This window comes from Inquilinus sp. CA228 (genome assembly GCF_052078665.1).
Taxonomy (GTDB): domain Bacteria; phylum Pseudomonadota; class Alphaproteobacteria; order DSM-16000; family Inquilinaceae; genus Inquilinus.
The window spans coordinates 1-57,671 of record NZ_JBQJIK010000040.1 but is presented as its reverse complement, the minus strand read 5'-3'; the positions used below and the strand labels follow the sequence as shown (position 1 = coordinate 57,671).

General features: G+C 67.8%; 42 protein-coding genes (1 of these 42 running past the window's edge). 11 read left to right on the top strand and 31 right to left on the bottom strand.

From position 1 onward, the window contains the following. The 4 genes in view from ACTOWL_RS20425 to ACTOWL_RS20410 are tightly spaced (at most 33 nt apart) and all read right to left on the bottom strand, a layout consistent with a single transcriptional unit that may run on beyond the window. A protein-coding gene (locus ACTOWL_RS20425) for an ABC transporter substrate-binding protein (protein WP_441323114.1) crosses the window boundary here: on the bottom strand, window positions 1-1,158 show its 5' portion. 549 nt of this gene lie to the left of the window's left edge; only the first 1,158 of its 1,707 coding nucleotides appear in the window; its start codon is at window positions 1,156-1,158; its stop codon lies off the left edge, out of view. 33 nt (window positions 1,159-1,191) lie between these two features. Beyond that, a complete protein-coding gene (locus ACTOWL_RS20420) occupies window positions 1,192-2,001 on the bottom strand; it encodes a sugar phosphate isomerase/epimerase family protein (RefSeq protein ID WP_441323113.1) in 810 nt (269 codons plus the stop codon). A gap of 14 nt (window positions 2,002-2,015) precedes the next feature. Then, entirely contained in the window at window positions 2,016-3,134 is a 1,119-nt protein-coding gene (locus ACTOWL_RS20415; protein WP_441323112.1) for a Gfo/Idh/MocA family protein, read from the bottom strand. A gap of 27 nt (window positions 3,135-3,161) precedes the next feature. Next, a complete protein-coding gene (locus ACTOWL_RS20410) occupies window positions 3,162-4,109 on the bottom strand; it encodes a sugar phosphate isomerase/epimerase family protein (RefSeq protein WP_441323111.1) in 948 nt (315 codons plus the stop codon). Window positions 4,110-4,334: 225 nt separating this feature from the next. Between ACTOWL_RS20410 and ACTOWL_RS20405 the strand changes: the two genes are divergently transcribed. Continuing rightward, window positions 4,335-5,369, top strand: a complete 1,035-nt coding sequence (locus tag ACTOWL_RS20405) for a LacI family DNA-binding transcriptional regulator (RefSeq protein WP_441323110.1) — start codon at window positions 4,335-4,337, stop codon at window positions 5,367-5,369. Between the two features lies 1 nt (window position 5,370). Here ACTOWL_RS20405 and ACTOWL_RS20400 read toward each other — a convergent pair whose 3' ends face one another. Genes ACTOWL_RS20400 through ACTOWL_RS20375 form a run of 6 tightly spaced genes read right to left on the bottom strand, consistent with a single transcriptional unit; the run spans window position 5,371 to window position 10,598 of the window. Further along, the gene (locus tag ACTOWL_RS20400; RefSeq protein ID WP_441323109.1) at window positions 5,371-5,751 is read right to left on the bottom strand and encodes a cupin domain-containing protein; all 381 of its coding nucleotides are present in this window, start codon (window positions 5,749-5,751) and stop codon (window positions 5,371-5,373) included. 23 nt (window positions 5,752-5,774) lie between these two features. Then, on the bottom strand, window positions 5,775-6,851 hold the full coding sequence (locus ACTOWL_RS20395; protein WP_441323108.1) for a Gfo/Idh/MocA family protein: 1,077 nt from the start codon (window positions 6,849-6,851) through the stop codon (window positions 5,775-5,777). A gap of 4 nt (window positions 6,852-6,855) precedes the next feature. Further along, window positions 6,856-7,686: a carbohydrate ABC transporter permease gene (locus ACTOWL_RS20390; protein ID WP_441323107.1), complete on the bottom strand. Its 831-nt coding sequence runs from the start codon at window positions 7,684-7,686 to the stop codon at window positions 6,856-6,858. Next, on the bottom strand, window positions 7,683-8,624 hold the full coding sequence (locus tag ACTOWL_RS20385) for a carbohydrate ABC transporter permease (RefSeq protein ID WP_441323106.1): 942 nt from the start codon (window positions 8,622-8,624) through the stop codon (window positions 7,683-7,685). Before ACTOWL_RS20385 ends, ACTOWL_RS20390 begins: the two co-directional genes overlap by 4 nt. Continuing rightward, window positions 8,621-9,883 carry an ABC transporter substrate-binding protein gene (locus ACTOWL_RS20380; RefSeq protein ID WP_441323105.1) on the bottom strand — a complete coding sequence of 421 codons (1,263 nt, stop codon included), beginning with the start codon at window positions 9,881-9,883 and terminating at the stop codon, window positions 8,621-8,623. The genes ACTOWL_RS20385 and ACTOWL_RS20380 overlap by 4 nt, the downstream gene beginning before the upstream one ends. Before the next feature lie 55 nt (window positions 9,884-9,938). Then, on the bottom strand, window positions 9,939-10,598 hold the full coding sequence (locus ACTOWL_RS20375; protein WP_441323104.1) for a GntR family transcriptional regulator: 660 nt from the start codon (window positions 10,596-10,598) through the stop codon (window positions 9,939-9,941). Between the two features lie 94 nt (window positions 10,599-10,692). On the opposite strand from ACTOWL_RS20375, the gene ACTOWL_RS20370 reads away from it, so the two are divergent. Beyond that, window positions 10,693-11,889, top strand: a complete 1,197-nt coding sequence (locus ACTOWL_RS20370; protein ID WP_441323103.1) for a Tm-1-like ATP-binding domain-containing protein — start codon at window positions 10,693-10,695, stop codon at window positions 11,887-11,889. Between the two features lie 17 nt (window positions 11,890-11,906). Further along, window positions 11,907-12,737, top strand: coding sequence for a phosphoenolpyruvate hydrolase family protein (locus tag ACTOWL_RS20365; protein ID WP_441323102.1), 831 nt, complete (start codon window positions 11,907-11,909; stop codon window positions 12,735-12,737). 430 nt (window positions 12,738-13,167) lie between these two features. Here ACTOWL_RS20365 and ACTOWL_RS20360 read toward each other — a convergent pair whose 3' ends face one another. The 4 genes from ACTOWL_RS20360 to ACTOWL_RS20345 all read right to left on the bottom strand — a co-directional run bounded on the left by ACTOWL_RS20360 (window position 13,168) and on the right by ACTOWL_RS20345 (window position 18,309). Continuing rightward, window positions 13,168-14,361 carry a mandelate racemase/muconate lactonizing enzyme family protein gene (locus tag ACTOWL_RS20360; protein WP_441323101.1) on the bottom strand — a complete coding sequence of 398 codons (1,194 nt, stop codon included), beginning with the start codon at window positions 14,359-14,361 and terminating at the stop codon, window positions 13,168-13,170. Between the two features lie 135 nt (window positions 14,362-14,496). Continuing rightward, the gene (locus ACTOWL_RS20355) at window positions 14,497-16,767 is read right to left on the bottom strand and encodes a xanthine dehydrogenase family protein molybdopterin-binding subunit (RefSeq protein ID WP_441323100.1); all 2,271 of its coding nucleotides are present in this window, start codon (window positions 16,765-16,767) and stop codon (window positions 14,497-14,499) included. Then, window positions 16,757-17,815: an FAD binding domain-containing protein gene (locus tag ACTOWL_RS20350; RefSeq protein WP_441323099.1), complete on the bottom strand. Its 1,059-nt coding sequence runs from the start codon at window positions 17,813-17,815 to the stop codon at window positions 16,757-16,759. The genes ACTOWL_RS20355 and ACTOWL_RS20350 overlap by 11 nt, the downstream gene beginning before the upstream one ends. Then, window positions 17,812-18,309, bottom strand: a complete 498-nt coding sequence (locus ACTOWL_RS20345) for a (2Fe-2S)-binding protein (RefSeq protein WP_441323098.1) — start codon at window positions 18,307-18,309, stop codon at window positions 17,812-17,814. The genes ACTOWL_RS20350 and ACTOWL_RS20345 overlap by 4 nt, the downstream gene beginning before the upstream one ends. 202 nt (window positions 18,310-18,511) lie before the next feature. Between ACTOWL_RS20345 and ACTOWL_RS20340 the strand changes: the two genes are divergently transcribed. After that, entirely contained in the window at window positions 18,512-19,120 is a 609-nt protein-coding gene (locus ACTOWL_RS20340) for a TetR/AcrR family transcriptional regulator (protein WP_441323097.1), read from the top strand. Here the strand turns inward: ACTOWL_RS20340 and ACTOWL_RS20335 are convergent. The 8 genes from ACTOWL_RS20335 to ACTOWL_RS20300 all read right to left on the bottom strand — a co-directional run bounded on the left by ACTOWL_RS20335 (window position 19,110) and on the right by ACTOWL_RS20300 (window position 29,067). Then, window positions 19,110-20,600 (bottom strand): aldehyde dehydrogenase family protein, encoded by a 1,491-nt coding sequence (locus ACTOWL_RS20335; protein ID WP_441323096.1) that lies wholly within the window; start codon window positions 20,598-20,600, stop codon window positions 19,110-19,112. The genes ACTOWL_RS20340 and ACTOWL_RS20335 overlap by 11 nt on opposite strands. Window positions 20,601-20,609: 9 nt before the next feature. Beyond that, window positions 20,610-21,389 (bottom strand): creatininase family protein, encoded by a 780-nt coding sequence (locus ACTOWL_RS20330; protein ID WP_441323095.1) that lies wholly within the window; start codon window positions 21,387-21,389, stop codon window positions 20,610-20,612. Then, window positions 21,386-22,354, bottom strand: coding sequence for an ABC transporter permease (locus tag ACTOWL_RS20325; protein WP_441323094.1), 969 nt, complete (start codon window positions 22,352-22,354; stop codon window positions 21,386-21,388). The genes ACTOWL_RS20330 and ACTOWL_RS20325 overlap by 4 nt, the downstream gene beginning before the upstream one ends. Then, entirely contained in the window at window positions 22,354-23,364 is a 1,011-nt protein-coding gene (locus ACTOWL_RS20320) for a Gfo/Idh/MocA family protein (protein ID WP_441323093.1), read from the bottom strand. Before ACTOWL_RS20320 ends, ACTOWL_RS20325 begins: the two co-directional genes overlap by 1 nt. A 5-nt stretch (window positions 23,365-23,369) precedes the next feature. After that, window positions 23,370-25,943, bottom strand: a complete 2,574-nt coding sequence (locus ACTOWL_RS20315) for an ATP-binding cassette domain-containing protein (RefSeq protein WP_441323092.1) — start codon at window positions 25,941-25,943, stop codon at window positions 23,370-23,372. 23 nt (window positions 25,944-25,966) lie between these two features. After that, the gene (locus ACTOWL_RS20310; protein ID WP_441323091.1) at window positions 25,967-26,989 is read right to left on the bottom strand and encodes a sugar ABC transporter substrate-binding protein; all 1,023 of its coding nucleotides are present in this window, start codon (window positions 26,987-26,989) and stop codon (window positions 25,967-25,969) included. Window positions 26,990-27,064: 75 nt separating this feature from the next. Further along, on the bottom strand, window positions 27,065-28,006 hold the full coding sequence (locus ACTOWL_RS20305) for a threonine ammonia-lyase (RefSeq protein ID WP_441323090.1): 942 nt from the start codon (window positions 28,004-28,006) through the stop codon (window positions 27,065-27,067). Then, complete coding sequence (locus ACTOWL_RS20300; protein ID WP_441323089.1) at window positions 28,003-29,067, bottom strand: succinylglutamate desuccinylase/aspartoacylase family protein; 1,065 nt, start codon at window positions 29,065-29,067, stop codon at window positions 28,003-28,005. Before ACTOWL_RS20300 ends, ACTOWL_RS20305 begins: the two co-directional genes overlap by 4 nt. A 156-nt stretch (window positions 29,068-29,223) precedes the next feature. Between ACTOWL_RS20300 and ACTOWL_RS20295 the strand changes: the two genes are divergently transcribed. After that, window positions 29,224-29,982 carry an IclR family transcriptional regulator gene (locus tag ACTOWL_RS20295; RefSeq protein WP_441323088.1) on the top strand — a complete coding sequence of 253 codons (759 nt, stop codon included), beginning with the start codon at window positions 29,224-29,226 and terminating at the stop codon, window positions 29,980-29,982. Window positions 29,983-29,988: 6 nt separating this feature from the next. Here ACTOWL_RS20295 and ACTOWL_RS20290 read toward each other — a convergent pair whose 3' ends face one another. From ACTOWL_RS20290 to ACTOWL_RS20270, 5 genes are all read right to left on the bottom strand, one after another. Further along, window positions 29,989-31,731, bottom strand: a complete 1,743-nt coding sequence (locus ACTOWL_RS20290; RefSeq protein ID WP_441323087.1) for an ABC transporter ATP-binding protein — start codon at window positions 31,729-31,731, stop codon at window positions 29,989-29,991. 4 nt (window positions 31,732-31,735) lie between these two features. Further along, the gene (locus tag ACTOWL_RS20285) at window positions 31,736-32,908 is read right to left on the bottom strand and encodes an ABC transporter permease (protein WP_441323086.1); all 1,173 of its coding nucleotides are present in this window, start codon (window positions 32,906-32,908) and stop codon (window positions 31,736-31,738) included. Between the two features lie 10 nt (window positions 32,909-32,918). Next, the gene (locus ACTOWL_RS20280) at window positions 32,919-33,905 is read right to left on the bottom strand and encodes an ABC transporter permease (RefSeq protein WP_441323085.1); all 987 of its coding nucleotides are present in this window, start codon (window positions 33,903-33,905) and stop codon (window positions 32,919-32,921) included. Window positions 33,906-34,041: 136 nt separating this feature from the next. Beyond that, window positions 34,042-36,162, bottom strand: coding sequence for a family 10 glycosylhydrolase (locus tag ACTOWL_RS20275; protein WP_441323084.1), 2,121 nt, complete (start codon window positions 36,160-36,162; stop codon window positions 34,042-34,044). A gap of 31 nt (window positions 36,163-36,193) precedes the next feature. Beyond that, complete coding sequence (locus ACTOWL_RS20270; RefSeq protein ID WP_441323083.1) at window positions 36,194-38,137, bottom strand: ABC transporter substrate-binding protein; 1,944 nt, start codon at window positions 38,135-38,137, stop codon at window positions 36,194-36,196. Between the two features lie 119 nt (window positions 38,138-38,256). On the opposite strand from ACTOWL_RS20270, the gene ACTOWL_RS20265 reads away from it, so the two are divergent. Continuing rightward, window positions 38,257-39,273 (top strand): LacI family DNA-binding transcriptional regulator, encoded by a 1,017-nt coding sequence (locus tag ACTOWL_RS20265; protein WP_441323082.1) that lies wholly within the window; start codon window positions 38,257-38,259, stop codon window positions 39,271-39,273. 356 nt (window positions 39,274-39,629) lie between these two features. Here ACTOWL_RS20265 and ACTOWL_RS20260 read toward each other — a convergent pair whose 3' ends face one another. Together ACTOWL_RS20260 and ACTOWL_RS20255 are read right to left on the bottom strand one after the other, a co-directional pair. After that, window positions 39,630-40,361, bottom strand: a complete 732-nt coding sequence (locus tag ACTOWL_RS20260) for a hypothetical protein (protein ID WP_441323081.1) — start codon at window positions 40,359-40,361, stop codon at window positions 39,630-39,632. Window positions 40,362-40,396: 35 nt separating this feature from the next. After that, window positions 40,397-40,687, bottom strand: a complete 291-nt coding sequence (locus ACTOWL_RS20255) for a TIR domain-containing protein (protein ID WP_441323080.1) — start codon at window positions 40,685-40,687, stop codon at window positions 40,397-40,399. A 226-nt stretch (window positions 40,688-40,913) separates the two neighbouring features. Between ACTOWL_RS20255 and ACTOWL_RS20250 the strand changes: the two genes are divergently transcribed. Beyond that, window positions 40,914-46,307, top strand: coding sequence for an MG2 domain-containing protein (locus ACTOWL_RS20250; protein ID WP_441323079.1), 5,394 nt, complete (start codon window positions 40,914-40,916; stop codon window positions 46,305-46,307). After that, window positions 46,282-48,357, top strand: coding sequence for a penicillin-binding protein 1C (gene pbpC, locus ACTOWL_RS20245; RefSeq protein ID WP_441323078.1), 2,076 nt, complete (start codon window positions 46,282-46,284; stop codon window positions 48,355-48,357). The genes ACTOWL_RS20250 and pbpC overlap by 26 nt, the downstream gene beginning before the upstream one ends. On the opposite strand, the gene ACTOWL_RS20240 is transcribed toward pbpC, so the two are convergent. Both ACTOWL_RS20240 and ACTOWL_RS20235 read right to left on the bottom strand, forming a co-directional pair. Continuing rightward, a complete protein-coding gene (locus ACTOWL_RS20240) occupies window positions 48,351-50,591 on the bottom strand; it encodes a peptidoglycan-binding protein (protein WP_441323077.1) in 2,241 nt (746 codons plus the stop codon). The two genes, pbpC and ACTOWL_RS20240, sit on opposite strands and share 7 nt — an antisense overlap. A 682-nt stretch (window positions 50,592-51,273) precedes the next feature. Continuing rightward, a complete protein-coding gene (locus tag ACTOWL_RS20235; RefSeq protein WP_441323076.1) occupies window positions 51,274-53,901 on the bottom strand; it encodes a PAS-domain containing protein in 2,628 nt (875 codons plus the stop codon). Between the two features lie 174 nt (window positions 53,902-54,075). On the opposite strand from ACTOWL_RS20235, the gene ACTOWL_RS20230 reads away from it, so the two are divergent. From ACTOWL_RS20230 to ACTOWL_RS20220, 3 genes are all read left to right on the top strand, one after another. After that, complete coding sequence (locus ACTOWL_RS20230; protein WP_441323075.1) at window positions 54,076-54,447, top strand: hypothetical protein; 372 nt, start codon at window positions 54,076-54,078, stop codon at window positions 54,445-54,447. Window positions 54,448-54,573: 126 nt separating this feature from the next. Beyond that, the gene (locus ACTOWL_RS20225; RefSeq protein ID WP_441323074.1) at window positions 54,574-55,278 is read left to right on the top strand and encodes a response regulator; all 705 of its coding nucleotides are present in this window, start codon (window positions 54,574-54,576) and stop codon (window positions 55,276-55,278) included. A 43-nt stretch (window positions 55,279-55,321) separates the two neighbouring features. Further along, window positions 55,322-57,671 (top strand): response regulator (locus ACTOWL_RS20220; RefSeq protein WP_441323073.1); only part of this gene is annotated, 2,350 nt, incomplete at its 3' end.

Genomic DNA, 57,671 nt, shown 5'->3' with positions numbered 1-57,671 from the left:
CGCCTTGCGGACGTCGCCGTCGCGGGCGTAGCCGGCGGCGTCGAGCATCTCATTCGCCTTGGCCGGATCGTGCGAGACCAGGCCCTTGCCGGCCTCGACCACCGCCGGGTCCTTCCACTGGGCGTAGAGGTCGCTCATGCCCGTCGCATCGGCCGGCCTGGTGTAGTCGTAGACCGCGATGCTGCAGATCTGCTGCCGGTTCACGCCCATGCCGATCGCCTTGCGCAGCACGATGTCGTCGAGCGGCTTGGTCGCGGTGTTGGCGTACAGCATCACCATCTCGCCGATCAGCGGGTACCAGTAGCGGAAATGCTCCGGGTTGCGGGCGACGAAGGTGTTCTCGACGTCCGGGATGAACAGCTGCATCCACTCGAAATCGCCGTTGATCAGCCCGAGCGTGCCGGCGTCGTTCGAGGCGTAGGACGGGAAGGCCAGCCCCTCGATCCCCGGCTTGCCTGGCTGCCAGTAGTTCGGGTTGCGGTGCAGCTCCCAGTATTGCGGCTTGAACACCGTCACCTGGGTGAAGGGGCCGGTGGCGACCGGGGTCTCGTTGGCGAAGGTCACCGGGTCGGCGACGTCCTTCCAGACATGCTCCGGCACGATCGACTGCTGGCCGATGGCATAGAGCGCCGGGGTGAAGGCGCGGCTGAAATCGACGGTGCAGGTGCGATCGTCGGTAGCCGCGGCGCCGGTCATGGTGTCCATCACGCCGCGGATGCCGCCGGAGCCGGACAGGCCAGGAGTCTTCTTCAGCAGGTTCAGCGTGAAGGCGACGTCGCGGGCGGTGAAGGGCTGGCCGTCGGACCATTTCACCCCGTCGCGCAGGGTGAAGCTCAGCCGCTTGCCGTCGTCGCTGAAGCCCCAGCCGGTCGCCAGCCAGGGCGTGGTCTTGCCGGTGGCAGTGCTGAACACCAGCAGCGGCTCATGGATCGCGTACTGGGTCGGGAACAGCGAATCCGGCACCAGCGGGTTGAAGTTGCGCACCCAGGAGGCGGCCTGGCCGGCGCCGATCCGCAGCAGCGGCGCGCCGGAGCCGTCCTGCGCCCGGACGAAGCGGGCGGTGCCGGCCATGGCGCCGGCGATCCCGGTGGCGGTCGCCGCCTGCAGCAGGCCGCGCCGGGTCAGTCCCTGTTTGTGATGGCGAGAGATCGTCTTCATCGCGGTCCCTTTCGCTCGTGTTGAAACGTGGGGTCAGATCGCCTCCAGCAGCTCCCGCACATAGCGGATGGCGCCGCGGGCGCTGTCGGCTTCGTCGGCGCCGATGCCGGCCTCGATGCACAGCGGGCCGCGATAGTCGGCGGCCTTCAGCGTGCGCAGGATCTCCTTCAGGTCGGCGCTGCGGTCGCGGCCGTCATGGCCGGTGCGCGGCTGCTGGCCGGCGCCGTCATAGGCGGTGACCTTGACGTGGCAGGTGAAGGCGGCGGGCGCCATCACCCGGATGCCGTCGCGCCAGGTGCCGCCGACGAAATTGCCGGTGTCCGGGCAGGTGCGGAACCAGGACGACCCGATCTTGTCCAGCAGCCCCTGGACATGGCCGGGGTCGAAGGAGGCGCCGCCATGGTTCTCGATCAGCAGATGCACGCCGGTGTGCTCGGCCTCGGCCGCCAGCTCCTGGTAGCTCTCGACGATGCGGCCCAGCTCCTCCGCCGTGGTCGGCTCGCTGCCGCCGCTGTTGACGCGGATCGCCTCCGACCCCACCGCCCGGGCGACGTGGAACCACTGCTTCAGCGCCTCCAGGTCGGTGCGCCGGCGGTCCGGGTCGGCCGCGGAGATGTCGCCCATGTCGACGGCGATGTTGCGGACGCTGACGCCGGCCGCCTTGATCGCCTGCCGCAGCTCGTTGAGATAGGCGGCGCTTTGGCTCGGGAAGAAGGCGGAGCAGAGCTCGATCACCCCGACGCCCAACGCCTTGCCGGCGGCCGGCAGCTCGAGCTGGGTCATCGTCTTCTGGTGCAGGATCGGCTGGTGGTAGAGCCAGCCGGCGATGCCGAAGGTGTCCATCGGTGTCCTCTTCCTCAGAAGGTCGTGCGCAGTTCCACCGCCGCGCCGGTGCGGGCGGAGTCGATGCAGCGGACCATGATTTCCAGGGCGTGACGGGCGTGCTCGGCGCTGAGCACCGGCTGCGTACCGTCGCGCACGCATTCGGCCAGGTGCTTGACCAGGATGGCGCGCTTCAGCCGCTGCCACTGGTCGTCCAGGTCGCCCGCCACCGGGTCGGGCCGGGGCATGGCCCAGCCGTCCTCCGCCGGGGTGGCGCCGAGCCGGTACAGCTCCAGCGGCGGCAGCGCCGGGTTGGTGTGATAGTTGTAGAGGTTCAGCGTCCCGGCCCGGCCGAAGATCTCGACCTGCGGGCTGCGGGCGGCGTTGACGTTGTAGCTGCCGTCGACCACGGCGAAGGTCGATCCGCCGAAATCGAGCATCATCAGCGTGTTGTCGTCGGCCGTGACCTCGATCTCCAGCCCGGCGAAGGGGCCGGCGCGGACCTTGCGCACCGGTTCGGTGATGCCGGAGAAGGCGACGACGCGCTTGGCCGGCCCAAGCAGGCCGGTGATGTCGTGGATGCCGTAGACGCCCATGTCGAGCAGCGGGCCGGAGCCCTGCTGGTAGAACCAGGTCGGGTCCAGCGGCCAGGCCCCGACCGCCGGCCCGCCATGCGAGCCGCGGACCCGGGCGAAGCAGGGCTTGCCGATCGCGCCCTCGGCGATCAGGCGCCTGGCCTCGACCCGGTTCTGGTACAGCAGGTTGGGCGGGGCGACGACGCATTTCAGGTTTTTCGCGGCCGCGATCTCGACCAGCTCGTCCGCCTCCTCCAGCGTGCTCGCCAGCGGCTTCTCCAGCACCAGGTGCTTGCCGGCCTCGAGGATCCGCTTGGACGTCGCGTAGTGCAGCGGGATCGGCGTCAGGTTGACCACCAGGTCGAGATCCGTCCGCTCCAGCATCTCGTCCAGCGATGTGAAGGCGTGCGGGATGGCGTGGTCGCGCGCCACCTGGGCCGCCCGGTCGGCCACCGGGTCGGCGATCGCGACCGTGGCGACCAGCTCGGGGATCAAGGTCATCCCGGGCAGGAAGCCGCCCGACGCGGTGGCGATGGTCCCCGCCCCCAGAATCCCGGCACGCAGTACGCGATCGGTCACTTCACCCCTCCGTTCGACAGCACAGGATCAGGCGGCGGCGCGCTCGGCCTGGCGCAGCAGCTCGCCGAAATATTCCAGGAACAGGGCGGCCTGGGAGTCGACGAAGTCGCGGCCCTGGATCTCGTTCCGCTCGTTCAGCGCCAGGTGGCAGTATTCGAAGCAGACATAGCCGTCATAGCCGATCTCTTTCATCGCCCGGACGAAGGCCGGATAGTTCGGCACGTCCTCGCCGAAGCGGTACGGGACCTGCACCACCCGGCCCTTGGCGTCGCGCTTGAACTCGCCCGAGGCGTGCGAATGCACCTGCAGGCCGCGGCCGGCCAGGCAGGCCTGGCGCATGTAGTCGTCGTCCTGCCGGGTCATCAGCGGCGCGTCGAGGCAGGCGCGGAAGGCCGGCGAGCCGACCTCGCGCACCATGTCGATCACGTCCTGGTGGTGGCGGATCACCGGCCCGTGATTCTGCAGCGCCAGCACCACGCCCTCGGTCTCGGCGAAGCGGGCGAGTTCGCGGAAGGCGGCACGGGCGCTTTCCCAGATCTCCAGCCGCGTGGTGTCGCGCCAGATCTCCTCCCAGCGCCGCCGCGCCACGTCGTAATGGGCCAGCCCGTCGGCGCGATAGGTGACGCCGGGCCAGGCCAGGAACACGCGCAGCAGCTTCGAGCCGAGATCGGCGGTCAGGCGGATCTGCTCGCGCACCATCAGGATCTGCGGCTCGAGATGGTCCGGCACCGGGGTGGTGAAGTCGTTGTTGGACGCGACGGCGGCGATCTCGATCCCCTCGCCCGCCGCGACCCGCCGGATCTCCTGCCGCGCCGCGGCGTCGAGGTCCATCGGGTTGCCGTGCGGCCGCTTGCCGTCGAGCTCGATGCCGGCGAAGCCGAGCTGCCGTGCCTTGCGGATCAGATCGGGCAGCGACAGCGCCTCGCCGCGGTACCAGATGCCGGCATAGGACACGCTGTACAGGCCGAGCTTCATCATGCCCTCCCCTTCCGACGCCCGCTGTGGCCGGCGCTGCAATTTCATGAAACGAACTGCAAGATTTTCACAACGCTGCCGCGACTCCGACCGGCCGTCAACCGGATTCTCGTGTGGCTGCGGCTTTCTGTGAAACGTGACGCTGCAATCGTTGCAGAGATCTTGCAGGAACAGGGGCTTCCGTGATCTGGTGCGGCAGGCTCCCGCCCGAGCCGGGGATCAGGAATGACCGACCGCGTCACGCTTTTCGACATCGCCCAGGCCGCCGGCGTCTCCACCGCGACCGTGTCGCGGGTGATCACCGGCCGCGGCCCGGTGAGCGAGGAGATGCGCCGGCGGGTCGAGGCGGCGGCCGAGGCGCTGCAGGTCAATGTCGCCGATCGCGGCCGCGCGGGGGGGCGCCAGACCGGCACCATCGCGCTGGTGCTGAACCATCTCGACTGGCCGATCATCCCGGAATGGCTGTCGGCGGCGCATCGCGCCCTGGCCGGCTTCGGCTACAACGCCATCGTCACCGCCTCGGAGGGCGGATCGGCGGTGCGGCAGCACTGCACCCGGCTGATCGTCGAGGGCCAGGTCGACGGCGTGATCTTCTACAGCCCGCATGGCGAGACCTACACCGCGATCCTGGAGCAGCTGGGCATCCCCGACCCTCAGCATCACGGCCGCGGGTCGTTCTGCATCGACCTGCGGCGCCGGCGCGGCTTCTACGTGCTGGTCGACGAGGGCCAGGTCGGCCGGCTGGCCGCGACCCACCTGGTCAGCGCCGGCGCCCGCAGCATCGCCATGATCGCCGGGCCCCAGGACGCCACCGTCAGCACCGCGCGGCAGAAGGCGTTCCTGGATGCCATCGCCGCACTGGGCCCGCCGCGTGACGGCATCCTGACCGAGGCGGCGAACAGCTGGACCTTCGACGGCGGCTACGCCGCGATGGGCGCCGTGCTGGCCCGCAACGACGGCATCGACGGCCTGTTCGTGGCCAGCGACAACGCCGCCATCGGGGCGCTGCGCCTGCTGCACGAACGCGGCGTGAAGGTGCCGGGCGACATGATCCTGGTCAGCGTCGACAACATGCTGGACGGCGCCTACAGCATCCCGTCGCTGACCACGATCGACATCCGCGTGCGCGACCGCGCCGAGATCGCGGTGTCCGAGCTGGTCCACCTGATGGAGGAGGACCGGGCCGAGCCGAAGGACGTCGCCGTCCCGGTCAACATCGTGGTCCGGGAATCCTCGCGCTTCCTGACCCGGCGCTCCTGATTCAGGCCACCCCCTGCTCCTCGTGCATGTCGGCCCGCCGGTCGCCGGAGGAGAAGGCGATGATCGCCTGCAGCGGCTCGTCGCCGACACAGCGCGCCCAGTGCGGCACGCCGCGTGGGATGCGGATGGCGGAGCCGGGCTCCAGCGCCAGGATCTCGTCGCCCAGCCGGTGCTCGCAGCGGCCGGAGACTACGTACAGCACCTCCTCGCAATTCGGGTGCGAGTGCAGCGGGTTGCGCTCGCCCGGCTTGATCGTCACCAGGCCGAAGGTCAGCTCGGCGCCGGGCATGGCGGCTCCGGTCACCAGCCAGTCGAGCCGGCCCCAGTCGAGGATCGCGGTCTCACGGCGGGCGGCGTCGGCCACGCAGGGATGGGTGGTCATGGGGTCGTACTCCGGGATCGGGATCAGAGGCTGACGGTCACGCCCGCCGGCGTGCGCTGGAAGGCCTCGAACAGGGCCATGATCTGGGCGGCGTCCTGCAGCGTGCCCTTGGTGGGCGGCGTGCCGGCCAGGGCGCTGTCGCAGAAATGCAGGATCTCGGGCACATAGCCGAGATAGAACAGGTTGTTGTTGTAGAGCTGGCCCAGCGAGCATTCCGGCTCCCACAGGATCGGGGCCTCGTGGTCGCCTTGGATGAAGGAGGCGGCGCGGCCGTAGGCGGGCAGCGCCGCCCGCCGGTAGTAGGTCAGCCGGACGCCGTTCTCGACCACGGCATTGGCGCGGTTGCCGATGACTTCGACCCGCTCCAGCGGGCTGGTGCCGGACTGGCCGGCGGCGAAATGCAGGCTGCCGATGGCGCCGCTCTTGAACCGCAGCGACACCACGGCGGCACCGTTCGCCGGCTCCCACTCATAGCTCATCCGGTCGACCGGCCCCATCAGGTGCAGCAGGATCGCGGCCGGGTGGTAGATGTGGTCGAGGAAGCTCTGCATCGCCACCAGGTCGCCCCGGCGCTCCGGCGGCGGCAGCGCCTGCGGGTAGCGGACGGCTATCGAGGAGACGCGGCCGAACTCCGGGCTGTCGATGATCGATTTCAGCTTCTCGATGGTCGGGAAGAAGATTTTCTTCAGCCCGGTCATGACGAAGCGGCCGTGCTGGCGGCTGGCCGCCTCCAGGTCGCGCACCTCGGCCAGGCTGGCCGCCGTCGGCTTCTCCATCCAGACATGGGCGCCGGCGGCCAGCACGTCCTGGGCCAGATCGGTCGCCTGGACCCGCCCGTCCGGGTGGTAGCCGGTGACGATGAACACCACCTCCGGCGTCTCGGCCGCCAGCATCTCGCGGTGGTCGGTGTAGCTGCGGCCGGCCCCGAACAGCTGGGCGTAATCGGCCGCTCGGCCGCCATCGACGTCGCAGACCGCCGCCAGCTCGACCGGGGCGTAGCGCAGCGATGGGTAGATGTTGCGGTAGGAATGGCCGCCGGCGCCGATGAAGCAGGCCTTGAGGCGCCGCTCATACTCGAAGTTGTAGGTGATGCTGGTCATGCGGTCATCCCTTGAGGGCACCCTGGGTCAGGCCTTCGGTGAAGCGGCGCTGGGTGGCGATGTAGAGGAGCACGATCGGCAGGAAGGAGATCACCGTGCCGGCGAAGACCAGGCGGTGATCGGTCGAATAGGTCCCGGCGAAGCGCACCAGGCCGAGCGGCAGGGTCTGCACCTCGGGCGAGATCAGCACCACCAGCGGCAGGAAGAAGTCGTTCCAGGTGCCCAGGGCGCTGATCACCACCAGGGCCAGCACCGCGGGGGCCGAGATCGGCAGGAAGATCCGCAGCAGGATGCGGCCGTGGCCGCAGCCGTCGACCCGTGCCGCCTCCAGGAGCTCATGCGGCACGTTGCGGAAGAAGTTGCGCATCAGGAAGACGCCGAAGGGGATGCCGTTGCCGACCTGGGCCAGGGTGATGCCGGTCAGGCTGTCGAGCAGCCCGAGGCCGGAGAGCAGCTGGTACAACGGGATGACGATCGCCTGGATCGGCACGGTCAGGCCGAGGATCAGCAGATAGAACAGCGCCTCGCTGCCGCGGAAGCGCATCTTGGCGAAGGCGTAGCCGGCCGGGGCGCAGACCAGGATCATCAGCACCACCACCGCCGCGACATTGGCCAGGCTGTTCAGGATCAGCTCGCCGAACGACCCGATCTGCCAGGCGTCGACATAGTTGACCCACATCAGCCGGTCCGGCGCGGCGAAGGGATCGGCGGTGGCGATCTCGGCCTCGGTCTTCAGGCTGGAGGCGAGCAGCCACAGGAACGGCCCCAGCAGGAAGGCGAGCGGCGGCAGCAGGCCGAGCGCCCGCCAGCGGTCGGAGCGGCGGCGCGCGCTCATCGCACCCGCTCCCGCCAGCGGTTGAAGCCGACGGTGATGGCGATCGCCATCAGGCTGAGCACGACGCAGAGCGCCGCGGCACGGCCGTGGTCCTGCAGCTGGAAGGCCAGCTTGTAGATGTAGGTGGTCAGGAGCTCGCTGCGGTAGAACGGCCCGCCCTGCGTCATCACCCAGATCGTGGCGAAGCCCTTCAGCCCGTTGATCAGGGCCAGCGAGGCGACGAAGGTCATGACCTCGCGCAGCCCCGGGATGGTGACGTGGCGCAGCTTCTGGAAGGCGGTGGCGCCGTCGACCTCCGCCGCGTCGTACAGGGTGCGGTCGATGCCCTGCAGCCCGGCGATGAACAGCAGCATGTACAGGCCGAAACCCTGCCAGCTGCTGGCGATGTTGATCGAGAACAGCACCAGGAACGGCTCCGACAGCCAGCCCCGGGCCAGGCTGTCGAGGCCGAGGGTGTAGAAGGCACCGTTGATCAGCCCGAAATAGGGGTCGTAGATCTTGCTCCAGATCACGCCGACCACCGCCAGCGACACCACATGCGGCAGGAAGAAGGCGCAGCGGTAGAAGATCCGCCCGACCCTGAGCCCAGAGATCGCGAGCGCCAGGGCGAAGCCGAGCCCGCCGGCGAAGACCAGGTGCAGCAGCAGCCAGACCACGGTCTGGCGCAGCGCCTGCCAGAAGATCGGGTCGCCGGCCAGCCGGGCGTAGTTCTGCAGGCCTCCGCCCGCCGCCGCGCCGGCGCCGGTGTCGGACGCGGTGACGCTGAGGCGCAGCGTCTCCGCGATCGGCAGCAGGGTGAACAGGGCGTAGAGGCCGACCGCCGGCAGCAGGAATGGGATGGCGGCCCGCAGCCCCTCCCCGCCCGGCCGGGCGGTCTTGGTCAGAAACCGCCGCCCGCCCCGCACCCGCCGCGCCGCGCTGTCCGGCAGCACCGTCACTTCGCCGCCTGCTGCATCTGGCCGTCGATCTGCGCCATGCCCGCCTCGGCCCCGATCTGGCCGCCGATCAGGCCCTGGATGACCTGCATGTAGGCCTCGAGCACGTTGCCGGGCATGTAGACGCTGGGGTTGTAGCCGACGCCCTTGTCTGCCGCGGCGAAGACGCTGGCCAGCACCGGCTGGGTCGGCGTCAGTCCGGCCAGGGCCCGCGGATAGACCATCCAGCTGCTGGCATGCGAGGCCCGCCGGGTCATCACCGCATCCGACAGGATGTAGTCGAGCCATTTCAGGGCGAGGTCGGGGTGGCGCGAGGTCTTCGGCAGCATCCAGCTCCAGCCCACGCCGCCGGTGGCGAGGGATTCGCCGGCGAGGTCGGACGGCATCGTCGCATAGCCGGCATTGGCCATGTCGAAGCCGGCCTTGCGGGCGTTGTTGGTGAACCAGGGCCCGGCCACCATCATCGCCGCGCGCTTGGTGAACCAGAGCCGGGCGGCGGCGTCGAGGTCGAGCCCGACCATCTGCGGCTGGACATAGTCGGCGGCGACCAGGTCGACCAGGCGCTGCGCGCCCTTGACCATGGCCGGGTCGGTCCAGGGCCGCTTGCCCGCCAGCACCTCGCCGACGACCTGCCGCCCGGCCGTCACCTGCAACAGGTTGCCGAACAGATGGCCGCCATTGGCGTTGTTGCGCGGGCCGACGGTCAGCGGCTGGATGCCGGCTTTCTTGATCTCTCCGAGCAGGGCCAGGAAGCCCTCGTAGCTGTCCGGTATGGTCCAGCCATGCTCGGCGAACATGTCCTTGTGGTAGAACACGCCGATGACGTCGAGCCCGTCCGGGATCTCGTAGATCTCGCCGCCGAACTGCCCCTTCAGCGTGTCGTACAGCCAGGGATACAGCTGCGCCTTCCAGCCGCGCTCGTCGTAGTAGCGGGTCAGCGGCACCACCAGCCCGGCCTTGGCGACGATGCCGACCCGGCCGACGCCGGAATTGGTCAGCACCAGGTCGGGCCCGGCATCGGACTGGATCGCCGCCTGCACGGCGCCGTTCGAGATGGTGCCGGTCGGCACCATGAACTCCACCGTCACGCCGGGATTGGCCTTCTCGAAATCGGCCTTCAAGCCGTTCCAGAGATCGCCGATCAGCGGGTCGGTGATCTGCTCCGGCCCCCAGATCTTGAGGACCTCCGCCTTGGCCGGCGCGAGGCCGGCGGCGATGGCGGTGGCGGCGACAGCCAGCCACAGGCCGAGACGTCTCAGCATTCCCAGATCCTCCCTTGTTGATCGGGCCTGGCCTCTTGGCGGGCCGGCCCGGTGATCAGCCGGCTTCGGCCATCAGCTGCGCCATCACCGACTGGCGGACATCGGCGATGTGCTCGGCCATCAGCCGGGCGGCGAGGCCGGCATCGCGCTGGCGGAAGGCGCCGAGGATGCGGTCGCGCTCGTCCGCCGCGCGCTCGGCGAAGTCCCGGCTGCGATTGGCGATCACCCGGCACATCTGGATCTGCAGCGCCAGGCGCGACAGGGTGTCGACCAAAGCGTGGTTGTCCGACAGCTCGGCGATGAACTCGTGGAAGCGCCGGTCCTCGGCGGCATAGGCGGCCATGTCGTCCGACCGCAGCGCCTGGACGGCGCGGTCGAGCATCGAGGACAGCCGGTCGATGTCGCCGTCCGAGGCGCGCTCGACCGCCCGCCGGGCGGCCATCGCCTCCAGCGTCTCGCGCAGATCGTACAGGTCCTCGACATCCTTGCGCGACAGCTGGCGCACGAAGAAGCCGCGATAGGGGCGGATCTCGATCAGCCCTTCCCGCTCCAGCGTGCCGATCGCCTCGCGGAACGGGGTGCGGCTGGTCGACAAGCGTTCGACCAGCTTCTTCTCGTCGATCGCGGCCCCGGCCGGCAGCTCGCCGCTGACGATCATGCGGACCAACTCGTGGCGGATCCGCTCGCGGAGGGTGAGGTGTTTTTCAGCGCTCATGGAGGCAACCCTATCCGGCTTGTGAATAATACACAATATGCAATATGCTTTTTGACGAAGCCGGTAGACGACCGGGATGACGGGGAGGCAAGACATGGCGGTGCTGGTGATCGGGACCTGCGACACGAAGGCGGCGGAGCTGGCCTATGCCCGCGACTGCATCCGGGCCGCCGGCGTGGCGGCGCAGCTGGTCGATGTCGGCACCCGCGGCGGCGGGGATGAGGCCGACGTGCCGGCGGCCGAGGTCGCCGGCCATCATCCGGACGGCGCCGCCGCGGTGCTGGGCGCCACCGACCGCGGCGTGGCGGTGACGGCGATGGCGGCCGCGCTGACGCGCTACCTGGCGACGCGGAACGACATCGACGCTGTGCTGGGCCTGGGCGGCACCGGCAACACCGCGCTGGTCACGGCGGCTTTGCGCGCCTTGCCGGTCGGGCTGCCGAAGCTGATGGTGTCGACCGTCGCCTCGGGCAATGTCGCGCCCTATGTCGGGGCGACGGACATCACCATGATGCATTCGGTGGTCGACATCGCCGGGCTGAACGCCATCAGCCGGCGGGTGATCGCCAACGCCGCCCATGCGGTGGCCGGCATGGCGACATGGCGGGAAGCGTCCGGCGCGGGCGACCGGCCGGCGATCGGCATGACCATGTTCGGCGTGACCACGCCCTGCGTGACCGAGATCCGGCGCCTGCTGGAGCAGGACCATGACTGCCTGGTGTTCCACGCCACCGGCACCGGCGGCCAGTCGATGGAGAAGCTGGCGGAGGGCGGCTTCCTGCGCGGCGTGATCGACGCCACCACCACCGAGGTCGCCGATTTCCTGGTCGGCGGCGTCTTCGCCTGCAGCGAGGACCGCTTCGGCGCGATCGCCCGCACCGGCCTGCCCTATGTCGGGTCGACCGGCGCCGCCGACATGGTGAATTTCGGCGCGATGGAGACGGTGCCGGAAAAATTCCGCGGCCGGCGCCTGCATGTCCACAACGCCCAGGTGACGCTGATGCGGACGACGGTTGAGGAGAATGCCGCGATCGGCGCCTGGATCGCCGCGCGGCTCAACCTCTGCCCCGGGCCGGTGCGGTTCCTGCTGCCGCTCGGCGGCGTCTCGGCCATCGACGCGCCCGGCCAGCCGTTCCATGATCCCGCCGCGGACGAGGCCCTGTTCCAGGCGCTGCGCCGCGACCTGCGGCAGACCGCCGACCGGCAGCTGATCGAGCTGCCGCTGCACATCAACGACCCGGACTTCGCCGCCGCTTTGGTGCGCGAGTTCCGGGCGATCGTCACCCCGTGATCCGAAGGACCGATAGGATGACCCGTTTCGCCCGCGCCGACCTCCTGGCCAAGTTCCGCGGCATGGTCGAGCGCCGCGAGCCGATCGTCGGCGGCGGCGCCGGCACCGGCCTCTCGGCCAAATGCGAGGAGGCCGGCGGCATCGACCTGATCGTGATCTACAACTCCGGCCGCTACCGCATGGCCGGCCGCGGCTCTCTCGCCGGCCTGCTGGCCTACGGCAACGCCAACGAGATCGTGGTCGAGATGGCGCGCGAGGTGCTGCCGATGGTGAAGAACACGCCGGTGCTGGCCGGGGTCAACGGCACCGATCCCTTCATGCTGACCGACCACTTCCTGGCCGAGCTCAAGGCCATGGGCTTCGCCGGGGTGCAGAACTTCCCGACCGTCGGGCTGATCGACGGCACCTTCCGCCAGAACCTGGAGGAGACCGGGATGGGCTATGGCCTCGAGGTCGACATGATCGCCCGTGCCCATGCCCTGGACCTGCTGACCACGCCCTATGTGTTCTCAGCGCAGGAGGCGGTGGCGATGGCGGAAGCCGGCGCCGACATCATCGTGCCGCATATGGGCCTGACCACCGGCGGCGCGATCGGCGCCGAGACGGCCAAGACCCTCGACGACTGTGTCGCCCTGGTCGACGACTGGGCCGCGGCTGCACTGGCGGTGCGGCCGGACCTCATCGTGCTGTGCCATGGCGGGCCGATCGCGATGCCGGAGGACGCGGCTTACGTCCTGCAGCGCTGCCGCCACTGCCACGGCTTCTACGGCGCCAGCTCGATGGAACGCCTGCCGACCGAACAGGCCCTCACCGCCCAGACCCGCGCCTTCAAGCGGGTCTCGTTCTGACAGGGAGGAGCTGGAGCGGGATCGCTTCAGGTCGAATCACGCCAGTGCACTCTGGCTGAAGAACGACAGGATGCGGAACGTCCTCGCGTTGCCTCTCCCGCAAGCGGGATCTTTTCAGAACACCACCGTTTGGGCCGGCCTATCCCTTCTATCCTCCCCCTCCCCTTGCGGGAGGGGGTCAGGGGGAGGGGTTTGGCGCAGCCAGAGCCGGTGATGAGTGGCTGCAGCCCTCGACTGCGGGACCAAGACTCGCCATAAGCGCGCGGACGCGCGCAGCCCCCTCCCCCTACCCCCTCCCGCAAGGGGAGGGGGAGGATAAAAACCCATGCCGGAAGGGCTGATGCCATTCTGAAAAGGTCTCGCAAGCGGGGGGGGGCAGCGCCAAGTGCGCTTCCTCCAGCGTGATCCGGCCCAAATTCGTCGGGCTCTACTACACCTCGCTGACGCGCCGGGTGACAGTGAAGCGCCGGTCGAGATCGGGGCTGAGCTCGAGGCCCAGCCCCGGCCCCGGCGGCACGGTGATCATGCCGTTTGTCACCTCCGGCACCGCGGTGACCAGGTCGCGGTACCAGGTGCGATAGAAGGCCCGGACGCTTTCCTGCACCAGCGCGTTGGTCGCGTTCAGCGACAGATGCGTCGAGGCCGCCAGCACCACCGGCCCGGTGCAGTCATGCGGCGCCACGGGCAGGCGCCAAGCCTCGGCCATGGCGGCGATCTTCCGGGCTTCGGAGAGGCCGCCGCACCAGGACAGGTCGAGCATCACGATGCCGGCCGCGTCGGTCTGCAGCAGGTCACGGAAGCGCCAGCGCGTGGCCAGCGTCTCCGAGGCGCAGACCGGCGCGATCGACGCCTCGCTGTAGCGCTTGAGGTCGGCCAGCGAGTCCATCCGGATCGGGTCTTCGTGCCAGAAGGTGCCGTAGGGCGCGAGCGCGCGGGCGATCTGCATCGCCGGCAGCAGCTGCCACATCGAGTGGAACTCGACCATGATGTCGATCTTGTCGCCGACCCGCCTGCGGATCTTCTCGAAGGGCTGCAGCGCGGCCTTCAGGTCCTCGGCGCTGATGTACTGGCCGCCGGTCTTCTCCGCCGCCATGTCGAAGGGCCAGATCTTCATCGCCGTGATGCCCTCGCCGAGCAGATCCTCGGCGAGGTCGTCGGCGCGGGTCAGGAAGGCGTCGAGATCGGCGTAGCGGGTGGGGTCCTTGTCCAGCCCGTAATTGGCGACGGTCTGGCCGCCCTCCTTCATGTAGGCGGTGCCGGCGCAGGTGTTGTAGGTCCGGATCTCGTTACGCGTGAACCCGCCGAGCAGCTGGGCGATCGGCTGGCCGGTGGCCTTGCCGAACAGGTCCCACAGGGCGATGTCGACGGCCGAGTTGCCGCGCATCTCGACGCCGGTCGAGGCGAAGCCGACATAGGGGATCAGCGCCTGCGAGATCCGGTCGATCGCCAGCGCGTCCCGGCCGAGCAGCAGCGGCGCCGCGGTCTCGTGCAGATAGGCCTCGACCGCGGCCGCGCCGAAGAAGGTCTCCCCCAGCCCGACCAGCCCGTCATCGCCATGGACTTGGACCCAGCAGAGTTGGGGGTGCTGCTTGACCCGGATGGTCTCGATCCTGCTGATCTTCATGGCCCTCGGCCCCGCCTCGTTGATGCCGCTCGCGAGCAGCACTTTGACGGTGTTGTCGGCGGACCGCAATTCGTCGGCATGGGACGCGATCTCGCCCGCGGCGGGCGTGCCGAAGGCCAGGAACCCGCCGTCTCTCTAGAGTGCGGCGGGCGCCAGGAGATCGTCGATCCTGATCGGGAAGCGGCGGACCCGCACCCCGGTCGCGTGCCAGACCGCGTTCGCCACCGCGCCGGCGGTTCCGGTGATGCCGATCTCCCCGACCCCCTTGATGCCGAGGGCGTTCACATGGGGGTCGTGCTCGTCGATCAGCAGCGCGTCGACCGACGGCACGTCGGCATTCACCGGAACATGGTACTCGGCAAGGTCGGCGTTCAGGATCCGGCCGGAGCGCCGGTCCATGACCGCATGCTCGTGCAGCGTGAAGGACGCGCCCCAGATCATGCCGCCATAGTACTGGCTGCGCACCAGCCGCGGGTTGATCACCCGACCCGCCGCGAACGCCCCCACCAGGCGGGTGACGCGGATCTGGCCGAGATCGGGATCGACCTTGACCTCGGCGAAGACCGCTCCGTGCGCATGCATGGCATAGGTCGATTGCGCCGCCGGGTCCGCGGCGCTGCGGCCGCGGCCCTCCATCTCCGCCAGGCCGGCGCGGGCGAGGATGTCGGCATAGCTCTCGCTCCGGCTCTCGTCGTCGCGACGGATCAGGCGGCCGCCCCGCGCCAGCACCCCGGCATTCCCCGCCCCGAACAGCGGCGAGCGCTCATCGCCCGTCGCCAGGTCGGCGAGCCTGGCGATGACGTCGGCGCCGGCGCAGTGGATCGCCATCCCCGCCGTGGCGGTGTGCGCCGAGCCGCCGGCGATTCCCGCATCGGGGAGATCGGATGTGCCGGCCTTGAACTCCAACTGCTCGATATCGAGCCCCAGGCCGTCGGCTGCGATCTGGGCGAAGGCGGTCCAGGCGCCCTGCCCCATGTCCTGGGCGCCGGTCTCCATCACGCCGGTCCCGTCGCGGCGCAGGACCGCCCGGGCCTCGGCCTGGAACATCAGCGCCGGGAACGTCGCGGTGCCCATGCCCCAGCCGACCAGGAAGCCCGCCTCGTCCCGCATCTGCCGCGGCGCGAGCGGACGCCCCGACCAGCCGAAGCGCCCCGCGCCCTCGGCGTAGCACTCACGCAAGGCCTTGGAGGAGAACGGCTTGCCGGAGATCGGCTCGACCTCGGCATAGTTCTTCAGCCGGAACGCCAGCGGGTCGAGCCCGCAGGCCCAGGCCGCCTCGTCGATCGCGCTCTCCAGCGCGATCGAGCCGGTGGCTTCGCCTGGCGCCCGCATGAACAGGGGCGTGCCGGTGTCGACCCGGACCGCCTCGTGCGAGGTGGCGATGGCGGGGCTCGCATACAGCGTGTGCGAGGCGTCGGCGGCCGGCTCGAAGAAATCGTCGAAGGTGCTCGATGTCGTCTTCGCATGGTGGGCGAGCGCCGTCATCCGGCCCTCGCTGTCGAGGCCGATCCGGAGTGTCTGGCGGGTGGGCGCGCGATGGCCGACCGGCCCGTACATCTGCTCGCGACGGAGCACCAGCTTGACCGGCCGGCCGACCAGCCGGGCTGCCAGGATGCCGAGCACCTGCGGTCCGGAGACCAGGCCCTTGGAGCCGAAACCGCCGCCGAGGAAGGGGCTGCGGATATGGATCTTCTCGGGCGCGATCCCGAACAGCCCCGCGATCCGCCCCTGCGCCATGGCCAGGGCCTGACTCGGCGTGTCGATCGACAGCGCATCGCCATCCCAGGCGGCGACGATGGCATGGGGCTCCATCGCGTTGTGGTACTGGCTGGGGGTTTCGTAGGTCGCCTCGACGCGGCTCGCCGATGTCGCGAGGGCGGCCTCGACGTCGCCCCGCTGCAACCGAGCCGGGTTGCCGACGCCGACGGCGGGCGGCATGAAGCTCTCGCCGGCGTCGAGCCCCACCCGAGCGGGCAGAGTTTCGTATTGCGGCGACAACAGCGCCGCTCCTTCCGTCGCCGCCTCCAGCGTCTCGGCGATCACCACCGCAATTGGCTGGTTCGCATAGCGCACCAGGTCGTTCTGCAGGACATCGAGCCGGAACATGAACGGGTTCGACTTCTCGTCCGGATCCGTCGCCAGCGGCGGCCGGTTGGCCGGGGTCATGACCTCGACCACGCCCGGATGGCCCTTGGCAGCCTCGATGTCGAGGAAGGTCACGCGGCCGCGCGCGATGCTGCTGACCGCCAGGACCGCATGCAGCATCCCGGCGGGATGGTTGTCGGCCGCATAGCGCGCTGCCCCGGTCACCTTCAGGACGCCGTCGCGGCGCGTCAGCGGCTGACCGATGCTGGAGCCGTGACGGGCATGGGCGGGCGCGTTTGCGAGGCTGATCTCACGCGTCATGGAACGCTCCGGAAGCGGATGAGAACGGGGACGCCGGCAGGGCGGCGACGCGCTCGGGCGTGCCGGCCGCGGCGAGCGTCAGGGCACGGACAAGAACCCTGCGCGCCAGCTCGATCTTGTAGGCGTTGTCGCCGGAGGGCCGCGCGTCGGCGAGCGCCGCCTCCGCCGCCCGGCGGAAGGCGGCCTCGCTCGGGCTGGCACCGGCCAGGACAGCCTCCGCCGGGCGCGCGCGCCACGGCTTGGCCGCGACCCCGCCGAGCGCGAGCCGCGCTTCCCGGATCGCACCGTCCTCGACCCGGAGCGCCGCGGCGGCCGAGACCACCGCGAAGGCATAGGAGGTGCGTTCGCGGACCTTGAGATAGCGGGCATGGGCGGAGAATGCGGCGGCCGTGGCCGGCAGACGCAGGGCGACGATCAGATCGCCCGGATCGAGCGCGCTTTCGCGCTCGGGCGTCGCGCCCGGCAGGCGGTGCAGATCCTCGACGGCCAGCACGCGCCGGCCAGCCTTGCCCTCGACCTCCACCACGGCGTCGAGCGCGACCAGCGGCACGCAGAAATCCGACGGGTGGGTGGCGATGCAGGACTCGCTCCAGCCCAGCACCGCATGCAGCCGGTTCTCGCCGTCGCGGGCGTCGCAGCCCGTGCCGGGCGCGCGCCTGTTGCAGGCGCTGGCGGCGTCGTAGAAATAGCCGCATCGCGTCCGCTGCAGCAGGTTGCCGCCGACCGTCGCGGCGTTGCGGAGCTGCGCCGAGGCGCCCGACAGCAGCGCCTCCGCCACCGCCGGATAGGCCCGGGCGAAATCCGGGTCATGAGCGAGATCGGCATTGCGGACCAGCGCGCCGATGCGGAGGCCGCCATCGGGCAGGGCTTCGACGGTGTCGAGCCCCGGCAGGCGCGTGATGTCGACGAGACGGTCCGGGCGCGCGATGCCGCCCTTCATCAGGTCGAGCAGGTTCGTGCCGGCCGCGAGATAGGCGGAGCCCGGCTCGGCCGCCGCCGCGACGGCATCGGGGATGGTGGCGGGCCTGATATAGTCGAAGGTCTTCATGCGGCATCCCTCCGATCGGCCCCGGCCAGCTTTCTCTGTGCCTCCAGCACCGCCTCCGTGATCCCGGCATAGGCCGCGCACCGGCAGAGATTGCCGCTCATGCCTTCGCGGATGCGCTCCGGATCGTCTCCGGCCTGGCCTTCCCCGATCAGGCCGATGGCGCTCATGATCTGCCCCGGCGTGCAGAACCCGCACTGGAAGCCGTCATGGGCGATGAAGGCGGCCTGGACCGGATGGAGGTCGCCGCCATGGCCGACGCCCTCGATGGTGAGGACATCGGCGCCGTCATGGCTCACGGCGAGTGCCAGGCAGGAATTGATCCGGCGGCCGTCGACGAGGACCGTGCAGGCGCCACATTGACCGCGGTCGCAGCCCTTCTTGCTGCCGGTCAAGTGCAGCCGTTCACGCAGCAGGTCGAGAAGCGTGACCCGCGGATCGTCCAAGTCGATGTCGTGCCGCACACCGTTCACGGTGAGGCTGATCGAGAAACTCATGCAGGACTCCGATCGGTGATATCGTCGAAGGCATGGCAGCCGCACAAGCGGTGCGGCGGGGCCGGACGGCCAGATATGAGTGGTATGAGGCGTTGCAGGCGCCCGGTTTGATCGGCGGGCGTATTGGGCGATGTGCCTGTTGAAGATACTATACGGAGGCAGCCTCCGTTTTTCAAGCAGGATGGCTAGACACACGAGGGATATGGGACGGAGCTCCACGAAGACCACCCGGAGGCCACGCGCCGATGCCGTCCGCAACCGCGAGCGCCTGCTAGAGGCGGCGAAGGCCGTGTTCAGCGCCGGCGGGCCGGACGCCAGCCTCGAGGCCGTGGCGAGACGGGCCGAGGTCGGCATCGGCACGCTGTACCGGCACTTCCCGACCCGGGAAGCCTTGTTCGAGGCCGTCTACCGGCGCGAGGTCGACCAGCTCGGCGAGTTGGCGGAGCAGCTGATGGGCGAGGCCGAGCCCGTCGACGCCTTGCGTCGCTGGCTCGAATCCAACGTCGAGCTGGTTGCCACGAAGAAGGGCATGCTGGCGGCGCTGGCGCTCGCCGCTCATGGCCCGTCGGACCTCTATGCCTACACCTTCGACCGCCTGACCAAGGCAGTCGGCACTCTGCTGGACCGCGCTGTCGCCGCCGGCGAGATTCGGCCCGACATCGGTGCCGAGGACCTTCTGCGTGCGCTCGTGGGCATGTGCTACATGCACGATCAGCCCGGCTGGCAGAAGACCGTGCTGCGGCTGGTGAACGTCTTCGTCGACGGTCTCCGCGTGCAAACCAAGGTGCAGCGAAAAATACCTACCGGCTGATATCGATCGTCACCGTCTTCAGGTCCGACATCTCCAGCAGCGTGTGGCGGCCGCCGGTGCGGCCGATGCCGCTGGCGGTCCCGGCGGCGCCGCCGGCCGGGATGTGCATCTCCCAATACGGGCTCATCTCGTTGACGTTGACGATGCCGACCTTCAGCGCCTCGGCCCAGCGGAAGGCGTGGCGGATGGTCTGGGTGAACACCGCGGCGGACAGGCCGAGCCGGCTCTTGGCGACGATGCCATGCGCCTCCTCCTCGTCGCGGAAGCGCAGCACCGGCACCACCGGGCCGAAGGTCTCGTCGACATTCAGCAGGCTGTCGGGCGACAGGTCGGCGATCACCGTCGGCTGGTAGTGCAGCCGGGTCGCCAGCCCCTCGGCGCGGCCGCCGCCGAACAGGATCGAGGCGCCGCGCTGCCGGGCGTCGGCCAGATGGGCGTCGACCTTCTGCGCGTTCGGCTCGTTGTTCAGCGGCCCCATGGTGGTGGCGGGATCGAACGGGTCGCCCATCCGCACCGCCCGCGCCGCCGCGACCAGCTTCTCGACGAAGGCATCATGCGCCGCGTCGGCCACCAGGATGCGCTCGGTCGAGGTGCAGATCTGGCCGGCATTGGCGAAGCAGCCCGCCGCCACCCGCGCCGCGGCGGTGTCGAGATCGGCGTCGGCCAGCACCACGCTCGGGCCGTTGCCGCCCAGCTCCATCATCAGCGGCTTGCCGGCGCCGCGGGCCGCGATGATCCGCCCGGTCTCCGAGCTGCCGGTGAAGGCGACGGCATCGGTGCCGGGGTTGGACACGACCTCGTCGCCGACCTCCGGCCCGTCGCCGATCACGAGGTTGACCACGCCGTCCGGCACGCCGGCCTCGATCAGGCACTCCATCAGCTTTTCGGCGATGATCGAGGTGGTCGGCGCCGGCACCCAGACCATGGCGTTGCCGGTGGCGAGGCCGGGGGCGAGGTAGTAGATCGACGGCAGCGCCAGCGGGAAGTTCCACGGCGTGACGATGCCGAACACGCCCTTGGGCTGCAGGAAGCTGAAGGCGCGCTTGTTGCGGTCCTCGACCGGGAAGCACGCCGTCTCCAGCCATTTGATCTGCTCGCCGGCGTTGCGGAAGGCGGCGACCGCGGCGCCGACCTCGCCCAGCGCCTCTGCGTGGTAGGGCTTGCCCTGCTCCAGGCTCAGGGTGCGGGCCAGGGCTTCCTTGCGGCCCTCGATCGCGTCGGCGACGGCGAAGCACAGCTTCGCCCGCTCCCACACCGACAAGCCGGCGATCTTCGGCTTCGCTGCTTGGGCCGCGGCGATCGCTCGCTGCGCGTCGGCGCGGGTGCCGAGCGGCACGAAGCCCACCACCGCCCCGGTGGCCGGGCTGGTGATCTCGAGGAATTCGCCGGAACCCTCCTCCCAGCGCCCGCCGATGCGCATGCGGCTGACCGGGGCGCCGGACGGCGCGGTGGTGACCTTCAGGCCCTTGATCGTCTTCATCGGATTGTCTCAGTTAGAGGGGGCGAAGCTGTCGCGGAGGCGCAGCACCGCTTCCAGCGACCGGGTGACGGCGGCGTCGTACAGCTTCGCCCCGGCCTCGGCGGTGGCGTCGGACGGGCGGCCGATCACCCCGGTCGGGTTGATCTCCTCGAAGCCGCGCCAGACCGTGATCGGGCTCGGGGAATAGAGATGCGGATCGGGCCAGCAGGACGGCGTGCCGCCCGCCGGGATCGCCTCCGCCCGCGCCGAGCCCGGGAACAGGTGCAGCATCAGCGAGGTCTCCAGCGCGCAGGCATGGCCGCAGCCCTGGTCGGCATCGGGCAGGATCGCCGCCGCGTCCTCGCGGATCAGGTCGAAATAGGAGAAGGCGGCGCTGCGCACGCCGTCGGCGCCGAGCTCCGACACCGCCACCTGCAGCGCGCCGCGGTTGCCGCCATGGCCGTTCAGGACGATCGGGAAGAAGCCGTCGCGGGCGAGCGACCGGCAGACATCGACGACGATGGCGATGAAGGTCGACGGCCGCAGGCTGATCGTGCCGGGGAAGGCCAGGTGATGCGCCGAGGAGCCGTAGGAGATCGGCTCCGCCACCCGGACCGAGGGATCGCGGCCGGCGACGCCGAGCGCCACCGCGGTGGCCAGCCAGATGTCGACGCCGGTGGCGAGGTGCGGCCCGTGTTGCTCGACCGCGCCGGTCGGCACCAGCACGGCGCCGCGGGCCTTGCCGAGTTCGCCGAGCTCCGGCGACGGGCTCCAGGCCAGGCGGCCGGGCCCGGGCGTGAACGAGATCATCCGATACGTCCTTCATCGAGGCGCAGGCGCAGCATCCGGATCCCGGCATCGGCGATCAGCGCCAGGACGATGATCGCGCCCTTGAACAGATCGATGCTGGACGGGTCCACGCCGAAGACGCGCAGGGCATTGGTCAGGAGGCTGACGATGACGGCGCCGATCACCACGCCGAACACCGTGCCGCGGCCGCCGAAGATGCTGGTGCCGCCCAGCACCGCCGCGGCGATGGCGTCGAGCAGCAGCGGCGTGCCGCCGAGATTGGGGGTGACGACCGGCACGCGGCTGATCATCAGCACCGCGGTCAGGAAGGTGAAGATGGCGGCGACGACATAGGTCAGCAGCTGCTGCCGCGGCAGCGGCACGCCGGCCAGCTGCGCCGCGGCGGGGTCGGAGCCGATGGCGTAGGTGCGCAGGCCGAAGCGGGTCCAGCGCATCAGTCCCCACGCGCCGATGGCGATCAGCCCGACCAGCAGCACCGAGTTCGGCACGCCGAGCGACTGCCCGATGCCGATGTCCTTCAGCGTCGGGCTCTTCAGGATCAGCACGCCCTTCTGCGCCGCCCACAGCGTCGCCCCCTGCACCGCCACCATGGTGGCCAGGGTGACGACGAAGGGCGGCACGCGGAGATAGCCGACCAGCAGGCCGTTCAGCAGGCCGAGCAGCGTCATGGTGGCGAGGCCGGCCAGCAGGGCCAGGACCAGCGGGTCGCCCGCATCCAGCCGCCCGGCCATCACCACGCTGCAGAAGGCGACCGCCACCCCGGCCGAGAGGTCGATGCCCCCGGTCAGCAGCACCACGAAGGCGCCGAGCCCGAGCAGCGCCACCGGCGTGGCCTGGGCCAGCACGTTGCGCAGGCTGTCGGGCGTGACCACCCGCGCATCGATCAGGCCGAACGCCGCCACCAGCAGGATCAGCAGCAGCAGCGGCGCGAGATCGAGGGCGCGGCGGAGCCAGGGGGTGTCCATCAGCCGCGCCAGTCGGCGACCGCTTCGGGCTGCCCGCTGGCGACGCTGCGCCGGATCGCGTCGTTGACCGCGACGGCGCGCAGCGCCTCGGGCAGCGAGATGACGAAGGGTTTGTCCTCGCGCACCGCCTGCACGAAGTGGCGCAGCTCCTCATACAGGTCGCCCATGATCCGGCCGTTGACGGTCGGCCAATGCAGCCCGTCCGGCAGGCTCCAGGCGCCGCTCGACAGCACCCGCAGGCCGTGGTCGCGGACGTCGAGATCGACCACGCCCTTGGTGCCGACCACCTCGGTCCGGGCCCAGATGCCGGTCGGGATGTCGCTCGGCAGCGACCAGCCGAAATAGAGCTGGCCGACCATGCCGTTCGACATGTCGCAGGTGGTGAAGATCGCGTCCTCGGACCGGACGCCCAGGCTCGGCATCAGCTTCGACACGGCGCGGGAATAGACCCGGGTGACGTCGGCGCCGCTGATCCATTGCAGCGCGTCGACATCGTGCACACCGAGATAGAAGCAGACGCTGGAGGAGCCGTTCATGCGGGTGCCGATGTCGCGCACCGTGAACCGGCCGGAGCTGGCGTGGATCGGGTCGCCGATCTTGCCGGCCCGCACCGCCTCCGCCGCCTGCACGTAGCGCGGGTCGAAGCGCAGGATATGGGCGACCAGCAGGCGGCCACCGCCCTTCTTCTCCGCCGCCGCCATGGCCTGCGCCGCCTCCAGCGTGTGCGCCATCGGCTTCTCGACCAGCACCGGCTTGCCCGCCTCCAGCAGGGCGCAGGTGACGTCCTGGTGCAGCGTGTCCGGCAGCGCCACGACATAGGCGTCGGCGGCATCGGCGGCCAGCGCCGCATCGATGTCGGGGAAGTGACGGGCGCCGTACTGGTCGGCGGTCTTGCGGCCGAGCTCCGCCGACAGGTCGACGATCGCCGACAGGGTCGCCGTCTCCAGCCCGGCGATCGCCTGGGCGTGGAACTGCCCCATGAAGCCGGCGCCGACGATGGCCAATCTCATCCTGCTCATCCCGCTACCCTCTCCTGTGTCGTCAGGCTTTGCGCCTCGGCGCTGCGGCCGAAGGCCAGCGCCATCACCTCGGTCTCGGTCGCCCCGCGCGGCAGCTCGCCGGCGGTGCGGCCCTCATGCATCACCACGATGCGGTCGGCGACGCCCAGCACCTCGGGCAGCTCGCTCGACACCATCAGGATCCCGGCGCCCTGCGCCTTCAGCTCGGCGATCAAAGCGTGCAGCTCCGATTTCGCGCCGACATCGACGCCGCGCGTCGGCTCGTCCAGCAGCAGCACCCGCGGGCGGGTGGCCAGCCATTTGCCGATCACCACCTTCTGCTGGTTGCCGCCCGACAGGTCGCCGACGCGCTTGCGCGGATCGGGCGGCCGGACGCCGAGCTGCCGGATCAGCCGCCCGGCCTCGGCCGCCAGGGCCGAGGGTCGGACGAGGCCGAGCGCGCTACGGGCGCGGATCCAGGCCAGGGTGACGTTGTCCTGGACCGACATCGGCCCGACGAAGCCTTCGAGATGCCGGTCCTCCGGCACATAGGCGACGCCGAGCGCATTGGCCCGCCGGGCGTCGCCGGCCGGCAGCGTGGCGCCGCCGATCCGGATCGTGCCGGCGCGGTGGGCCGACAGGCCGGCGATGCAGCGCATCACCTCGGACCGGCCGCTGCCCATCAACCCGGCCAGCGCCACCACCTCGCCGGCATGCACGGTCAGGCTGGCCGCGCGCAGCAGACCGCCGTCGGAAATGTCCTCGACCGCCACCAGCAGCGCGCCGCGCGGCACCGGCCGATGCGGGAAGACGTTGCCGATGTCGCGGCCGACCATCATCCCGATCAGCGCCGGCTCGTCGAGGTCGCGGATCGCGCGGTCGCCGACGAAGCGGCCGTCGCGCAGCACCACGGCGCGGTCGGCCAGGGTGAAGATCTCCTCCATCTTGTGCGAGATGTAGAGGATGGCGCAGCCGATCCCCTTCATCCGGCCGATCAGCTGGTACAGGCGGTCTCGCTCGCGGGTCGACAGGGCGCTGGTCGGCTCGTCCATGATCACCAGCCAGGCCTCGGACAGCATCGACTTGGCGATCTCCACCATCTGGCGCTGGCCGACGGTCAGGATGCCGACCCGGTCGTCGGGCCGGAGGCCGAGGCCGAACTGGTCGATCACCTCCTGCGCCTTGCGCCGCATCTCGGCCCGGCGCAGGGCGATGCCGCCGGGCTCGCGCCCCAGGAACAGGTTCTCGGCCACGGTCAGGTCGGGCACCAGGCTGAAATGCTGGTGGATCACGGCGATGCCGGCGGCCGCCGCCTCGGCCGGGGTGCGCAGCCGCACCGGGCGGCCATCCAGGATCAGCCCGCCCTCGTCCGGCTGGTGCACGCCGGACAGGCATTTCACCAGGGTCGACTTGCCGGCGCCGTTCTCGCCCGCCAGCGCCACCACCTCGCCGGCGCGGATGTCGAAGGCCACGCCCTCCAGCGCCTTGACGCCGGGGAAGAGCTTGCCGAGGCCGACGATGCGCAGCTCGTGCCGGTCCAGCCGGCGCGGGACCGCCTGGGCCGCCTCCTCCGCCGTGTGGGCGGCGCGGCTGCGGCGGCGCCACTTGGCCACGGCGGCGGCCAGCCGGTCGCGCTGGCTCAGCAGCACCGCGAACAGCACCAGCCCGCCGGTGACGATGTAGATCGCCTGCTGCGGCACCTGCAGGAAGGACAGGCCGGTGTTGATGGCGCCGAGCAGCAGCGCGCCGAGCGCCGTGCCGGTGACGCTGCCCTCGCCGCCCGACAGCTTGGTGCCGCCGACGATGGCGGCGGTGATCGCCGCGAATTCGAGGCCCATGCCGGCCAACGGCTGGGCCGAGCCGAGGCGGCCGATGATGACCACGGCGCCGAGCCCGGCCGACATGCCGGCCAGGACATAGGTCAGGGTCTGCACGGTGCGGACCGGGATCAGCGAGGCCCGGGCCGCCCCGGCATTGCCGCCGACCGCGAAGATCCAGCGGCCGAGCACGGTGCGGTGCAGCAGCCCCCACCAGCCGGCGAGCAGCAGGGCCGCCAGCAGCAGCGACGCCGGGATGCCGAGGATGTCGGCGCTGCCGGCCCAGAGCAGCATCGGGCTGTCGATCGGGATGCTGGAAGCGCCGGACAGGCTGAGCGCCGCCCCCTTCCCCGCCGCCAGCGTCGCCAGCGTGGCGATGAACGGGCTGATGCCGACGGCGCTGATCAGCAGGCCGTTGATCAGCCCCACACCACCACCCGCGGCCAGCGCCGCCACGATGCCGAGCAGCCCCGACCCGGTGGCGCCATAGGCCTGGCCAGCGACGATGCCGGCGATCGCCAGGGTGCTGCCGACCGAGATGTCGATGCCGCGGGCGATGATCACTGCGGTCATGGCGAAGCCGACGATGGCGATCACCGCCGTCTGCTGGCCGATCGAGACGAGATTGGCGAAGGACAGGAAGCCGGGCCCGGCCAGGCCGAAGCCGACCAGCACCAGCAGGATCAGCCCGGCCAGCACCAGGTCATTGCCGAAGCCCGCGCCGGCCAGCGACAGGCGCCGCGCCGCGGTGGCATCCGCCGGTTTCGGAGGCATGGCCCTGCCCTTCGCCTCTCCCCTCACTTCGCGACGGTCATGGCGGAGACCGGCTGCTTCGGCCCCAGCTGCTCGGTATAGGCCTTGGCCGCCTTGGTCGCGGCCTCGGGCGTGATGTGCTCGACCTTCAGCCCCTTGCCGGCCAGCGCCTGGGCGGTGGCGTCGGAGGTGACGAAATAGGTCGGCATGTACAGGTCCTTGGGCATGCTCTCGCCTTTGGCCAGCCGCGCCGCCACCGCGATGTTCCAGTAGCCGACGCGATAGGCGCCGGTCAGGACATCCATCACCATCGACCCGTCCTCGAGCAGCGGGTGCATCTCCTCGTCGCCGTCATAGCCGGCATAGAGCAGCTTGCGGTCCATCGCCTGGGCGACGGCGCTGGCGGCCAGGCACATGGAGTCCGAGATGCAGCCCACGGCCTTCAGCTCGGGATAGGTGGTCAGCCAGGTCTGGGCCGCGTCGGTGGCCTTGGCCGAATCCCAGCCGGTGGGCTGGATGCCGACCAGCTTGATGTTCGGGAACTCCTTGGCCAGCGTCTCGGTGAAGGCCTTCTCGCGGGTGTCGGAGACGAAGTTGCCGCGGGTGCCGACCAGGAGGCCGACCTCGCCCTCGCCGCCCAGGGTCTGGCCCAGCGCGCGGGCCACCATCGCCATGTTCTCCTGGTCCGGATACAGGGTCGAGGTGTTCCAGCCGCCCTCGACCTTGTTGCCCATGGTGATCACCGGGATCTTGGCGGCCTCGGCCTTCTTGATCACCGGCAGCAGGGCGTTCTTGTCGATCGGGTCGACCAGGATCGCGTCGACCTTCTGGTTGATGAAGTTCTCGATGATGGCGACCTGCTTCTCCAGGCTGCCCTCGGCGCTCTGCCAGGTCGTCTTGACGCCGTAATCCGTGGCCGCGGTATCGCCCGCCTCCTTCATCCGCACGAAGAAGGAGTTCTGCAGGTCGATGGCGGCGAGGCCGAGCACCGGCTCGGCGGCGGTTGCGAAGCCCGACAGGGCCAGGACCGCGGTAAGGGCCACGCCCGACAGCACATGCTTGATCATGGTCTCGTCCTCTCCTGTGAAGCCTCAGATGAATTCGTTTGTTGTTGGGAGGGTTTTGCCCTCCGGGCCCCGCATTCAGGCGGCGAGGCCGTCCGTTCCGGCGCCGCAGACCAGGCCGCAGACCACGTCGCCGTCGCGCGGCACCACCCGGCCGGATTGCAGCGCCGCGACCGAGGCGGCGCCGCTGAGATCGGCGGCGAGGCCGAGCTCGAACCACAGCCACTCCGCCGCCCGCTCCATGTCCCGGTCCTCGATCAGCACCACCTCGTCGACGGTGCGGCGGATGATGTCGAAGATGCGCGGATCGGTGCGGCCGCAGGCCATGGTCGGCACCGCCGTGGTGACGGCGTCGAGCGTCACCACCCGACCCGCGTCCAGGCTGGCGCGCAGGGTCGGGGAGCCGACCGGCTCGATGCCGACGATCCGCGCCTTCGGCTGCAGCGCGCGGATCGCCGTGGCCATGCCGGCGGCCAGGCCGCCGCCGCCGATCGCGATCAGGAACAGGCTGGCCTCCGGCAGCTCCTCGGCGATCTCCAGCGCCACCGTGCCCTGCCCCGCGACCACCTCGGGATCGGCGAAGGGGTGGAAGTAGACCGCGCCGGTCGCCTCGGCAAAGGCTCGGGCGGTGCGGTCGGACTCGTCCCAGACCGTGCCCTCGATCCGGATCTCGGCGCCCCAACTGGCCAGCTTGGCGCGCTTGGCCGGCGACGCATTGCCGGGCAGGAAGACGGTGGTCGGAACCCGCGCGAGATGGCCGGCCCGCGCCACGGCGAGGCCGTGATTGCCGCCCGACGCGGTGACGATGCCGCGGGCCAGCGTCGCCGGGTCGGCCGCCAGCAGCCGGTTGGTCGCGCCGCGCGCCTTGAACGAGCCGGTGACCTGCAGGCATTCCAGCTTGAGCCACAGCGGCGCCGGCGCCGGCGCCTGCAGCAGCTGGTCGGCCCGGATCAGCGGGGTGCGCCGGACATGGCCGCGGATCCGGTCGGCGGCAGCTTCGATGTCGTGGAAGCCGATCATCCGAGGCTCCCGCGATAGGGCGAGGCGACGACCAGGCAGCAATTGCCGGGCCGCACCCGCCCCGGCTGGCGGCGGGCATAGACGATGCCGTCGGCGCCGGTGCGCAACTCGGCCGGCGCGCGGCCGGGATCATGCAGGAAATGGATCCGCCCGGCCGGCTGCCCGGCCCGCACCTCCGCGCCGTTGCGGTGGTACGGCTCGAACACCCCGTCATCGCCGGCGAGGACGTAGGAGGATGCGCCTGCCACCTCATAGACCTTGGGGTCCGGGCGCCGCGGTGCGGCGAAGGACGGGTCGAGCACGCCGAGATGGGCCAGCACGCTGCGCACGCCGCGGCGGCAGATGTCGAGCGCGTCGAGCGACACGGTGCCTGCCCCCGCCATCTCGGTGCCGACGACGGTCAGGCCGGCGGCGACGGCGGCGGCGGTGGCGGTGCGCGGCTCGCCGAGATTGTCGACCACCACCGTGATCGGCGCGCCGAAGGCCAGCACCGCGTCGATGTTGCGCCGCTGATGCGCCGGGTCGGGCGCCGGCTCGACGATCGCGCTGGGCAGGATGTCGAGCGACGAGCCGCCGGAATGGAGGTCGAGGAAGGCGTCGCCGCGCGGCAGCAGCACATCCTGCACATAGGCCGAGATCTGCCGGGTGATGGTGCCGGCCGGGTCGCCCGGGAAGGTGCGGTTGAAGTTCAGCCCGTCGACCGGCGAGGTGCGCTTGCCGGCCACCACCGCCGGCAGGTTGATCGCCGGGATCAGGATCAGCCGGCCCTGGATCGTGCCGGGGTCGAGGTCGCGGATGATCTCGCCGAGGGTGATCGGCCCCTCGTATTCGTCGCCGTGATTACCGCCCTCGAGGATCACGGTCGGCCCGGTGCCGTTGGCGATCACCGCGAGCGGGATGCGCACGGTGCCCCAGGCGTCGTCGTCCGGCGATTGCGGGATGTGGAAGAAGCCGACCTGCCGGCCCGGCCGGTCGAAGTCGATGTCGGTGAAGGCCGTGCTGCGACGGATGGTCGGCGCACCCCGGCTCGATCCCACCGCCACGGTTTCGATGCTTTCCACGCTGCGCCTCCTGCGGGCGGTCTCGGCCGCCGTTGGAAGAACGCTAGGGTTGTTTTACTGATGGTGTCAACATCATGTATAAAACATTCCTCGGAACGCCGGCGGCGGCGATACAGTCCCGCCCCGGACTCGCGTGGGCTCGCTTGGGGGTTGGATGTGACGGAGAAGAAGGCGGCCTATTCGGCGCCGGCGCTGGAGAAGGGCCTGGACATCCTGGAGCTGCTGGCCAGCCGGGACGAGCCGCTGTCGCTGACCCGGATCGCCGACGGGCTGGGCCGGTCGAAGAGCGAGATCTTCCGCATGGTGATGGTGCTGCTGGAGCGGGACTACCTCGCCCGCGACCCGGCCAGCGACGACCTGACCTTGACCAACCGGCTGTTCTCGCTCGGGCTGCGCACGCCGCGGGTGCGCAACCTGGTGACCGAGGCGGTGCCGGTGATGAACGCGCTGGCGGCAGAGACCGGCCATTCCGCCCATCTGGTGGTGCTGTATCGCGGCCGCACCGTCGTGCTGGCCTCGGTCTCCGGCGAGCCGGACATCAGCTTCACCCTCAATCTCGGCTTCAACCGGCCGGCGGTGGACGCCACCTCCGGCCAGGTGATCGTCGCCTTCCAGCCGCCGGAGGTGCAGCAGCGCCTGATCCGCGAGAGCCTGCCCCAGGCCCGGGGCCGGGTGACCGAGGATGAGCTGCGGGCGTCGCTGGACGGCATCCGCGGCCGCGGCTTCGAGCTGCATGAGAGCCGGGATTTCGTCGGCCTGACCGACATCTGCTGCCCGATCCTCGACCGCGGCGGCCATGCCGTGGCCAGCATCATCATCACCTGCATCAAGCGGCACGGCCAGGAGGCCCGGCTGATGGACGCCCTCGACGCCCTGAAGCGCGCCTGCGCCGTGATCAGCCAGGCCGCCGCGTAATAGCGGTCAGCCACCGGCACCGCTTCTCGCGACGACGGGCGGCTCGGTCGGTCCGCCGGCGCGCAGGCGATGCAGCATGCGCTTGCGGCGGGGATCGGGGCTCGGCACGGCGGAGATCAGGCGCTGGGTGTAGGGCTCGCGCGGGCGGGTGCAGATCTGCTCGGCGTCGCCGGTCTCCACGATCCGGCCCTTGTGCATCACGATCACCCGGTCGCAGAAGTACCGGACCACCGAGATGTCGTGCGAGATGAACAGGAAGCTGAGGCCCAGCCGGGCCCGCAGCTCCAGCAGCAGGTCGAGGATCTGGCTGCGGATCGACACGTCGAGGGCCGAGGTCGCCTCGTCGGCGATGATGATGCGCGGGTCGAGCGCCAAGGCGCGGGCGATGCCGATGCGCTGGCGCTGGCCGCCGGAGAAGGCGTGCGGGTGCCGCTCCATCGCCTGCGGGTCGAGCCCGACCAGCGCCATCAGCCCGGCGACCTTCGCCTCCAGCGCCTGGCCCTGCGCCAGGCCGTTGACCTTCAGCGGGTCGCCGATGATGTCCTTCACCGTCATCCGCGGGTTGAGCGAGGAGAACGGGTCCTGGAACACCAGCCGGACCTCGCGGTGGAAGCGGCGCAGCTCGCGCTTGCCCAGGCCCGTCACCTCGACCTCCCGCCCCTCGCGGTCGCGATAGGTGACGGTGCCCGCGCTGGGCTCGACGATGCGCAGCACCAGCCGGCCGAGCGTGGTCTTGCCGGAGCCGCTTTCGCCGACGATGCCGAGGCTTTCGCCGGGATGCAGGTCGAAGCTGGCATCATCGACGGCACGCAGCGCATAGCGGCCGCTGCCGGGGAGCCAGCGGCGGGATTCACCGTAGACCTTGCCCAGGCCGCGGACGGACAGGATCGGCGCCTCCATAGCCGCGGCCCCTCCCCGCCTCGCCGCGCCGGCCTCGAGCTTCGCGGTCGAGGCCAGCAGGCGGCGGGTATAGGGGTGCTGCGGCCGGTGGAAGATGTCGTCGACCGGGCCCTGCTCGATGATCCGGCCGAAGCGCATCACTGCCACGTCGTCGGCCACCTCGGCCACCACGCCGATGTCGTGGGTGATCAGCAGCATGGCCATGCCGCGGTCGACCTGCAGCCGCTTGATCAGGTCGAGGATCTCGGCCTGGGTGGTGACGTCCAGCGCCGTGGTCGGTTCGTCGGCGATCAGGATGTCGGGGTCGCAGGCCAGCGCCATGGCGATCATCGCCCGCTGCCGCATGCCGCCGGAGAACTCGAAGGTGTAGCGGTCCGCCATCCGCTCCGGCTCCGGGATCTCGACCTGGCGCAGCAGCTCGATCGCCCGCTGCCTGGCCTGGCGCCGGTCCAGCGCCGTGTGCAGGCGGATCGCCTCGACGATCTGCGAGCCGATGGTGTGCACCGGCGACAGCGAGCTCATCGGCTCCTGGAAGATCAGGCCGATGCGGCGGCCGCGGATGGCCCGGATGTCGCGGCCGCGCGGGTCCAGCGCGGCCACGTCGATCTCGCGCCCCTCGGTCCGCAGCAGGATGCGGCCGCCGGTGATGCGGCCCACCTTGTCGACGATGCGCAGCAGGGCGCGGGCGGTGACGCTCTTGCCCGAGCCGCTTTCGCCGACCAGGCACAGCGTCCGGCCGCGGCGGAGGTCGAAGCCGACGTTGCGGACCGCGTGCAGGATGTGGGTGCGCAGATGGAAGTCGAGCGACAGGTCGCGGACCGACAACGCCACATCGTCGGGTGCGTCCATCGCCTCAGCTCTCATACGGGTCGGCGGCGTCGCGCAGCCCGTCGCCGAAGAAGTTGAAGGCGAGGACGGCGACCACCACGGCAAGGCCGGGCCAGAACAGGAGCCAGGGGGCGGTCGCGACGGTGCGGATGCTCTGCGCGTCCTGCAGCAGCACGCCCCAGCTGACCACCGGCGGCTTCAGCCCGATGCCGAGGAAGGACAGCGAGGTCTCGGCCACGATCATGGTCGGCACGGCGAGGGTGACCACGGCCAGGATGTGGCTGGTCAGCGACGGCAGGATGTGGCGGAAGATCAGCCGCCGCTCGCCCGACCCGTCGAGCCGGGCGGCGGTGACGAAATCCTCGCCGCGCAGGGCCAGGAACCGGCCCCGCACCTCGCGCGCCAGCCCGGTCCAGCCGAGCAGCGACACGATCACGGTGATGACGAAATAGACCTGCAGCGGCGACCAGCTGAGCGGGATGGCGGCGGCCAGGCCGAGCCAGAGCGGGATGGTCGGCATGGCGCTGACCACCTCGATCAGCCGCTGGATCAGCATGTCGACCCAGCCGCCATAGAAGCCGGAGACCGCCCCCAGCGTGACGCCGAGGATGAGCGAAAGCGCGACGCCGACCAGGCCGATCGACATCGAGATGCGGGTGCCATGGACCAGCCGCGAAAACAGGTCGCGGCCGAGCCGGTCGGCGCCCAGCAGGTACATCGGGTCGTTCGGGTTGACCGGCCCGATCAGGTGCCGGTCGAGCGGGATCAGCCCCCACAGCTTGTAGGGCCGGCCTTTGACGAAGAAGCCGACCGACACGACCTTGCTGTCGTCGACGACGAAGGTGCGGCGCAGCGCCTGCGGGTCGATCGCGATCCTGTAGCCCTTGACATGCAGGTTGAACGCCCAGCCGCCATCCGGCGTCTCGACGAACAGGCTGAGCTCCTGCGGCGGGGCGTAGGTGTATTGCGGCCGCGACAGGTCCGGGCTGGAGGGCGCGAGGAATTCGGCGAAGGCGCCGATGAGGTAGAGCAGCAGCACCACGACCGCCGCCGCCATGGCGACCTTCTGGCGCAGCAGCTTGCCCAGCATCAGCCGCCAGGGGCCGACCGCCGCCAGGGTCGCCGGGCCGCGGCCGGGCTCGAGCGGGCTGATCGCCGGCCCTTCGGTGTCCAGATCCGCCAGGTCCTGCATGGTCATGGCGCGGCCCTCAGCTGAACCGGATGCGGGGGTCGAGCAGCGCCAGCAGCAGGTCGGAGACCAGCATGCCGACCAAGGTCAGCGCGCTGAGCAGCAGGATGAAGCTGCCGGCCAGATACATGTCCTGCGACACCAGCGCCCGCAGCAGCAGCGGCCCGGCGGTCGGCAGGTTCAGCACGATCGCGGTGATGGTGACGCCCGAGACCAGATGCGGCAGCACCCAGCCGATCGCCGAGATGAACGGGTTCAGCGCGATCCGCAGCGGGTAGCGCAGCACCAGCCGGTGCTCCGGCAGGCCCTTGGCCCGGGCGGTGATGACATAGGGCTTGTTCAGCTCGTCGGTCAGGTTGGCGCGCAGGATGCGGATCAGCGCCGCCGTGCCGGAGGTGCCGATGACCACGACCGGGATCCAGAGATGGGCCAGCAGGTCCCAGGCCTTGCCCCAGCTCCACGGCGCATCGGTGAATTCCGGCGAGTACAGGCCGCCGACGCTCTGCCCGAGATAGCGGTAGCAGAGATACATCAGGGTCAAAGCGAAGATGAAGTTCGGGATCGCCAGGCCGAGGAAGCCGAGGAAGGTGAAGACATGGTCGCCGACCGAATGCCGGCGGACGGCGGAATAGATCCCGATCGGCAGCGACACCGCCCAGACGAAGACCAGGCTGGCCAGCGAGATCGCCAGGGTCGAGCCCATGCGGTCCCAGATCAGCCCGGCGACCGGCTGGTTCCAGTCGAAGGAATAGCCGAAATCGCCGCGGAACAGGATGCCGGACATCCATTTCCAGTACTGGACGTAGAAGGGCTGGTCGAAGCCGTATTGCGCCCGCAGCCGCTCGATCTGCGCCGGGTCGATCGGCTGGCCGTTGTCGGACCAGGAGGACAGCAGCGAGGTCAGGTAGTCGCCCGGCGGCAGCTGGATGATCAGGAACGAGATCAGCGACATGCCGAACAGCGTCGGCACCATGGCGAGAATGCGCTTGAGGATGTAGCCGAGCATCCCTCTCCTCCCTCATTCTTCTACCCGCCGACTCTTTGCTCCTCGCGGCGTAGGTTGGGTTCGCTCTCGGGCGAACCCAACATGGATCCGGCGTCTGCGATGTTGGGTTCGCGAACCGCGAACCCAACCTACGGGGTCAACTCCACGTCACGTGCACGACCTCCAGCCGGTCGATCGACGGCACCTCGATCACGACCCGGCCGTCCTGCGGCACCGCCTGCACCTGCCGGCCGGCCACCAACAGCGCCGCCTTGGCCACCGACCGGCCCGGCGGCACGGCGATCGAGACGCGCTGGGGGCCGAGCGGCAGGACCTCGCGCACCGGCCCCTTCAGCATCATCGGGTTGGTCAGGTTGACGATGGTCAAAGCGAGGCCGGAGGCGTCCTCGCGCAAAGCCAGGTCGACCACGCCGGGGCCGTCGACGGTGACCTGCGGCGCCCGGCCCAGGGCCCCCTGGGCCCAGCGCACGGCGTTGCCGATCAGGCGGGAATGGTCCGGCGCCAGCACCTCCCAGAAGATCTCGCCGATGTTCCAGGGGATGTAGACCGACCGGCCGCCCGACCCGGTCTCGCGCGCCACCACCGCGGCGCCCTGCGGCGCCTCGCGGGGATAGACCTCCTCCATCGGCAGGTCCGGGAAGTCCGGCACGTAGAGGAAGGGCTGCTCGGCACCGGCCGCCGGCGCGACATGGATCAGCCTTGTGCCGCCGATGATCCGGGCGGCGCCGTCATAGCCGGCATTGACCGGGTGCCGGCCGTTGAGGGCGACATAGCCGTTCTTGACGATGCCGCGCGGGCCGGATTGCAGCGTCACGCCCAGCACGTCGGCCAGGCCGAACTCCGGGCGCATCGCGCCGGACTCGGTCCGCAGCGAGGTCTCGTAGGCGGCGACGATGCTGCCGCCGCGCCCGACATAGCCGCGGATCGCCTCGCATTGCGCGTCGGACAGGCAGGAGACGTTGGCGAGGACCAGGAGCTTGAACCGGTCCAGCGCCTCGGCCGTCATCACCTGGTCCGACAGCAGCTCGAAGGGCAGCCGGGCCTCGACCAGCGCGTGATAGAATCCGAGGTCGTGGCGTTCGGCCTCGTGCCGCTTCTCCGGCGCCCAGTGGCGCAGCGTGGTCGACGGGTCGATCACCGCGATCTCCGCCGCCGGCCGCATCGGCGCCAGCACCGGCTCGAGCTTGGCATGCACGGCGAAGGCGTCGGCCACCGGCTCGACCCAGCGCGTGTCGGAGACGACGCCGTTGAACTTGGTGAACCAGGGATGGATGCCGTGCGCGGCGCCGTCATTGATCCACAGCACGATCTCCTCGCCCGAGGTCACGGCGTCCTTCCAGCGATACTCCTCCTCCGGCCCGATCGAGGTGATCATCTGCACCGGGCGGTCGGGGAAGGTGGCGCGGATGCGCTTGCCGTTGCGCCCGGCCGACCAGCCGACCTCGACCCCGCGCCGACCCTGGTGGTCGACCACCAGGAACGGGCAGTGCTTCTGGATCACCGACAGGTCGAACTCCATCAGCGAGGAGCCGCTCATGTTCGGGATGAAGCTGGCATGCGGGCGGATCGCCTTCACCGCGTCGTCCCACTGCGCCACCACGGCGGTCAGCACCTTGCGGCGCCAGGCCGCCCAGGCCTGCCAGACCGGGTCGTTGGCGTCCGGCTGCAGCGGCAGGTCGTGGCCCGACTCCGACTTGAACCGGGTCCGGCAGTCGGCGCAGTAGCAGACGCCATGGCCCTGCCAGCGATTGGCGAAGATCGCGTCGATGTCGTAGGTGCGGGTGATCTCCTCGACCACCTCGGGCATGAATGTGCTGTTGTAGTCGCCATAGGCGCAGGTCACCCAGACATCGGGATAGGCCCAGTGCCGGCGCGGGCGGCCCTCCTTGTCGACCGCGATCCATTCCGGATGGGCGTCGGCCGCGTCCTGGTGGATGGCGTGCGGGTCGACGCGGGCCATGACATGCATGCCGAGCGACCGGGCGCCGGCGACCAGCGTGCCGAAGGGGTCGGTCTCGCCGATGAAGCGGCTGACATAGTGCAGCGGCACCTGGCTCGGGTAATAGGCGATGTAGCCGCCGGCCGAGAGGCAGGTGGCGTTCGACCGGGTGCGGCGGAACAGGTCGATCCAGACCTCCGGGTCGAACCGGACCGGGTCGTCCTCGGCCAGGGTCAACTGGGTCCAGCGGGTGGCGGTCCGGTACCAGTCGGGCGTGCGGAGCGCGGTCGGCTGCGAGGTGTCGGGCATCGTGTCCATCGGCTCGGTCGTGGCAGGGCGGGAGTCGGGATCAGGCCTTGAAGTACTGCTCCGGCCGGGTCGGGCCGGGCGTCGGCCAGCCGAACGAGTTCGGCATGGACTTGGTGACGTTCACCATGGCGTTGCGGACGACGCCGTAGCTGTCGGCCGGCAGGGTCACGCCGAAGGTGTAGAAGGCGTCGGCGCAGAGCTCGAGGACCTGCCGCATCAGCTCGTTCTGCTTCGCGGGATCGGCGGTGGCCTTGAGCTGGTCGTAGAGCTCGAACTGCTTCTTGGTGACCTCCGGCGGCTCGATCGCATCCGGGTTGGTGCGGTCGCGGTACCAGAGCTGCCAGCCCTTGGCGTAGAAGGCTTCGGTCGTGTAGGGCAGGAAGTAGCGGGGGTCGAGCATCGCCGGGATGCCGGAATTGCCGCCGAACTTGTGCGCGGTACCGTCGAACTCCCGCCCCTGCCGCACCCGCGTCTCCCACAGCGACCGGTCCATCGGCTTCATCTGCACGTCGATGCCGACGGCCTGGAACATCGGGATGGCCAGCTGGAAGATGTCGAGGAAGGTGGTCCGCGACTGGTCGATCTCGAAGATGATCGAGACCCGCCGGCCCTGGCTGTCCAGCCGGTAGCCGTCGCCGTCCTTGTCCGGGAGGATCTTGTCCAGCGCCGCATTGGCGCCATCCGGATCATAGGCCGTGTACTGCGTCGCCAGCCGCTCGACATACAGCGGATCGCCCTTCTCGATCGAGGCCTGGGCCGGCGCGCCCTGGCCGATGAAGACGGTGTCGATCAGCGCCTGCCGGTCCAGCGCCAGCGACAGCGCCGCCCGGAAGTCCTTGTTCGTGAACAGGGCGCGCTTGACCTCGTCCGGATGGTTGAGGTTGAGCATGAAGACCATCTCGTTGGCCTCGGTCGAGGTCAGCGTGTAGAAGCCGTAGCCGCCCTTCTCCTGGCCGTCGAACAGCACCGCCTTGTTGCCCGGCGTAGCGATGTACTGGTCCATCATGTCGATCTCGCCCTGCAGCACCTTCAGCAGCAGGACCTGCGGGTCGGCGACCATCTGGTAGACGATGCGGTCGAAATAGGGCAGTTGCTGCCCGGCCGTGTCGACCTTCCAGTAATACGGGTTGCGCTCGGCGATCGCCCGCTCGGTGCTTTCCCCCGGCGCGACGGTCAGCTTCCAGGCCGCGAGGGTCGGGCGCTTCGAGTTCTGGAAGTAGTCGTTGTCGCTGGCGAAGCCGGCCTCGAACTGGAACAGCGGGATCCAGCTCTCGAAGCCGCGGGACTTCGCCAGCTCATTGGCCTGCGGATTGTGCTTGAGGTGGAACTGCTGCAGGTAGTGCTTCGGCGCCTTGCAGGTCTGGTCGGAATTGGCCCAGGCGATCTGCAGCGGGAACAGGCCGCTCGGCCGGTCGAAGATCACCTTGAAGGTCTGTTCGTCCACCACCTCCAGCCGGGCCGGCTTGCCGCCGGATTTCCAGTGGTCCTGGCCGATGAAGGCGACCTCCTTGTTGAGCAGGATGTCCTCGTACCAGAAGCGGATGTCCTCGGTGGTGAAGGGATGGCCGTCCGACCATTTCATCCCCTTCCGCAGCCGGACCGTGAACTCCTTGGCATCCGGGCTGGACTGGAAATCCTCGGCGACGTTCAGCGTCACCCCGGACCAGTCCGGCGTGTAGCGCAGCAGCGGCTCATAGCCCTGGTAGCGCACCAGCATCGACAGCGACCCGCCGCCGACCAGCGCATGGGACCAGTCGCCGCCATGCACGCCGACGCGGTCGACCGGCGTGACCACCAGCGGGTTCTCCGGCAGCCGGTCCTGCAGCGGCGGCAGCGCGCCCTTGTCGACCAGCGCCTGCAGCACCGCGGCTTCCTTGGCGTCCCCGGCGAAGGCGCGGACCGGCAGCACCGGGATGGCGATCGCGGCGGAGCCGGCCGCGAGAAAGGCACGACGGCTCAGCGCCGCCTTCAGCTCTTCCCTCATGGTGTCCTCCCAGCCAGTGAGGCTAACGTCTTAGCTCTTGCTTTGGCTAACGGTAGCGTTCCAGTATGGATTTGTTAGGTAAAGCGTTATGTTCGATATGTGTCGGGTGACGGATGCTGATGGGCGCTGAACGACGGGGCGGCCGGGTGACGCTGCAGCACATCGCCGACCGCGTCGGCGTGTCGAAATTCGCCGTGTCGCGCTCGCTCTCGGGCAAGGACGGGGTCAGCGAGGCCACCCGCCTCAGGGTCGAGGAAGCCGCCGCCGCACTCGGCTATGCCAGCGCCCAGGCCGGCCCGCGCGACATCGGCGTGGCCTGCTACGACATGGACCTGGTCAACAGCGAGCTGCGGATGATGGTCCAGAACGGCGTGCAGCGGGAGGCGCACCGGCTGGGCTATCCCCTGCGGCTGCAATGGACCCACGCCCCCGACCATGTCGCCTCGATCGCCAAGCTGAGCGCCGGGCTGCTGCTGGTCGGGCCGCATGACCGGCAGACGCTCGAGCTGGTCGACGCCATGCGCATCCCGGTCGTGCGCATGGGCTGGATCGGGCCGCTCGAACCGGTCGACCAGGTGGGGGGCACCGACCGCGAGGCGGGCCAGGCGGTCGGGCAGTACCTGCTGCAGCGCGGCCATCGCGTGATCGCCTTCGTCCACGGCACCGCCGGCTATCGCGGGCGGGCGGAGCGCTACCACGGCATCCGCGAGGTCACCGAGGTCGAGCCGGACGCGTCGCTGCACCAGATGTGGTTCGAGGAGAACAGCGGATTCGTCGACGCGCTGCGCGCGCTGCAGGCCAAGGGCGTCAATCCCACCGCCTTCTTCTGCGCCCATGACGGGCTGGCCCTGACCGTGGTGTCGGAGCTGCTGTCGCTCGGCTACCGCATCCCGGAGGAGGTCTCGGTGATCGGCTTCGGCGACTTCGCCGCGGCGACCCAGATCTCGCCGCAGCTGACCACCGTCCGGGTCTATGGCGCCGAGATGGGCGCGGCCGCCGTCCGCCTGCTGATCGAGCGGATCAAGGCCGGCCGCCCGCCCTATGAGCCGCCGCAGCGCATCCTGATCGCCTCGAAGATCGTCGAACGCCGGTCCTCGGGCCCCTGCCCGCCGGCCAAGCCGCGCCGGAGAGGCTGATCGCCGGGGCGCGGCGGCCCATTGCGGATGCGCCGGCTCGCCAGCCTGTTTATAGCCGGGCGCGCGCTTTTGGATGACGGGGCACCCGGTTTTGACACCGCCTCAACCGCCAGTGGCAGTCCGCAAAGGGTGAGGAGCGGCCGGATTCGGCCCGCTCCGCCTGACGAGGCGCGGCTGAATGGCGCCTTAACAGGCCAGCTCCGCTCTCTCTCTATCGATAACGAAAGCTGGCTGGCGAAGCTTGGTGGAGCAGGACGGCCGGAAGCCGTGAACGTCGGGATGGCAAACTACCGTCTCATCAGGAAAAATCTTAAGTAAGGAACCACATTCATCAGACAAACGGCCGCCTGCGCTGCTTAAGAGCCGCAGTCAACCGCACGGAAGTAGAAGCGCACGCCGTTCTCTTCAGCACCCACGAGCCAATCGCTGCCCGCCACGCGCCCCACCGTCCGCGCGCGCTCGCCCGGGCTCAAATGGGGTCCGAGCATCGCCTGTGTGTTAGGCTCGCGGTAGCTCTGGGTGGAGCGCTGGACGACACAATCCCTTGGCTCCGGAATTATTTCGATCGGCGGATTTTCGATCGGCGGATTTTCCCCAAAAATAGAATTCCTAGCATAGTCAAAAATAGAGTCTCTCCAATAAATGACCGATAATATAAGTGCAACAGCAATCGTCGATAAAAATAACCTGATCAATGTTTTTTTTATTGAGTGATAATGAATGCCAGATTCTATATCTTTCTTGCCTCTTACAATGATATTTTCATTTGTATCTATTGTCCGATTCGTTACTATTGGTGCAACTTCCGGCTCTCCCACGTCACCGTCTGCGCGCTTGGCGAGAGAACTGGATTTCCCACCCGATCGAATTCTGCTTACCAGCGACAGCCTTTTGACCGATCCGCCACCATCATCCGGAGACAACAGCCCCGCGACTCGTTCTGCGGCCGAGATGATTTCCTTCCGATATTCCTGATCGTCCTTATTCTTGATACGCAGGTTTCGAAAGTCGAGATACGACCGCTCGCGCAATCGCACAATTAACTCGTCGGACGAGTCAGCCTCGGGTTCGAAGGCTGGAGTTTTCACAAAATATATCGGCAATACAAATGTCTTTGAACCCTCTACTTTTGCCTCTCTTTCCAAAAAAACTCAATTTCAAAGCGACATGGCTCGCTACGGAATAATCCAGGAGAAATAATTGTTATCAGTATCTGCACTTTATCAAGAGAATTTTTAACTCTCTCGCGCCAATCATCGCCCCACTGCACATCAAGCCGATCATGAAAAATCGAAAAATCCTCCAATCCCAATTCCCGAACCGCTTGCTCAAGAGATTCCCGAAATCTAGTTACGTCCTTTACTTCATCCACTTCACGAACGTAACTCAGAAATGCAGAAGATTTTCTACTCATATTTTGCTCCCGTAATCAATCAGAGAGCCATCCTTGGCAAAACACGACAAGTAACATTTCTCATTCCCTCATCATGAGGTTCTTGGTATGATAGCCTATTAGCTGGCCGTCGGGAAACCGACGACGCTAGGCAAATTTGATTAGATGGCAAATTGATAAGATGGCAAATTTCACAAAATGCTATCGGGTAATTATATTGCGGGCAGGACGTATAGCGTCGGCCGTCATGCTGGCCCTGCTTGTTGGCGTGCTTGTTCCCGCCGCAGCGCTTGAGTTGCCCGACATCGCGGCAGATGCCGAGCGTTACCGCGAACGTTTGGCCATCGCCCCAACGTCTGCCGGCGTCAGCTTGGCCACTCGCTTGCGCGCCGCCAAGGACGCCGCTCAGACGGGCCATTGGCGTCAGGCGGTGGAAGCGCTCGAAGAGATTGTCGCAGGACGTCCAGGCGACGCTGAGACCTGGCTGCAGCTCTCCCGTGCATGGCGCAACCTCGACCCGAACGCGCCTGAAGGCGCTGCGGCGGCATATAATGCTTTTGTCACCGCAACGGTGTCAAAGACGACCGACAGCGGAGTTGCAACCGAAGCGCTTCTGCTGATTGCCCGACACCTCGAGAGCCAGGAGAGGCGTGAATTGGCAATCAGGACCTGGGCCGAGATCGGGCGGCTCATCTCGGATCCCGCGCTTGAGAAAAGACTCGCCGAATTGCGGGGGTCCGACCTGGAGTTTTTTCAAGATGGAGAAGAGACAAGCCAGGATGGAAGAACACCGAAATGGTGCGTCACTTTTAGTTCGCCGTTGGATATGGTGCGGCAAACTCAGTATCAGAATTGGGTACTGGCAAAGCGAATTTATGACTCCAAGGAGGAACCCTGGGCTGTTGAGATCGCAATAGCTGGAGAACAATTATGTGTCTATGGTTTAAGATTTGGAGAAAAATATACTGTGACGCTGAAAGCAGAACTAGCTGCTGCCGATGGTCGCTCTCTTAAATCGGATCGTAATGTTGAGATTAAGATCGGCGATCGCGCACCCGATCTTGCCTTTAAGTCAGACACCTTAATTTTGCCTAAAGACGGTCGCGGGCTGATTCCACTAAAATCCGTAAATGTAAAGAAAGTGACTTTGTTACTACTTCAAATAACGGATCGCCAGCTCATCAACGAGGTGGCACTTGGGCGTGTTGGGAAGAGTCTTGATTTTGAAGCCTTCGAGAATATCAGACTCCGATCGGGCCGAATTGTGTGGTGGGGCAGCGCCAAGATAGATGATAGCCGAAATACCGAGACCCTGACGGAGCTGCCAATCGGGGCGATTTTAGACGCGCGTGGAGCGGAACACTTCAGAGATGGGATCTTTTCAAAAGGGTTTGTTGATGATGGAGCGCCAGATGCACTTGGCAATGGAGTGTATGCCCTGGCTGCAATACCAGGAAATACCACTAAGGACCCCCTCACGGAGGATGACTGGATCGAAAGTTTCGGCTATGGCACCCTCGAATCCGAATTGATTCCGACCCAGTGGATCGTCCGTACGGACATCGGTCTCCAGTTGATGCGTGGGTCGGGCGGGCTCCATGTCGTCGCGCGTTCGATCAGCGAGGGCATGGCTTATCCTGGAATACGCGTCGACCTTGTCAGTGCTGCCAATCGCATCTTGGGTAGCTCGTCCACCGACGCGGATGGGATCGTAAGTTTCGCCCCCGGCCTCGCTCAGGGCATCCTCGGCAATCGACTGCGCGGTGTCCTTGCATTCGGGCCTGCCGGTGATTTTGCATTCCTCGATACGTCCGGCGACGCGCTTGATCTCAGCGATCGCAACATCGCCGGAAGGGCGGCGCCAGGTCCGCTGGACGCCTACGTATGGACTGACCGCGGCATATATCGCCCGGGCGAGACTGTCGAGGTGATGGTCATAGTGCGGAACGATCGAGCCATGGGGATCGAGCCGCCCCCCCTCAGGCTCCGACCGGTGGCCCCAGACCAGTCCGTCATCCCCGAACTGGATATCCGGGAATTCAAGGCTGGAGTTGCTCATGTGTCCTTGAAGCTGCCACACGCTGCAGCGTCCGGCGCGTGGCGGACGGAGATATATGCGGGCAATTCCCTGGTGGGTTCAGCCGATCTCCAGGTCAAGAACTTCGTTCCGAACCGCATTGAACTGCAGGTGGACAATCCCGATAAGGAACCGATCACGCTGGATGCGCCCAAGAACGTCAAACTCCACGCGAAGTATCTCTACGGCGCGCCTGCTGCAGGCCTCTCCGGTCGCTACCGCATGGTCCTCCGGCGGGCAGGCGCCCCCTTCAAGGGATTCGAGAGCTTCCACTTTGGAGGCGAAGAGCCTCAGGAAGGTGCTGTCGTCGCTTCCGGGCCACCCAGGGAATTGCCACGCACATCGGAAGACGGCTCGACGGAAATCGATGTCGTGCTGGATGTGCTTCCCAAAGCCGCGGTGCCGCTCGAGGCAAATGTGCGCGTGCAGATTGATGACACGGATGGGCGTCCAGTCGGCAGCGATTTCAACTGGAGAGTCGGGCGCCCAGGCCACCACTGGCTCGGGGCGCGTGTTTCCCCTCCTGCCGGCGCCGGCAAACCCGCGGAGATCGAAATTGTCGCCGTTGACGACGACGGCCGTCAGATCCCGGTTCCGAGTTTGAAATGGCAGCTCTTCGCCGAGGAGGAGGCGTTCCAGTGGCAGCGTCAACGCGACGATGACAGCGAGTTTGACTACGAAGGACAGATCTATCGCCATCTTCTGCGAAGCGGAACGCTGGCCGATGGAACGGAGAGATCCGCGCGACTGCCGATAGACGAACCGCTTGGCCGCTATCACCTCAAATTGACCCGTGAAGCGGGGCAGTTGTTGACAGAGATCTCATTTACGCTGGGCTTTGAGAGCACAATCCGCAGCGCCGGCCGCCCCGATCTCGTCAAGGTCATACTCGATAACCAAGCCTATCGACCGGGGGACACTTTGACGGCACGAATCGAGTCTGCCTTCCCGGGCGAATTGATTCTCGCGGTCGCGAGCGATCGAGTGCACGAGATCGTCAGCCGGGATGTCGACGACGAACCCGTCGATATCTCGCTGACAGTTGACGAGCGCTGGGGTCCCCATCCCTATCTGCTGGCCACCGTCTTCCGGCCGATCGACCGTGCCACGGATGGGATGGACCCACCGCGCGCCATTGGAGTAGCGAGCTTCGCTGTTCACGATCCACGTTCGCAGCTCGAAGCCAGTATCCACGTTCCGAGGACTGCGACCCCTCGTAGAGACCAGCGCGTAGTCGTCGAGATCAAGGGCTTGCGCCCGGGTTCTTCCGGCTACGTGGCGCTGGCCGCAGTCGACGCCGGAATCCTGAGCCTGACAAACTATGCGCCACCAGATCCCTTTGTTCATTTCCACGGGCCGCGCCGCCTCGGAGTCGAGATTCTCGACAGCTATGGCCGAGTCATCACTGATCAGGGAAATGCTGCGCCGCTCCACTCGGGTGGTGATGTCGACCTCGGTTCTCTTCGGATAGGCGACTACACATGGCCTCGCACAGTCGTCTGGTTCTCCGGCATCACAGCCCTCGACGAACAGGGCCGAGCCAGCTTCGAAGTGCCTGTGCCGGACTTCCTGGGACGCCTTCAGTTGATGGCTGTCGCCTGGACCCCCGCTCAATCCGGAGCGGCGCAGGCGAAAGTGGAGGTCAGTGATATCGTCGCGGCCCAGGAGGATCTGCCGCTCTTCATGGCACCAGGTGACATGGCAACGGCCGGCGTCGATCTGCGCAATCTCCATTCAGCGGCCAGCGAGTACGAGATCTCTCTAAGTTCGAGCGGTCCAATTTCCATCAAAGGGGATACGGTCTGGCGCACCCATTTGGCTGAAGGTGAACGAACCCGCATTCAGTTCGATCTTGTCGCAAGCCCCCTGGACGCGGTACGCGACTTGGCACTCTCTCACCTCACCCTGCGCATCCGGTCCATCGACACAAGTCTGGTTGATATTGAGAGGCGGTGGACGCTGCCGGTTCGCCCTGCGACTCGTCCGACGACACATCTCGTTCGAATGCAGCTTGCTCCAAACCAGTCTCTGGAACTGACGCGCGATGCCGTCTTGGCCTCGGTCGAGGCACTGGCACCGGCAACCATCAGACTTCGGCAGAGAATATCGATAGCGCCAACGCTTGACCTTCATCTTTTCAAGGATGAATCAGAACGTCCGGTTATGACAACCTATGAACTTGCCGCGCGATTGACACTCCTTCTCTCTGCCATTGTGGAATCTGGCACTGGGGTCACCAATGCGTCGGCTCTTGCAGACGAATTCAACACAGCTCTCTTGGAATTGCTCGCGACACAGCGCCCCGAAGGGGACTTTCCGCTTTACCCCGGAGAGCGGGATACTGCTGGCATGCCGGAGCTGACGGCGTTCATTTTGGACACATTGCTTACAGGCCAGGAGCATGGTCTTGACATTCCGCGCGATGCAATCAAGTCTGCGGGCGGCTATCTTAGGATTTCTCTGTCCGATTCCGACTACGCGTGCAGGATCGACTATGCGTATCCATTATATGTATTGGTCAGACTCAATCTCGCGACATTTTCTGATCTGGACCGCATGAAGCAATCCTGTGAGGACAGCGAAGATCCCCCGAGTTCCGACTTGGCATCCCGTGCATTCACTGCTGCAGCGTTGCATACTTTTGGTTTTTCTGAGGAAGATGAGCTAAGCGGCGTCATCTTGCCGATTTCCATGGAACAGACCGGAACTTTACCGATCGAGAACCTCGCCGATCTCGTCTATGGCCTTTCTGGAACGGGAGCTTCCGGATCGGGGTTTGATGAGTTCCTCAAGGCCACTCAAGCAGTTGTCGATCGCGACCCCGAGCTGGGCTTGGTAGCCCGTGGGAAGCTGGCTCTTGCAGAACTCCGAAGAGCTCGATCGACCGTCCCGAAAACGATATTCAAGGTCGACTCTGGAGTACACACTATCGACAGCAACGCATGGAACTCACCGGAAATCGGAATCGAAGTTCTTAACAAATCAATTCGTATTGAGAATCTTGGTCCGCAGGAAATTGTATCTGATCTTTTGATACGCGGCGTGCCGGCCCTGCCGGCTCTGGCGATAAATCCCGATCCGAATGCCGCCATCATGATACGGCGCAACGTCTACAGGCTAGACGGTGGTGGCGATCCCGACCTTCCCGTGGACCTGCAATCCACCTCCATTCCCAGAAGCGAGCTCCTCGCTGTCGTCATTGAAGGCAAGGCATCAGAAGATGCTACCGGCTCAGCGGTTCTCGTCGATCTATTGCCTGGTGGCTGGAGAATTGAAGACGTTGATCTCCGGGAAGGACTGGCATTGGCGCCGCAAGCTCGGAAGCAGCTGCGGCTTGATCTAGTCGATCAAACAGCGGTCCGACGTCGCGATTTTGCTGACGATCGCTTCTTGGCCCTCATTGATCTGGATCAGGCTCAGCGCGGCTTCCGGTTCGGCTATCTTGTTCGAGCCGCCAGTGTCGGAAGATACATCTGGCCTGCCACGACTGTCGAGGGCGTCAATATCCCCTCGGTCCAGGGGCGCACGACTGCTGGCTATGTTAATGTTGTTCCGAAGGACTAGCCCGGGCAGGCTCGCCCTGATTGCCGGAGGCCTGCTGGTGGCGCTCGGTCTCGCTGGATACCTGAGCGTAAGCGCTCCGAGCGTAGCCCGTGCACGCCTCGTCTCGGCACAGATAATGGACAGTCAAGGTCACTTGCTACGGACGTTCGGCACGCCGGACGGGACGTGGCGACTGCCCGTTCGACTGGAGGACGTCTCTCCTCTCTATATCAGAATGCTGATTTCCTACGAGGATCATCGGTTCTTCTCGCACCCTGGCGTCGATCCACTGGCACTCACAAGAGCGACCTGGCAGGCGGTCTGGAATGGCCACGTCGTTTCCGGCGCATCGACCATAACCATGCAGGTGGTTCGGCTGCTTGATCCAAAACCGATGAGCGTTGCAGCCAAGCTCCGTCAAATGGCGGAAGCACTTGCTCTTGAGCGCAGTTATGGCAAGCGCGAGATTCTTGAATTGTATCTTACCCTTGCCCCATTTGGCGGCAATCTGGAAGGAGTACGCGCGGCTAGCCTTGCATACTTTGGCAAGGAGCCGCGTCGCTTGACCGTGGGCGAGGCGGCGCTTCTCGTGGCGCTGCCGCAGTCACCTCTGCGTCGCCCGGATCGCCGCCCCGAAGCGGCACGTGCCGCACGGGACAAAGTCCTCCAAAGGTTGGTTTCGCTTGGTGTGATTACCTCTGAGATGGCAGGGACCGCTCGGCTGGAGGACATACCAGCAGTGCGAATGCCAATGCCCGACTTTGCCGCGCATCTGTCACAGACGTTGCGCGCAGAGGCGGAGCAAGCAGAAGCCGTGACCACGCTGGTAGACCGCCCTATTCAAGATCAGGTCGTAAGGATAATCAAGGCGCGACAAAATTTTCTGCCTCCTGCAGCCAACGCAGCAGCCATAGTGGTTCGAAATCGTGATGCCGCCGTGGTGGCATATGTCGGGTCTATCGATTTCAACGATGCGTCCCGCAACGGTGAGTTCGACTATGCCAGAGCCGTACGCTCCCCTGGCTCGACACTGAAGCCGTTTATTTACGGCCTCGCCTTTGAAACACTTTTAATCCACCCGGAAACGCTGGTGGACGATTTGCCGACCCGGCACGGGACCTACTCTCCCGAGAACTTTGAGGGAGGCTTTGGCGGCGTCATTACCGCGCGAGAAGCTCTCCTTCGGTCCGTTAATACTGTCCCGGTTGATTTGCTCAATGCCCTCGTACCGTCGCGGCTTCTGACCCGAATGCGGTCGACAGGTGTTACACTGCGCATACCGCAGCCGGACGCCGAAGCCGGGCTGGCCGTTGCCGTCGGTGGTTGCGGCATAAGTCTGGAGGATCTGGTGAGGCTTTATGCGGGGCTCGCCAACCACGGCCTGGCCAGGCCGCTGCGCTACCGTCAATCCGATCCCGAACAGTCGGGTGTGCCGCTGCTGACCAGGGAGGCCGCTTGGGCTGTCGCCGATATCCTCGCGTCGATGCAGCCACCTGGCGCGCCAGGTGGCGGAGAGATTGGTGGTCAGCGGCGTGTGGCATTCAAGACCGGAACATCGGCAAGCTTTCGTGATGCATTGGCCGTGGGTTTTGACGCGGATCACACGGTTGGGGTGTGGATAGGACGGCCGGACTCCGCCCCGATGCCCGGCAGTTTCGGCGGGGCAACAGCGGCCCCCCTCCTCTTCCAGATCTTTGACATCCTACCTGATCCGCATGTCGATCCTGCCGGCCCCCCACCACCCGGCACACCCCTCGCCGCTCGTGCCGATTTGCCGCCTCGCCTGGTGCGCTTCTCCAGGCAACCGACCCAGAACGACGTACCGATGATAGACGTTCCGGCAGAGGGCGCAGAGATCTGGGCCGGTGATGGGCCCGTGAGTCTGCGGGGACACGGCGGTCAAGCGCCTTTTCGATGGATGGTAAACGGCCGCCCGCTCGGCGCGCCGTCTGAGACACCCGTAGAACTCTGGTATCCGAGCAACCTCGGTGGAGCCCGCCTCGAATTGGTCGACGGCAACGGCAGGGCGGCTATGGTGAACGTCTGGATAGCGGCTGTCGCGGCTCAGTAAGGAATGCTGCGGTCTGGAACTTCACCCTCCGACCATATTTCCGCAACCGGAGCCTTGTTGGCGAGGTTCACGCCGTATCCCATATGACCGAAGCCCTTCCCGCGCCTTCCCCATTCACCAGCGTAGAGGGTCTTACCGCGGGATCGGAAGACGCCGTAGCCTTGCATCGAACCCTCCACGATCTCCCCGATCCATTCGCGATCGCCGTCTGCCAAAGCCCCCATACCATTCGGGATACGCTCCTGCCACTGCCCACGGTAGGTCCATCCTCGCGCAGTACGGCTAATCGCGTGAACAATTCCGGGACCGAATTCGCCATTGAACCAAGTGTCGTTGTCCGAGTTGCTCTGCTTGACAGCATCCGGAGCCTCTGCCGCTCGAGTTGCACGCAGTGCTGCCGCATCTCCGAGCGCCGCAGCCGCGTTTCCCGCGGCGAATGCAAGCCCAAACCGATCTCGCTCGCTCAGCCAACCCGTTGCGGGAACTCCCGAGCGCTCCTGAAACGCCCGTACCGCGGACCGCGTCGCTCCGGTGAATATTCCGTCCGGATCGCCCGGATCGTAGCCGAGCAACTCAAGCCCATGCTCAACCAGCTTGCGTTCGTCCTCTTCCCAGGTTGCTTCGAGCGAAATTGCGTCACTGCTCGGGCTTGCCGCTGGCCGGGCACGCAATATGAGGTGGAATTTGGACGGGGATTCGGCGGGACCAACTGCTTCGATCATGTGGCGACCGGGTGGAAGCGTGGCCTCGATCAGTTCAGCGGCCTCACCAGAATTATTTGAAGAAATCGGCACAGCGTCGTCGGAAGGCATCAAAGCAAGATCGGAATCGCCGTCGACTGGCAACAGTACCGCCTCGACTCGCTGCGGCGTAATAATTTCAAACGAATAGCGTTCAGCACCTCCCGGCGCAAGAGTCTTGGTCACTTTGATGCCCTTGGTACCAGCCTGGAGCTTACCAAGATCAGTGCTTGTGCTCACCATCGCCTTTGGCGTTCTCAAGTCCGGCCAAGCTGGTTCGAGCGTGACAATCCAGCCGTTGCGACCCTTCCCGCCGGGCCGCTCGCCAACGCCAGCGGCAAGCAATCTCTGATCAGCGGTAACGCCGGCACTATATAGCCGGCTCTCGGCAACATCGTCAAAGACCCGGCTCGTCAGCACTGCTCCATCCTGGCCCAGCTGCGCTATCCAGCCGTGCTCCGATCTCTCGCTTTTCTCTTTCGTCCCTCCCACGGCAATTATTTGACCGCTGTCCATCACAACGCCACTGAAGAACTTGTCGTCGCCGATATCTCCCGCATCGACGAATTTCAGCCAATCCGTCTTGCCCTCGCGGCCTACTGCGGCGACCAGACCGCTGGTGGTGGACCCGTCCTGCCTTGTCCCATATCCAAAGATGAGGACCCCCCCATCGCTACGAGCGATCACCGCATTTGCCAGGTTCATACCGACTCCGCCGTCGCGCCACTCCCAATGAGTCGTCCCATCCGGCCTGACACTGATGGCCCAGGCGTCATCGGCATGCCGCGTGTCATCCGTTACCCAGCCCGCGAATACAGCTCCTCCATCCATGAGAGCCACGGCGCTCTGGAATGCGCTCCGTCGTCCTCCTGTGGCGCCTACTTCCCGGCCAGAGGGATCCAAGGCGGCTCCAGTCTCAGGGTTCAAGTGCCAATAGACTCCGCGCGCGGGTTGACGAGCCTCCTCCTTACGCTCGCGCCGCCCCCCCACAATCAGGTCGCCCGTGGCACCTCGTACAGCGAAATAGCAGCGTTCGTGACCCGGACCTCCAAGATTAATTTTCCATACTATTTGCCCATCCGTACGAAATCGAACAACAAAGCAGTCGTCGAATTCTACTTCATGCAAACGTACCCAGCCCGACGCGACATAGTCACCCTCAGCAAGCCGTAGGAGCGCAACCAGTGTTGTGGACACGGCATTCTGCTGTGAAATGTCAAGTTCCAGAGCTACATGCCCGATGGTGTCCTCGCGATAGACGATTGCTTTGGCCCCGTCTTGCCCGTCGCTATCGCGACCGCCAACTGCCACAAGGCCGTCTCGCATGTCAGTGGAGATCGCGCGAAAAGCGTCGCTGCGTTCCGATTGAGAGAACCTGTGTTCAACTCCCTGCGCAAAAACGGCGCTCTGCGCCGCGCAGAAGATACCGACCGCAACCGCTGCTATGAAAAGCAGAACCCGCGGCAGCATTTTCGGGTCGAGCGCGTTGTCCACCTGCGTATCACAAATCGCCGCCGAATTAGATCGAGAGCGATGGAGAAATTGTTCTGATCCTGATTTCATGGCGATAAATAATTCAGAGCACTAATTTCAATGCATATTAAACCTTTCAGCTGCGCGGCACAACAGCATGCCGCGTTCAGAGAGAAGGTGCTCCTACCGAGGTGATGCGCCTGGAGCCATCTGGGCGGTTGGTTCTGCAAGATCGACCACTCGGACGACGGGCACAGATGATGGCGTCCAGCTGCAATGTCGTCGTTGTCGATGGGGCCGTGGCCGGCTCCGTGTCGTCTGACGCGGCAACCCGCGATGGTGAGTCTTGTCGGGTTTCAAGACCCGTCCGAGCGTTGTAGCTGTAGAGGCACTCTTCGAGCGTCGCAAAGGGGGACGGACGACCTGCCTCCGGGCAGAGGTTGGCTTTCGGGGGCAGATAGATCGATGTCCGCTCCGGAGGAGCTGCCGAGCCCGCTGAATGTCAGCAACAGGGACGGACCGGACGCTCAGTTGCTCTCCTGGAAGCGTCCGCAACGAGCCGGAAGCGGTCGGCGGCGGGGTGGCCACTTCGGGACTGCACCCCTGGACCGAGACAGAGGAACTTGGGTGACATGGGTGGGCGGCGATCCTCGGGTCGCTGCCCGCCGGCCGGGCCACGCCGGAGGGGCGTATCGCCGGCATTCTAGCCGCCCCCGTTGCCGGAACCGGGCGCGACCAGGGGCAGGATCACGGTGAACCGCGTGCCCTGCCCCGGCGCGGAATCGACCGTGATCTGCCCGCCCAGGCTGGCGGTGACCAGGTTGTAGACGATGTGCAGCCCCAGGCCGCTGCCGCCGGTGCCGCGGCGGGTGGTGAAGAACGGGTCGAAGATCCGGCCGATATTCTCCGGCGGGATCCCCACCCCGTCATCGGCGAAATCCAGGATCACCCGCTCCGGCTCCGGCGCCACCAGCAGCGTCACCGACCCGGCCCGCCCCTCGGGAAAGGCATGGGCCAGGGCGTTGATGACCAGGTTGGTGACCACCTGAGACACCGCGCCCGGGAAGCTGTCCATGACGATCCCATGCGGGCAGCGCAGCGTCACGCTGTGCGGGGTGCGCCGGTAGTTGGGGCCGAGGCTGACCAGCACCCCTTCGAGATAGTCGCCAAGATCGAAGCTGCGGCGCTCGGCGCTGGTCTGGTCGACCGCGACCTGCTTGAACTCGCGGATCAGGCCGGCCGCGCGCTCCAGGTTCGACAGCAGCAGCCGCGACACCTCCCCCGCCCGGTCGACGAAGCGCTCAAGCTCCGACCGGCGGATCTGCCCGCCCGCCACCACCGCGGCGAAGGCGCGCGCCCGCTCCTCCAGATGCGAGGCGGCGGTCAGGGCGGTGCCGACCGGGGTGTTGATCTCATGCGCCACGCCGGCCACCAGCTGGGCCAGCGACGCCATCTTCTCCGCCTGCACCAGCTCGGCCTGGGTGCGGCGCAGATCGGCAACGGTGCCCTGCAGCTGCTCGTTGACGCGGACATACTCGGCCGTCCGCTCCTCGACCCGGCGCTCCAGATCGGCAGCGCTGCGGCGCAGCTCCTCGTCGATGCGGCCACGCTCGATCGCGGCGCCGATCAGGCTGGCGGCCGATTTCAGCACGTCGATCTCGACCGGCAGCCAGGACCGCCCTTCCACGCGGACGTCGTCGAAGCCCATGGTGCCCCACCAGCGGCCGCCGAACAGGATCGGCACCTTGAGGTTGGAGCGGACGCCCTGGCGCCGCAGCTCCATCTGCTCCAGCTCGCTGCCGAGGTTCCAGCCGCTCAGCCCCGCAGCGCCGGTCAGGCGCTCGTCGATCAGCGCCTGCAGCACGGCCGGGTCGCTGGGCAGCGGATGGTCCTGCATCTTCGGGTCGTCGATCAGCGCCGGCACGCCGTCCGCCACCCATTCGTAGCTGTAGTTGCTGCCCAGGCCGCCGCCCGGCCGGTCGCGCACCTCGAAGATGTAGGTCCGGTCGGTGCCGGTGGCCCGGCCCAGACGGGCCAGCAGCTCCTGGATGCCGGCCCGCCAAGTGCTGCGCCCGATGATCTGGGTCGCGGCATAGCCGATCGCGTCCAGCATGGCGGTGCGGCGGGCAGCTTCGGCCAGCGTCGCGGCCAGCCGCCGCTCGCTGTCGCTCACCGCCGCCTCGCGCCGCTTGATGTCGGTGATGTCGACATGGATGCCGACGATGCCGCCCTCATGCGTCGGCCGCTCGGTCATGCGGATCCAGCGGCCGTCGGCCAGCGGCATGTCGAGCGGCGGCGCGTCGCCGCGATGGTGCCGCAGGCGCCGCTGCATCCGGTCGACGAGGTCGCCCGACTCGGCATACATGCCGCGCTCGACCGCCGCCTCGATCAGCGTCCGGAACGGGGTTCCGGGCTGCAGCTCGCCCTCGGCCAGGCCGTACAGCCGCCGGTAGGCGTCGTTCCACAGCACCAGCCGGTCCTCGGCGTCGAACAGCACGAAGCCGTCATGCACCGACTCGATCGCATCGGTCATGCGCAGGCGCAGCCCGTCCAGCTCGGCCTTGGCGTCGATGCGGGCGGTCACGTCCTGCCAGATCATCAGCACGCCGCCATCGTCCTGGTGCCGCTCCTCGAACTGCAGCCAGCGCCCGTCGCGGTCGCGCAGCACCGCCGGTTCGTACAGGGTCGCGTCCGGCTGGGGCATGGCGAGCAGCCGCTCGGCCCGCACCGCCTCCCCGGGGGCCAGGATGGAATCGGCCAGCAGCCGGATGTGGTCGGCCCTGGTGCTGCCGGACCGGAACTGCCCGACCAGCGCCGGGAACAGGGCGCTGGCGGCCCGGTTGGCGGTCTGGAACGTGCCGTCGCCGGCATAGCGGATCAGGCCGACATCGACCGCGGTGATCGCCTCCTTCATGGCGCCGCCGTCATGGCGCGACGTCACGTCGGTGAAGATCTTGAGCAGCCGGCCGTCGGGCAGGCGCCTGGTCTCGAGCGACAGCCACCGCCCATCCTTGCACTGCCGGGCATAAGAGCCGGGCGGGTTGCGGTGGCGCTCCAGCGCGGCGGCGATGTGGCGGTCGATGAAGGGGCGTTCGGCCGGCTCCAGATGGGTCTCGAAGAAGCGGCGCACCGTCTCCTCCAGGGGCAGGCCCGGGCGCAGCAGGTCGGCTTCCTCGGGAAACAGCTCCAGATAGGTGTCGTTCCAGGCCAGGACGCGGTCCTCGGCATCGAGCAGGCAGATGCCGGCGCCGAGGATGGCGGCAACGGCATCGAGCACCGGATCGAGGACCGGTCTCGACGGCAGCTCTCCCGATCGGCTGGCGGCCGTCACGCTGGTCCCGTCCTTCCGCACGCGCCTGACACCCCAGTCGCAAGGCCCCCGTCGGCTGGGGCGATACAGACGATACCAAAAACCCGGCGCCGCGACATGAGCCTGATACGCGGCGGCGCCATGATGCGGATCAGCAGCCGGGGTCGTCCGGCGCCGAACCAACCGGGGGATACCATGTTCCGCATCGTCCTGCCCATCGCCGCCCTGACCGCGGCCTTCCTGCATTCACCGCTGCCGGCCATCGCCCAGGGCAGTGTCGCCGGCACCTACCAGGTCGACGGCACCAACCCCAACGGCGGCAAGTATTCGGGCGTCGCCGTGGTCGAGGCCACGGGCCAGACTTATCTCATCACCTGGACCGTCGGCGGCTCCAAGTCGGTGGGCCGGGGCGTGTTCCTGGACAAGACCCTGGCGGTCGGCGGCGTGCTGGGCAATGGCGGCTTCGTCTTCGCCATGTCGCCGAAGAACGGCAATCTCGAAGGGATCTGGGCCGACATGCAGCGCGGCACCACGCTGGGCGCCGAGGTCTGGACCCGGGTCAAATAGCGACGGTCCCGACGGCCGTGCCGCACCGCGCAGCGACGCTGCAAGGCCCCGCAGATCATGGCATACTTGATCATGTGCGAGCCGGTCGGGTTCGGGCCTCCCGACCGGTCCAGTCGGGACCGATGCATGATCCAGCCTCATATTGCGGTGGTCGACGACGATGCGTTCCAGCGCCGGGTCCTGGAGGAGTACCTGTCCCGCCAGGGCTATCGCGTCAGCGGGGCCGAGAGCGGCGCCGAGCTGCGGGCGCTGCTGGCGCGCCGCGACCCGGTCGACCTGATCCTGCTGGACGTGCAGATGCCGGGCGAGGACGGCTTCGCCGTCGCCCGCTTCCTGCGCGAACGCGGCAACATCGCGATCATCATGGTCACGGCGGCGTCCGACACGGTGGACCGCGTGGTCGGCCTGGAGACCGGGGCCGACGACTATGTCGTCAAGCCCTACGAGCCGCGCGAGCTGGCCGCCCGGATCAAGAGCGTGCTGCGCCGCAGCGGCCGGAACGGACCGCCGCCGGCGAACGGCCGCCTGCGCTTCGGCCGCTGCATCCTGGACCTCGACGCCCGCCGGCTGACCACGCTCGACGGCGAGGGGGTCGCCCTGGCCGCCTCGGAATTCGCGCTGCTCAAGGTGTTCGCCCAGCATCCCAACCAGGTGCTCAGCCGGGATCGCCTGCTCGACCTGACCAGCAACCGCGAGATGGAACCCTTCGACCGGTCGATCGACCTGCGGATCACCCGGCTCCGCCGCAAGATCGAGGTGGATCCCAGCAAGCCGGAGGTGATCCGGACGGTGCGGGGCGCCGGATACATGTATGCCCCGGACGGGGACTGATCGGGGACGGCCGGGCAGCGCACCGGCGACGAAGGGGGACGGGATGACGGGCACGGAGACGCCAGAGGATTTCCTGGTGCTGGACGACGCGCCGGAGGAGGCAGCCGCCCCATCCGAGCCGTGGCGCGTCCTGGTCGTCGACGACGACGCCGAGGTGCATCAGATCACCCGGCTGGTGCTCGACGGCTTCATCTTTTCCGGGCGCGGCGTCGCGCTGATCGACGCCTACACCGCGGCCGAGGCGATGGAGATCCTGCGCCGGACCGAGGATGTGGCGCTGATCCTGCTGGACGTGGTGATGGAGACGGAGGATTCCGGCCTGCGCTTCGCCCGCTGGGTGCGGGAGGATCTGGGCAACGCCACCACCCGCATCGTGCTGCGCACCGGCCAGCCCGGCCAGGCGCCGGAGCAGGACGTGATCCTGGCCTACGACATCAACGACTACAAGGCCAAGACCGAGCTGACCCAGACGCGGCTCTTGACCACCATGGTGTCGGCGCTGCGCGCCTATCAGCAGATCCGCGCCATCGAGGACGGGCGGGTGAAGCTGGCCCAGGCCAACGACGCCCTGGAGCACACGGTCGCCCACCGCACGGCGGCGCTGCGCGAAAGCGAGCGGCTGCTGCGCGACATCCTGGACCGCAGCCCGATCAGCATCGCCATCTACGGCCGGGACGGCAACTTCCTGTTCGCCAACCAGCGCCACCTCGACCTGTTCGGCCTGGCCGGCCAGGCCGCGTTCCGCCGCAATCCGCGCAGCCTGTATGCCGACCCGGGCGACGCCGCCAGGCTGGAGGCCGCGCTGCGCGAGACCGGCCAGGTGCAGGACGCCGAGGTCGAGTTCCGCACCGGCCAGGGCGGCCGCTTCTGGGGCCTGCTGTCGCTCGAGCGCATCGTCTTCGAAGGCCAGTCCGGCACCATCGCCTGGACCTACGACATCACCGAGCGGCGGCTGGCCGAGCAGGTGATGGCCGAGGCCCGGCAGGCCGCCGAGACCTCGGCCCGGGCCAAATCCGAATTCCTGGCGGTGATGAGCCATGAGATCCGCACCCCGATGAACGGGGTGCTGGGCATGCTGGAGGTGCTGGAGCAGTCGCGCCTGGACGACGGCCAGCGCCAGTCGCTGCAGGTGATCCGGGAATCGGCGCGCACGCTGCTGCGCATCGTCAACGACATCCTCGACTTCTCGAAGATCGAGGCCGGCCGGCTCGAGCTGGAATGGACCCCCGTGTCGATCAGCGCCGCGATCGACGGCGTGATCAGCGCGCTGAGCCCCCAGGCCCTTGACAAGGGCCTGACCCTGCAGGGCACGACCGATCCGGCGATCCCGGCCCTGCTGCTGGTCGATCCCGTCCGGCTGCGCCAGATCCTGCTGAACCTGGCCGGCAATGCGATCAAGTTCACCGAGACCGGCAGCGTCCGGATCGAGGCGTCGCTGGCGCGGCGGGCCGCCGGCCGCGTCCGCATCGCCATCGCCGTGATCGACACCGGCATCGGCATCAGCCCGGCCCAGCAGGGCCGGCTGTTCCAGCCCTTCGCGCAGGCCGACGCCTCGACCACGCGCCGCTTCGGCGGCACCGGGCTGGGCCTGTCGATCGCCCGCCGGCTGGCCACCATGATGGGGGGAGATGTCTCGGTCGACAGCGAGGCCGGCCGCGGCGCGACCTTCCGGGTCACGCTCGATCTCGCCATCGCCCGGGCGGCGGACCAGCCGCCGGAGCTGGCCCGGGCGACGCTGCCCGGCGAGGCGGATCTGGACCAGGCGCGCCGCGACGGCCGCCTGGTGCTGGTGGTCGACGATCATCCGGTGAACCGCCAGGTGCTGGTCCGGCAGCTGCAGCTCCTGGGCTGCGCCGCCGACACCGCCGCCGACGGCGAGGAGGCGCTGTCGGCCTGGGCCGCCGGGTCCTATGCCATGGTCCTGACCGACTGCCACATGCCGGTGCTGGACGGCTTCGAGCTGACCCGGCGGATCCGCGAGGCCGAAGCCGCGCCCAAAGGCACCCGCGGCCGGATCCCGATCGTCGCCGTCACCGCCAATGTCCTGGCCGGCGAGGCCGAACGCTGCCGCGCCGCCGGGATGGACGACTATATCGGCAAGCCGGTGCAGCTGGCCCGGCTGCAGGAGGTGCTGCAGCGCTGGATGCCGGCGGCCGGATCCGAGGCGGCCGCCGCTCCGGCGGAGACGGCGGCCGCCGTCGACCCGAACGCCCTGGCCGGCCACGGCGGCAACGATACCCTCAGCGGATTCTTCGGGGCGGACGTGCTTCTCGGCGGCGACGGCCAGGACTTGCTGTATGGCGGCGCGCACGGGGACGTGCTGGACGGCGGCGCCGGCACGGACACGGTGAGCTACTCCGACGAGCTCACCGCGATCTGGATCGACCTCGTCC

Bases quoted from the DNA above. Each gene is read 5' to 3' on its own strand.
- ACTOWL_RS20420 (WP_441323113.1), bottom strand. From the start codon at position 2,001: ATGGACACCTTCGGCATCGCCGGCTGGCTCTACCACCAGCCGATCCTG.
- ACTOWL_RS20410 (WP_441323111.1), bottom strand. From the start codon at position 4,109: ATGAAGCTCGGCCTGTACAGCGTGTCCTATGCCGGCATCTGGTACCGC.
- ACTOWL_RS20405 (WP_441323110.1), top strand. From the start codon at position 4,335: ATGACCGACCGCGTCACGCTTTTCGACATCGCCCAGGCCGCCGGCGTC.
- ACTOWL_RS20400 (WP_441323109.1), bottom strand. From the start codon at position 5,751: ATGACCACCCATCCCTGCGTGGCCGACGCCGCCCGCCGTGAGACCGCG.
- ACTOWL_RS20395 (WP_441323108.1), bottom strand. From the start codon at position 6,851: ATGACCAGCATCACCTACAACTTCGAGTATGAGCGGCGCCTCAAGGCC.
- ACTOWL_RS20390 (WP_441323107.1), bottom strand. From the start codon at position 7,686: ATGAGCGCGCGCCGCCGCTCCGACCGCTGGCGGGCGCTCGGCCTGCTG.
- ACTOWL_RS20380 (WP_441323105.1), bottom strand. From the start codon at position 9,883: ATGCTGAGACGTCTCGGCCTGTGGCTGGCTGTCGCCGCCACCGCCATC.
- ACTOWL_RS20375 (WP_441323104.1), bottom strand. From the start codon at position 10,598: ATGAGCGCTGAAAAACACCTCACCCTCCGCGAGCGGATCCGCCACGAG.
- ACTOWL_RS20370 (WP_441323103.1), top strand. From the start codon at position 10,693: ATGGCGGTGCTGGTGATCGGGACCTGCGACACGAAGGCGGCGGAGCTG.
- ACTOWL_RS20365 (WP_441323102.1), top strand. From the start codon at position 11,907: ATGACCCGTTTCGCCCGCGCCGACCTCCTGGCCAAGTTCCGCGGCATG.
- ACTOWL_RS20360 (WP_441323101.1), bottom strand. From the start codon at position 14,361: ATGAAGATCAGCAGGATCGAGACCATCCGGGTCAAGCAGCACCCCCAA.
- ACTOWL_RS20355 (WP_441323100.1), bottom strand. From the start codon at position 16,767: ATGACGCGTGAGATCAGCCTCGCAAACGCGCCCGCCCATGCCCGTCAC.
- ACTOWL_RS20350 (WP_441323099.1), bottom strand. From the start codon at position 17,815: ATGAAGACCTTCGACTATATCAGGCCCGCCACCATCCCCGATGCCGTC.
- ACTOWL_RS20345 (WP_441323098.1), bottom strand. From the start codon at position 18,309: ATGAGTTTCTCGATCAGCCTCACCGTGAACGGTGTGCGGCACGACATC.
- ACTOWL_RS20340 (WP_441323097.1), top strand. From the start codon at position 18,512: ATGGGACGGAGCTCCACGAAGACCACCCGGAGGCCACGCGCCGATGCC.
- ACTOWL_RS20335 (WP_441323096.1), bottom strand. From the start codon at position 20,600: ATGAAGACGATCAAGGGCCTGAAGGTCACCACCGCGCCGTCCGGCGCC.
- ACTOWL_RS20330 (WP_441323095.1), bottom strand. From the start codon at position 21,389: ATGATCTCGTTCACGCCCGGGCCCGGCCGCCTGGCCTGGAGCCCGTCG.
- ACTOWL_RS20325 (WP_441323094.1), bottom strand. From the start codon at position 22,354: ATGGACACCCCCTGGCTCCGCCGCGCCCTCGATCTCGCGCCGCTGCTG.
- ACTOWL_RS20320 (WP_441323093.1), bottom strand. From the start codon at position 23,364: ATGAGATTGGCCATCGTCGGCGCCGGCTTCATGGGGCAGTTCCACGCC.
- ACTOWL_RS20315 (WP_441323092.1), bottom strand. From the start codon at position 25,943: ATGCCTCCGAAACCGGCGGATGCCACCGCGGCGCGGCGCCTGTCGCTG.
- ACTOWL_RS20310 (WP_441323091.1), bottom strand. From the start codon at position 26,989: ATGATCAAGCATGTGCTGTCGGGCGTGGCCCTTACCGCGGTCCTGGCC.
- ACTOWL_RS20305 (WP_441323090.1), bottom strand. From the start codon at position 28,006: ATGATCGGCTTCCACGACATCGAAGCTGCCGCCGACCGGATCCGCGGC.
- ACTOWL_RS20290 (WP_441323087.1), bottom strand. From the start codon at position 31,731: ATGGACGCACCCGACGATGTGGCGTTGTCGGTCCGCGACCTGTCGCTC.
- ACTOWL_RS20285 (WP_441323086.1), bottom strand. From the start codon at position 32,908: ATGACCATGCAGGACCTGGCGGATCTGGACACCGAAGGGCCGGCGATC.
- ACTOWL_RS20280 (WP_441323085.1), bottom strand. From the start codon at position 33,905: ATGCTCGGCTACATCCTCAAGCGCATTCTCGCCATGGTGCCGACGCTG.
- ACTOWL_RS20275 (WP_441323084.1), bottom strand. From the start codon at position 36,162: ATGGACACGATGCCCGACACCTCGCAGCCGACCGCGCTCCGCACGCCC.
- ACTOWL_RS20270 (WP_441323083.1), bottom strand. From the start codon at position 38,137: ATGAGGGAAGAGCTGAAGGCGGCGCTGAGCCGTCGTGCCTTTCTCGCG.
- ACTOWL_RS20265 (WP_441323082.1), top strand. From the start codon at position 38,257: ATGGGCGCTGAACGACGGGGCGGCCGGGTGACGCTGCAGCACATCGCC.
- ACTOWL_RS20255 (WP_441323080.1), bottom strand. From the start codon at position 40,687: ATGAGTAGAAAATCTTCTGCATTTCTGAGTTACGTTCGTGAAGTGGAT.
- ACTOWL_RS20250 (WP_441323079.1), top strand. From the start codon at position 40,914: ATGCTGGCCCTGCTTGTTGGCGTGCTTGTTCCCGCCGCAGCGCTTGAG.
- pbpC (WP_441323078.1), top strand. From the start codon at position 46,282: ATGTTAATGTTGTTCCGAAGGACTAGCCCGGGCAGGCTCGCCCTGATT.
- ACTOWL_RS20230 (WP_441323075.1), top strand. From the start codon at position 54,076: ATGTTCCGCATCGTCCTGCCCATCGCCGCCCTGACCGCGGCCTTCCTG.
- ACTOWL_RS20225 (WP_441323074.1), top strand. From the start codon at position 54,574: ATGATCCAGCCTCATATTGCGGTGGTCGACGACGATGCGTTCCAGCGC.